The organism is Streptomyces sp. NPDC003038, from assembly GCF_040611115.1.
Lineage (GTDB): Bacteria > Actinomycetota > Actinomycetes > Streptomycetales > Streptomycetaceae > Streptomyces.
The window spans coordinates 1-55,633 of record NZ_JBEXNN010000029.1; the positions used below are offsets into that span (position 1 = coordinate 1).

A 55,633-nucleotide genomic window follows, 5' to 3' on the forward strand; every position below is an offset into this window, starting at 1 on the left:
GGCCGCTGAGGGGCAGCGGCCCGCGCCGGCACCGCCGTCCGCTACTCCGTGTGCAGCGCCGTGGCGATCGTCATCCGGGCCGCGGAGCGGGCCGGCACCAGGGCGCCGAGGACGGCGATCGCCACGCCCGCCAGGAGCATCGCGGCCAACTGCGCGTCGCCGTCTACGGCGGCGACCTCGACGCGCGCCGCCGCCTCGACGCGCGCCGCCGCCTCGGCGGCGGCTACCGCGTCCGCGCCCGCCTCCCGCTGGACCGGCCGTGACGGCGCCCGCGACGTCCGCGGCGCCCGCTCCCCGGGTGGTGATCGCCGACGACCAGGACCTCGTCCGTACCGGCTTCCGGCTGATCCTGACGGCCTGCGGGATCGACGTCGTCGGCGTGGCCGCCGACGGCGCGGAGGCGGTCGCCGCCGTGCGCCGACTGCGCCCCGACGTCGTACTGCTGGACATCCGGATGCCGAACGTGGACGGCCTGGAGGCCGCCCGGCGCATCCTCGCCGAAACCCCGGACTGCCGGGTGATCATGCTGACCACCTTCGACCTCGACCAGTACGTCTACGCCGCCCTCGCCGCCGGAGCCAGCGGCTTCCTGCTCAAGGACGTCACCCCCGAGCACCTCGCCGCCGCCGTCCGCCTCGGCGGCCCCGGCGACGCCCCGCTCGCCCCCTCGATCACCCGCCGCCTGGTGGAACGCTGCGCTCCGGCCGCCGCCGGGCTCGACCGCGTCCGTACGGCAGCCACCCACCGGGACCTGACGGCACTGACCCCGCGCGAACGCGAGGTGCTGACGCTGATGGGCCACGGCCGCTCCAACGCCGAACCGGCGCGGGAACTGACCCTCAGCGAGGCCACCGTCAAGACCCATGTGGCCGGATCTTCGCCAAGCTCTCGCTCCGCGACCGCGTCCAGGCGGTGGTCCTCGCCTACGAGACCGGCCTGGTCACCCCGGGTTCCCCGTAGTCACACAGCTGCGCCGGAAGAAGGGGAATGCGGGGAACCGGATGCCGCGGGCGGTCGTCTGAGACCCCGTGTGGACGAAACGAAGAATATTGGCGCTGCTGTTCGCCCTGCTCGCGACGCAGCTGGGATCGCTCATCAGCCCGGCGTACGCCTGCGGGTGCGGGGCGATGATCCCCGACGGCCAGTCCGCGATCGCGGTCGACCAGGAGACCTCCGTCGTGCGCTGGGACGGCCGTACGGAGCAGATCGTGATGCGGTTCACCGTCCGCGGTGACGCCCAGCGGGCAGCTTGGATCATGCCGGTGCCGGGACGGGCGACGGTGGAGCTGAGCGACCCGAAGATCTTCAGCGAGCTCGACCGGCTGACCCTGCCCGAGCGCAAGACCCGTAGCTACTTCTGGCCGCGGAACCATGACTGGCCCTTCTCCCTCGGGCACGTCGACGGCGCCGCCGCCGCGCCCCCCGGGAGTAGCGAGCCGTCGGTCGGCGTCGTCGGCCGGGAGCAGCTGGGCGACTTCGACGTCGCGCGGCTGACCGCCACCGACCCGGAGGCCCTGCGGAGCTGGCTGGAGACCAACGGCTTCCGGCTGCCCGAGCGGCTCAGCACCGAACTCCAGCCTTACGTCGACCAGAAGTGGGAGTACGTCGCCGTGCGGCTCGCCCCCCGGCAGCAGGGCAAGCCCCTGCGGGGGAACCTGGACCCGCTGAAGATCCGCTTCGAGAGCGACCGGCTCGTCTACCCGATGCGGCTGTCCCGGATGGCCAAGAACCAGCAGGCCCTGAGCCTGTACGTCTTGGCCGACCACCGCATGGAGCCCCGCTCCCGGATCGGCGGATCCGCACCCGAGGTGACCTTCGCGGGGAGCATCACCCCCCAGGGCGGCTCGCTCGCCGAACTCGCGGACGGCAAGCGGGTCTTCCTGACCGCGATCGACCAGAAGTTCCCGGAACCGAGCCGCATCGACGGCGACCACGAACTGCGCGCCACCGCCAAGGACACCCCGTACCGCCGTACCGTCTACCGCGACAGGCTGCTCACCGTGGGGAACGACGTCCCGGTCTGGCTCCTGACGGTTGCGGGCGTCCTCGTGGCCGCGACGGTCTTCGCCGTGATCCGCCTGCGCGGCCAAAACCGTCCGCGCCGCTCAGCCGACGGCCCCGATCCCGAGTCCCGCCTCGACCAGGACATCCACGCCGCACCGGACCGCGGCTGAGGCCCGTCACCACTGACCCGCGGGGCGGGAGGCGTGCAGGACCGCGTGGTAGTGCCCCTCGCTCTCCCGGCCCGCGGGGTCCAGACCCATGGCGCGGACATGCTCCACGGCCCGCTGCTGCTCGGCGGCGTCGGTGAAGCGGCGCTGCGGGAAGGTGTGACCGCTGGTGCGGGTGCACAGCCCATGGCGTTCCAGTACGGCGGCGAAGGGCCCGTAGTCGATCGAGCGCAGGGCGAACGCCGCGACCCACACCCCGGGCCCGGCGTGGGTGAGCAGGGTCTCGAAGGTGCGCGGGCCGATGTAGCCGATCCCGCCGGTGACGGTGATGAGGCGTACGGGCGCCAGCGCGGCCGCCAGTTCGCCGCTCGCGGGATTCCGTTCGAGGTTCTCCGCGTACGCGGCGTCCAGCAGGCCCACCGCACAGCCGTACCCCACCGCCCGCCGGGACACATCGAGGCCGACCACGGTGAGGGGACCGGCGTCTTCGCGGCGGCGGGAGGCGTAGAACTCCTTGTCCGCGTCGATCAGTTCCCGTGTGGACAGGCCGCCGGTCGCCGGGCCGGTGTAGCGGGCGTACAGCTCCTCCAGGGTGACGTCGTACTTCAGGAGGGCCGCGTTGATCCCGTACGAGGAACACACGTCGAGCACGGTCACCGGCTCCGCGCCGTCGCCGCCCAGGCGCGCCACCGCGCTGCGGAAGTGCGGCTGGGCGTGGTGCGGGATGCGGTAGTCCAAGGGGCGCAGGCCCGCGAAGTACGTACGGGGATCCGGCTGGTCGTAGAGCTCGTCGAAGCCGCTCTTGCTCCAGCCGTGCTGCGTGCGCACGGCATCCGCTGTCATCGGCCGTCCCTTCGCGGTCGGTGTCCGTCAGCCCGCAGGCATAACGCCGACGCGCGGCGGACGGTAGCCCGCCCCCGGCGCGACGGCCTGAAACCGACGCTCACGTGCACTCCGCGCGGGCCGCATGCGCACCGCTACCCGCGTACGGGCAGTACGGGGCGACCGCGCTGTCCCCGGCGGCAGTTGAGACCCTTGACCGGGGGAGCGGCGGTGTGTGGGTAGCCGCCGCGCCCCCGGCCTGGAGTGGGCTACGGGCGGAGCCCGGCGACCAGCGTGGAGGTCACGGCGTAGTCGGCCGGGCCCGTGTTCCAGTCGGCGTTCATCGGGCTGACGGCGATCCTGCCCGCGCTCACGGCCTCGACGTCGCCGCCCTTGGCGGCGGGTCGCAGGGTCACCTTCACGCTGACCTTCCAGGTGCCGTCGCCGGAGTCGGTGAAATCCGGCTCCAGAAGCGTCTGCGGGTCCTGGAAGGTCGAGGCCACACCGGCGGCGGTGCCCTTGCCGTCCGTGCCGATGACGGGATGGTTGACGTTCAGGCCGACGCCCTCGGGCAGCAGCGGCCCGGAGCGGGCCCGCGCGCGCAGCCGGTCGATCAGCTTGACGGCGAAGCCGAGCGTGGGATCCATCGCATTGACGGTGGTGACCGGATCGGGTGCGGTGAGGCCGCCGGTGCTCAGGGCGATGGCCGGCACACCCGACTCCAGCGCAGCGACGGCGCCGCCGACCGTACCGGAATGGGTGGCGAGCCCGGCGACGTTCGGGCCGAAGTTGGTGCCGGAGACCACGAGGTCGGGAGCCTCGTCGGCGAAGACCTCGGCCAGCCCGAAGGCGACCGAGTCACCCGGGGTGCCGTCCACGGCCCAGACCTTCGGCTCGGGATGCTTCACCGTGACGGTGGTCGCGCTCATGATCTTCGTACCGGTGCCGCTCTGGTTGGTGAGCGGGGCGACGATCGTGACGTCGTGCCCGGCGGAGGTCAGGTACGCGAAGGCCTTGCGGATGCCGGGCGCGCTGTAACCGTCGTCATTGGTGAGCAGGATCCGCAGGGGTCGGACGGGCGCGGTCTGCGGGGAGGCGACGGCGGGCGCCGTACCGGACAGGGCGGGCGTGCACAGCAGCAGGGCGGTCAGCGGCAGAACTCGCTTGTGTCGCACGGAGTGCTCCTTCACGGGCGGAGAGAGGGGAGGAAGGGGAGAGGCGGGAGAAGAAGTGAGGGGAAGAAGTGGGGGAGCGGAGGGGGCAGGAGGGGGCAGGAGGGGGCAGGAGGGGACAGGAGGGGACAGGAGGGGGAAGGAGGATCAGCGGACGCTGCGGATCGGCAGGATGGCCAGCGCGCCGATCAGCGAGAGGGCCCCGCCGACGAGGAAGAGCGGCGTGTATCCGCCCAGCCCGGTGACGACGGCGGCGGCCACGAAGGGGGCGATGACCTGCGGCCCGGCGTTGGCGATGTTCAGGACGCCCATGTCGCGGGCGGCGTCCTCGGCGCGGGGGAGTACCAGGGTCACCAGCGCGGTGTCCACGGCCATGAAGCAGCCGAAGGCGAGGCCGTTGAGCGCGCTGAAGACGAGCATCCCGGTCCAGGTCGGGCTGATCACGGGGACCGCCATCACGAGGCCTGCCAGGGCGGCCGAGACGCCGACGAACACCTTGCGGCGGTTCCACCGGTCGGACAGGAGGCCGCCCACCACGGTGGATACGGCCATCGCGACCATCGACACCGGGGTGAGGACGGCCATCGCGGCGGGAGGGGTCAGCCCGCCGGGCAGGGCGATGTGGTCGTCGAGGATGTACAGCTGGTAGCCGACGACGGAGAAGTAGCCGAGGACCATCAGGGCCCGTCCGATGAAGGCCCAGCGGAAGTCGTGGTGGGCCAGCGCCGAGAGGAAGACCGCCATCGGGGAGCCCTGGGGTGGGGCCGGCGCGATGGGGGCGGCGGCGTCCGCCGCGTGTGCCGCACCGGCCGGTTCGGGCTTGGGGCGCGGTATGTCGCGGCAGAACGTGGTAAGCAGCAGCGCGGCCGCGGCGACGATCGCGCCGAAGACGAGGTAGCCGGTGCGCAGATGCTCCGCGGTCTGGGAGGCGACGAGTACACCGACCGTGCCGCCGATGGGCAGGCCCAGACCCACCAGCGCGGACGCGGTGCCGCGGCGGGCGGCAGGGACCCGGTCGGGCACGATCGCGGTGACCGCGGCCTGGTAGACGTTCATGGTCGCCTGGATCAGGCACCAGCCGATGCCGACGAGCAGCGCGGTGGTGACGCTGCCGAGGAAGGCCAGACCGGCGAGTGAGGCGAGGGCGCCGCCCACGATCCAGGGGCTGCGGCGGCCGCTGCGGTCGGACAGGGCTCCGGCGATCGGATTGAAGGCGGTCGCGAAGATCGCGCTGATGCCGCCGATCAGACCGAGTACGGCGACCTTGTTGTCGGGGTCGATCGCGGCCACCTGGGTGGGCAGCAGCACGGAGCCGACACCCATGTAGACGGCGAGCATGGCGGAGTTGGCGACCAGCAGCAAGGGCAGGAGCCCTCGCTGGCGGGGAGGTTCCGCATGAGCGGGGACGGGCGGATCGGCGATGCCGTTCGTGGCCATGACGACTCCTCGGGGACGGAGCGGGGAGGTGGCTGGGTGTGGCGGGGACGTGGCAGGGGTGCGCTACGCGAGGCGTGGCACGACATGTTGTTACACGTGTCACCATCGGTGCTGGAGACTGTGTAGCACCCATTCGGAGGCGCCGCCAGGGTCTGGGAGCTGTCGTGGTGCAGATCGTGACCGGGTGGAGATCCGGCCTGCGATGACGTGTAACCACGCCTTCACGGTCTTCGGGGCTCGGCACACCGCTGAGGGGCCTCCGCGAACATTCCCCCGAAGGCCTCCCCGCGGCCCCCGGCGCCACTCAGCGGCCTCACCGCCGTCCTCGACCGGCCCGTCGGCCCCGGTCCGGCCATGGCCCCACGGAGCGAGCGGGCCCCGGCTCGGCGGAACGCGGTCCGGCCCTGCCCCTACGGAGTGACGGACGTCTGGGCGTGGTCAGGCGCCCGCGCTGCGGGTTGCCCCGCCCTCCGTACGGCGGTCCTCACCAACCCGCATGCCCGTGGTGCAGGCCCTGGAGCTGACTGGCCGGCCGCTCGCGCCCGCCGCAGTCGTGGGTGCTGGTATGAACGGCGGCTCTTATCCTCCGGCGGGTGTTCGGAGTCGTGGCGCTGGCGACCGCCCTCCAGAACCATTCGCATCGCCGGGGGACGGATTCGCAGACGACCGTGCCGGCTGGGTAGGTCGGTTGGGCGCCGGTCGGTACTGGCCCTGATGTCCGCCGCGCCCGCTCTGGGGGCGCCGAAGACGCCGGTTCCGGTTGCCGTGGCTGCACGGAACTCCCGTGGCCATCAGCCCGTTGGCAACGTGAAGCTGCGGCCCAAGCCGGGCGGGGCGGGCGTTGGCCTGCTCATGTCCCGTGACACGGTGATCGTCCGGGCGGACGGTTCCGCTGGTACCGGGCGTGGCGGCTGCGCGGGCAGGTGGCCGTACCCCTAGTGCTGTGACCGGAAAGGTGCACCGGCCCGCGACGCCCGGCACGGCACCTCGCTGCACTGCGTTCGCTGCGCTCACTGCGTCTCGGCTCCTCTTCGAGGACCTTGGAGGCCGAGCTGTCGGACCGCGCGAGTACGGCCGAGTACGAGCTGTGGCCCTCCGCCTTGCGATGCAGCTCGGCATCCGAAGGATGGGGCGAAGAGCCGAGACGGAGCGAGCGAAGCGAGTGCAGTGCACCGGACGCCGCGGGCTTAACGGCAAACCTTTCCGGTCACAGCACTGGCCCGCGACACTCCGAACCATCCTGCGTCAGTCAGGACTCGGAGCGAAGCCGGGCGGCCGCGGCTTCCGCTTCCCGTACGACGCGTTGGGGGTCGACGTCGACGAGGTGGCCGTCGAGCTTGAGAGGCCGGCCGTTCACGAAGACCGCGTGGACGTTCTCCGGACGGCCGTTGAAGACGATCTGGTTGACCCAGTCGAAGCGCGGCGCGAAGTTGAGCGCGGCTGGGTTGATCACGATGACGTCGGCCAGCTTGCCGGGGGTCAACGAGCCGACCTTGTCGGCCAGCCCGATCGTTTCGGCGCCGCCAAGGGTGGCGGCCCTCAGCACGTCGTCGACTTGGGGGAACCCTGAACTCTGCAGCGAGCGTGCCCGCTGGAGCCCGATGGCCGTCTTCATGAGCGCGAAGAAGTCCGAGGTGTCGTTGGTGCCGCCGTCCTGGCCGAGCCCGACTTTTACGCCACGCCGGCCGAGGTCCGACAGCCGCATGATTCCCGAAGCGAGCCGCATGTTGCTCATCGGACAGTGCGAGACTCGTACGTCGTGCGCGGCCACCGCCGCTATCTCCTCGTCGGTGAGATGGATCGCGTGGTTCATCAGCAGTCGCGGACCCAGCGCACCGATGTCGGTGAGGACGCCGATCGGGTCGTCCGCGCGCTGCTCGGCACGCTCGAGGACGTGGCTGTTCAGCATGACGCCGAGGTCTTGGGCCAGCTCCCAGTGAACTTGGTTGAGGCCCTGGATGGCCCGCGCGGCATGCGTGGCGACCTGCGCCGAGGCGAGCGGTACGGGGTCGATGAGTTCCTGCTTGGCCCGCCTGATCAGCTCGGCATCCCGCTCGGCCTGAAACATCGCGTAGGTGAATCGCACGCCTGTATCGGTCAGGGCCCGCACGTACTGGGCGGTCGTGTCGTAGGGCAGGGCGTCCACCCAGTCCACGAGCGTGGTCACGCCGGACTGCACAGAATCAAGGGCGCCGAGGCGGACGAAGCGGTACATGTCTGCCGCCGCTATTCGGGAGAACGTCGCCCGGTTGCAGTCCGCCAGCCACCCGAAGAGGTCGCGGTCTGCGCAGCCCCCGCGCATGGACGACTGCCACAGGTGGGTGTGCACGTCGACGAAGCCCGGCATCACCAGCTTTCCGCTGACGTCGATCACCTGTGTGCGGGACGGTGCCGGAAGCCGCTTGCCGACCGCCGCGATGGCCCCGTCCCGTATGAGGACGTCCGCGTGTTCGATCGCGCCCAGGTGGCCGTCGCCGAGGGCGGGGTCCATGGTGAGCACGAGCGCGGCGTTCCTGAGGACAGTGGCCGGCCCCGGCCACGGCCCCGGCGGCGTTCCGCCTCGCGGCTGCGTCCGCCCGGAACCGAGGACGAACGGCACCGCGGCGGCCATCCCCAGGCCGACCAGAACGCCGCGGCGGCTCGGTGCTCCCGGAATCGGTGTGATCGCCGGGGCTTCGGCCAAGAGGTCGGCCGAGGCGGACGGTTGCGGATCGGCGACCCCGACGTCGGCCTGGAGCGGATCCGATCGGTGTGCGGTTGAGTCCGGTGAGGTGGCTGAGGCGGCGCCGGGACATTCGCCAAACATGTCCATGTCGTGTTGCCTCCCAACGAACAGGGGGATTGCCGCTTCCCGGCACCGATGCGACGAACCGTCAGGTGCCGGCAGTGTGGATAGCCAAATGGTCCGTCAGGCGAGGGTCTTTCCGATAGAGCTGCGTCAACGTTTTGTGGAAATTGAAGGGGTGGGGCTGACGGGGCTTCTGATCCGCTCTGCCAGGCGGGGTAGCGGAGACCAGCACGAGGAGACGGCCTAGCCGTCGTGGCGTTCAACGACGGCGACCAGGGGGGCGTGGATGCGCGCCATGCGGCCGCGACGCTCTTCGACCGGACCACCGCGGCGACGAGGCGGACCGCCGCCCATGCGGCCTCTCGTTCACGGTGACCGGACGTCGGTCGTGTCACCCACACGAGGAGCGTCAAAGCGACTTCGGCAGTGGACGACATGGTGTGGGCGAGCCTCGGAACATTCCTCCAAGACCCGCATTCATGAGGCACGCCAGGGTGGGGTCATGCGCAGTCACGAGCCCACCGCCACCCCCAGCAATCCCTCACCGGGGAAGTCCACCCCCGAGGCGCCCCTGGAAGCACTCCCGCCAGAGGCGAACGGGACCACATCGCCCTCCGCGCGCCCCAGGAACCGGCGCCGCAGGACGGTCAGGATCGCTCTGGCGGTCCTGACCGTCCTGGTCGCGCTGCTCGCGGCGAACGCGGTGCTGGTCTCCAAACAGACCAGGCAGGCCGCCGGCGACCGCATCGTCCGGCTCGACGGCGGGGACGTCCACATCGTCGAGAGCGGGCCGCCGACCGCGCCCGCGCTGGTGCTCATCCACGGCACCGCCGGGTCCACCCACTGGTGGGATCCCGTCATGCCGATGCTGGGTGTCCATCACGTCGTCCGGATCGACCTCCTCGGACACGGCGGCTCGGCGAAACCGGCAAGCGGCTACAGCGTCCCGGAGCAGGCGCGCCGCATAGGCGCCGTCCTCGACCGGCTCGGCATCGGCCACGCGGCCGTGGTCGGCCATTCCCTGGGCGGTATGGTCGCCACCTCTCTCGCCGATCAGCGGCGCGACCTGGTGGGCTCCCTGACCGTCATCGATACGGGCCCCCGCAATGATGCCTTCCTCGCAGACAGCGCCGCCGGCCATCTCCTACGTGTGCCTGTCATCGCCCAGCTGCTCTGGCAGCTGCGCGACTCGGCCATACGGGACGGGCTGGCCACCGCCTTCACCCGCCCGGTCAAGATCCCGGACCAGATCGTCGACGACGTGCGCGGCATGACCTACCGCAGCTACACCTCGACGGACCGGGCGTCCTCGGCGTACCTGCGGGAACGCGCCATGCCGGACCGGCTGGCCGGTCTCGGGCTGCCGGTCATGGTGATCTACGGCACCAGGGACAAGCGGTGGCTGCCAGCCTCCTACGAGAGCTACGCGGGGGTTCCCAGGGCCAGAATCGAGCGGCTCGACGGCGTCGGCCACACCCCCATGTTCGAGGAGCCGGCGAGGACCGCAGCCCTCATCCGGGACTTCGCCACCACCGGCACGGCACACTGACCCTGCGGGGCCGCGGGGTTCAACCATGTGCCGCTGTGCATGTGGCCGCGGAGGGTGATCAGTAGGTCTTCGGTGGCAGCTTGGACGTACGTGAATTCAGCGAGTGTTCAGGCGGCGTACGGCGCGGGCTTCAGCGCGTTGGCGGTCAACTCCGTCAGCTGGACGGCGAAGTGGGCGCTCCACTGCCGGCGCTCGACGTCCAGGACGAGAGCGAGCAGTGAGAGGGGGTACTCGTGGGGTTCGAGAGACAGCTCCTCGCGCATTCCGCGGCGGGCGACCTCGTGCAGGTCCGGCGCGTGCCGTCCGGCTGAGTCGATGTGGCGCGAGAGACCTTCGTTGACGGACGCTCCCCACAGACCGGGCCCGGACCGCACGTGGCCGGGCCCGCCGGCTCACGACCAGCAGGTGGTCGGCTGTGACCACGGTGACGCTCACTCCGAAACTGCACTGGAGGAACGCCGGCGCGCGCACGGGCTCTCCTGCTCGGCCTCGGTCTCTGCCCGCCAGGGGGCCATGTCCTCCGGAAGAGCCGCCTCCCCGTTCACGACTTGGAGGCGTACGGCGTACGGCGTACGGCGTCCGGCCCGATGGCGTGGACGCCATCTCCTTCCACGATCAGCGCGGACGTGTTCAGGGGCCCCAGGGAGAACGTCGACCACATCGAGACCGTCCCGTCCTCACGGTAGGTCAGGCTCCGTACAGCGAAGCGCGGCGAGGGGTCTCGACGTGGTCGCCACCTCGACGGCCCCTGCATGGCCCGGTTTCTGCCGGAGCCGGCGAAAGCCTCTGCTGCACTGGTGGGGCCGACTCGAACCGCCCGGGCGGGGCCGCACGACATCGCAGCCAATGACGTGTACGCGGGCGAGGGCCGGTTGCGCCTGGGCTGAGAGCCTTGTCCCACCGCGAGTCGGCGGGGATCATGACCGCGTGCAACACCGAGAGGAACGCCACGAACTGATCCCATGCGCCGGACTCACGGTCGTCGAGGACATGCGCCCGGGCAGCCTGTTCCCGCCGGAGGCCGGCTGGCGGATCGCGCGGGGGATCGCGGCGCCGGACGGCGCGGTCCGGGAAGCGCTCGACGCCGCGTGGTGGCGCCGCCTTGCAGGTGCCGACGGCGAGTTCCTGGTGGCCGTCCTCGGACATCGGATCGGCGGCAACGACTCGTGGTGGACCCGGGTCCACTACGCCGGCGGCGGTGTGCCGGGGCTGACCGGCGACCCAGGGTTCGTGGCGCTCTCCCTCGACGGGCAAGTGCTGCTGGCGGAGGTGCCCGGCGCGGACGGGTCTCGGGTGACGGCCCTCGACCGACTGCCGGAGCGGCTGGAGGAGGCCGCCGCGGCCGCCGGGCGCGAGACGGAGGCCGATCGCGCCGAGGTGTGGGCGGCGGTGCCCGGCCGGCCGGCATGGCCTTTGCACTGGGCGGAGGGGATCGGGTCCAATCCGGCCGCGCCGGACGAGCTGCTGATCCGGCTGCTGGATGTGGAGGTGGGTTTCCTGCACGGCTGCGACCGGCCCGCCGTACTCGACGCCGCCGTGGCGCATCCCGATCCGCGGGTGCGCTCGAGGCCCGCGGACACCTTCCGGCCCAAGCTCACGTCCGATCAGTGGGTACGCCTGGTCCGCGCCGAACCGGCGCCGAGCCGGCGCGTGCTCTGGGCCGAGCATGCCTGCGCCTGGGGCGTCGAACTCGACGGGGACTTGTACGACGACCTCCTCGCCGGCCCGTCCCGCGCTCAGGCCGCCGAACTCCCGGGGCTCCCTGCACACCACCTGCCCAGCCTCGCGGCCGACGCCGATCCCCGGGTGCGGGCGACTGCCTGCGCCCGGTGGGAAGACCTCGCCGCGCCGCTGCGGGCGCGACTGCTGGCCGACACCGACGACGCGGTGCGTACGGCGGCGCTGCTCGCCCACCACACCGGCGTCCCCATGCCTCGCGAGGTCTTTGCCGCGCTGCCCCCGCCCCGGCGTGCGCTCGAACAGTGCCGTTTCTCACCGGAGCTGGAGGAGGAGCTGGTCCGGGACGGGGACGCGGAGGTACGCCGAGCGCTGGCCGCCAACCCGCGGCTCAGTGCACACAGCGTCGCCGTCCTGGCGGAGGACCCATACGACGACATCCGCTCGGCGGTGGCACTGCGGCCCGACCTCAACGAGGAGCAGCGTGCCGCGGTGCGCTACGACTTCGACCCGACGCCGATGTCGCGCACTCTGCCCTGGGTCGAGGGCCTGCACGGTGACGCCGACGCGATGCGCCGCCTCGCCGTATCGTCCCATCCGCTCATCCGCCGAAGCGTGGCCCGTGCCCGGCATCTTCCACCGGACGTCGTGGAGCGTCTGGCGCGGGACGAGGACCGGACGGTCCGCCTGTTCCTCGCCGAATTGTGCGATGACGCGCCGGCCGAGATGCTGCTGGAGGTCTGGCGCTGGTGGGACGGCAGCTTCACTCACCCCGACCGCCCCCGCAGCCACCCCAACTTCCCCCGTACGGGCCTGCTGCGCTACGCCGGCGACCCCGGTGGGCGGATGCGCCGCCTGGCCCTGGACGATCCGGAGTCCACGCCTGCCGACGTCGCACGTCTCGCCCGCGACCCAGAAGCCGAGGTGCGCCGCCGCGCGGCCGAGGACACCCGGCTGTCACCGGCCGACGCGGTGCGGCTGCTGAACGACCCAGCGGCGCACGTCCGCGGGACCGCGATGCGCAATCCGCGGCTGCCGGCCCGCGTCCTTGCCGGGCTGCTGCACGACCGCGACACGGCATGCGCGGCGGTCACCAATCCGGCGATCCCGGTCCCCGTCCTGCACCGCATGCTGGCCGCGGCTGCGGCAGCCGTGGCAGCCCGGCACTGAACACCGCCACCCCGCAGGGCGGCCGTGGCGGTCTGACCCTGGCGGCCGACCGTGTGCGGATGATCAACCGCCTGCGCGACGTGCTGACCGGTGTCTTCCCCGCCCTGGAGCGGGCCTTCGACTACTCGGCCCACAAGGGCGCTCTGGTCCTGCTGACGGGCTACCAGACTCCGGCCGCGATCCGCCGCCGTGGCCGGGCGAGGCTGACGGCCTGGCTGGCCAACCGCAGCGTGCGCGGCGCCGACGCTGTCGCGGCAACGGCGCTTGAGGCCGCGCAGGCCCAGCAGACCGCGCTGCCCGGCGAGGACGTCGCCGAGCAGATCGTGGCCGACCTGGCCGAGCAGTTCCTGGCCCTGGACGACAGGCTGAAGCGCATCGACAAGCAGATCCGCGAGACGTTCCGCACCCATCCGCAGGCCGAGATCATCGAGTCCCTGCCCGGCATGGGCCCGATACTCGGCGCCGAGTTCGTCGTCGCGGCCGGCGACCTGTCGGCCTACGCGGACGCCGGTCACCTGGCATCGGCGGCCGGACTGGTGCCCGTCCCGCGTGACTCCGGGCGGCGGACCGGCAACCTGCACCGGCCCAAGCGTTACAGCCGCCGTCTGCGCCGGGTGTTCTACATGTCCGCGCAGACCAGCATCATCCGCGAGGGCCCGAACCGGGACTTCTACCTCAAGAAGCGCGGCGAGGGCTGCAAACACATCCAGGCCGTCATCGCTCTGGCCCGCCGACGGGCCAGCGTGTTGTGGGCCCTGCTGCGTGACGGGCGAGTCTTCACCTCCGCCCCGCCGGTCACGCAAGCGGCTTGACTTCATCATTGAGACTCCTACGGCACGAATACGCGTGCTGCCGTGACGGACCTCAAGCAGGACGGCATGTCGGTCTACCGAGCCCGGCCAGGCTGTCCTGTCACCCGCCTTGCTCGCAGCGGGACGAGGCGAGGGCATCGCCACCCGTTTCGGCAGCCTCGCCGGCACGATCGAGCCGCGCGAGCTGGCAAGCCCCGGCGAATGGTTCGCCTATGTGCGTCCTCTCGCGACTGCGGACACTGCCAAGATGTGGCCGAGCACCGGATTCGGCACCCCGAAACCCCTCGGCGTCGGCGAAGTGATGTTCGCCAAGCCCTCCTACATCCTTCTCGCCCTCACCGCCTTCATGGGCGCCCTGCCGGTCTCGCCACTGATCGCCGCTGCCGCTCGAGCCGGATCGGACGCCAGAGACCAGCGCACGGCCCTCCTCGAAGCACTCGGCGGCGGGCGCCGCGTCAGAGCGCTGTCAACGCCGGTGAAGCAGTAGTCGCAGTTGGGATCGGCGCCGCCGCCCTCGGCGGGGTAGGTGACACTCGCCTTCCCCTTACCGGTTACACGATCGCCGAAACGGACGCACAGCGGTGGGCGTTGGCTCTGCTTACCGCACCCGCGGTGGCCACGCTCCTCGTCCTGGCCTGCGTGCTTCTCCTGCACCCGCAGCAGGACCGGCGCGACGGTGTCAGACCTCGCCTGTTCAGGACCCGCTTGCCGCGCTGGTGGCCTTACCTTTGTCCCTTCCTGCTGTTCGTGGCAGTGCAGGGGCCCAGGCTGGCGACCAGCTCGGGGATGAGGCTCCTGGTGTACGTGATTGGTGTCGGCGGCACCATCCTCACACTGCCCTCGCTGATCGGGCTCGCTGCCGTGGCGGCAGGTAACGCCCTCGCCTCCATCAGCCACCGGTGGGGCTGGCCTGGAGCCCTGCTGGCCGGACGTTGGGCGGCCGCGTGGCCCGGCGCCACCGTTCGTCTCACGGCAGGGGTGGTCATCGCGTTCGTCCTCGTGGGTCAGACCCAACTCTGGGCCACGGTGTGGACCACACCAAGTCCACCGCCGAGATCAACGGACCATGCACGGCATTGCAGCGCCTGAGCCTGCCCTGCACCCAGGGGGGCGTCAACAATCGATCCCAACCGCCCCGACCCGCGGGTCCATGCACTCGCCACCTGGGACACACCCGGGCAGGGCATCTACGCCAGAGACTCCACACAGCCCGAAGGCCCCACCCTCATACTGATCGGTGACAAGGGCCGGGACCTGTCGGTGCCCGTGATCAAAGCAGCGGCGAACCGGCACCTCGGCATGGCCGTGCCCGTGGAAACCATCGCCGGCTCATGGCTGACCGCAGCGAACATGGACGACCTCAACGGACGATGGGTCATGCTCTACGGGACCTTCGCCGTCATCGTCGTCATCATTCGGTCATGGTGACGAATCTCGCCGAGTTCCTCCGGTTCGCCCGGCAGGTCACCGCGGTCAGCGTTCTCGCCGGAAACAGGACCATTTACTTCAGCACCGCGTTCTTCACCTTGTTCGCACCCCTCGCCGCAGCAGCGCTGATCGGCCTCTTCATGCACCACTGGCTCGCCACTCCCATCCGCGCCGTCGCCTACACCAGCGAGCACACCGAAACCGGAGACATGCTGCTCTACGTTGCGTTGGCCGGAGCCGGGGTCATGGCCGTCATCGTCTGGCTTTGGGGCGCCTGGGGCGCCACACGAATGGCACACGGCTGGCGTCCCTCGGCAGACTGACCAACTCCTGGCCTGCGGGGGTCGGGCTCGGCCATCGCGGTACCGCACCACCACCTGGCCGGCAGCTTCACCCAGCGCGCCGAGGCAATGCAGGGAAACCTACGGGGATCGCGTCGATGTCGGTGCGCGGCTCCAGCCTGCCGGGCGCAGCCGGCTGAGCGAAGGCGACCAACGGCTGGGCGTGTTGGCTGCCGACACGAACCGTTCCTGTGCGCCGCTCGCCCACGCACCCAGAGCCCGGCCGGAGCCCGCAGTCACCCGGCCGGGCTCTGTCGAATCTTGCTTCCGCCGGCTGCCCTGCAGCTTTGCGTTTGACTGAAGACAGGCCGCGCGCCGGACATGGCGAGGCCCCGAGCGCCGACCGGCCCGGGGCCCACACCCAGCTGATCCTGCCTCGCGGATGCTGAGGGAACCGCCAGAATGCACCTAAATCTAGCTGCCCCTGGTCGCCGCGCCGTTCGGAGCCCCGGGGCACCCGCAAGAGCGCCCGACAAAGCTGCCGCCCGGTGCGGTCCATGGCTTTGGCCCCGGAACCGGCACAGGGACGGTCGTGGCGAAACTGCGCGCAACCGGCTCGTCAGGGAAGAGAGTCATGGGATTACGGTTCGCCGGGATGCCCCCGGACACCGGCGGCGAGCGATCGCCCGGACATCCACTGTGCGCTCGACATTATGAACGGGTCCTCTCCGGTGTAGGGGCGTCAAGATCGGCGACCAGCGCTCGCGCGGCCCGCGGCCCACGGCCTGCGGCGACCATGGCGTCACAGTCCTCACAGTGCTCTATGCGTGGGCGTTCTCGTGGAGAGCGGGGAGTTGTCGGTGTAGCGTCAGGGCCAGCTGTCATGGTTCCGAAGTACCGGTCGCGCGTGAGCACGCGTTCACGGGTGATTCTGCTGTTCACAGTCTCTGAGGACCAGGGCGATCACCTCCGGTTCCCGCACGGTGCGGGACCGATTTTCGAGTCCCCTTGGAGGGCAACATGGCTACCGGAACCGTTAAGTGGTTCAACGCGGAAAAGGGCTTCGGCTTCATCGAGCAGGACGGCGGCGGCCCGGACGTCTTCGCCCACTACTCGAACATCGCCAGCTCGGGCTTCCGTGAGCTCCAGGAAGGCCAGAAGGTCAACTTCGACGTCACCCAGGGCCAGAAGGGCCCGCAGGCAGAGAACATCACTCCCGCCTAGACGCACCCTGCGCCCGCCCAGGACACTTCCTGGGCGGGTGCCGTGTGCCGAGGCTCTCTTTCTCCTGGGGAGGGGCCCGCGGCAGGGAGCCTGACGGGCATGGGTACGGCCCCTTTGCACCTATTGCTGAAGTTCTTCGAGGTGGAGGCCCGGTTCCCGGAAGACGCCGGGGAGATCCCGGTGCCGGCGGTGTCGTACGTCGCTCAGCAGGTGAGGGTGCCCGCGGAGGAGTGGGTCGCGTACGACTGGTCTGGGCGGGCGATCAAGCGGCACCGGATGGAGATCCGGGGCGCGTTCGGCTTCCGTGAGTGCACCGAGGAGGACCGGGCCCAGCTCGCCGAGTGGCTGGCGGTCGAGCTGTGCGGTGTGGAACTCAACCGGGACCGGCTCGCGGAGGCGGTGGTGGCCCGCTGCCGCAAGGACCGGCTGGAGCCGCCGGCCCCGGGACAGATCGCCCGGCTAGTGGGCAAGGCGGTCAGCACCTTCGAGGAGCGGTTCTGTGCGGCCACCGGGGGCCGGCTGTCGGCGGCGACCCGGTCCCGGCTGGACGACTTGATCGTCGAGGACGCCGGCACGGACGCTGAAAGCGCGGGCGGCGGGGGCACGTTCTTCACCGAGCTGAAGGCGGACCCAGGGGCGCTGGGGCTGGACAGCCTGGTGGCGGAGGTGAACAAGCTCCAGCGGGTGCGCGGGCTTCAGCGGCCGCCGGAGCTGTTCGCGGACGTGTCGGAGAAGCTGGTGGCGGCCTGGCGGGCGCGGGCGGCGAAGGAGTACCCCTCGGACCTGCGGGCGGCGGCGGGGCCGGTGCGGTACACGCTGCTGTCGACGCTGTGCCATGTGCGGGAGACGGAGATCACCGACTCGCTGGTGGAGCTGTTCATCCCGCTCGTGCAGAAGATCAACACGCGGGCGGAGAAGAAGGCCGAGGGCGAGTTTCAACAAGGAGCTGAGGCGGGTCCGCGGCAAGGAGGGCATTCTGCTGCGGCTGGCGGAGGCGGCGGTCGCGGAGCCGGGCGGCACGGTCCGCAAGGTGATCTATCCGGTGGCCGGGGAGTCCACGCTCGCCTCCATCGTCGGCTTCGCCTTCGCCCACATGCTCGGCTTCAACCTGCTGCCCAGGCTGAAGAACGTCGGCTCGGCACGCCTGTACCGGCCGGCGGCCGGTCAGGACGAGAAGTGGCCGAACCTGGCGCCAGTGCTGGCGACCAAGACCATCGACTGGGATCTGATCCGCCAGCAGTACGACCAGATCGTGAAGTACACCACCGCCCTGCGCCTGGGCACCGCCGAGGCCGAGCAGGCCGACGGGCCCTGTCCCCGGTGTTCTGGACCCACGTGAACCCCTACGGCCGGTTCGAGCTGGACATGAACTCCCACCTCGAAGTGGCCGCAGCAGCGGCGGCCAGGGTTCCCGGCCCTAGTACCGCGCCCGGAACGCCCACTGCCCAGTCGGCGGGTGGCTGGCCGGGTTCGGCCTGAAGTCCCCAGGCCCGGCCGCCCGGCTCTCCCCCCGCTCCAGTACGACCACATGAACTTCCTCGGCCGCTACTCCTTCACTGCGCCTCCGACACCGGGCCCAGGTTCAGTCTTATCGACGTCATTTCACTTGGTGCGTCGGCGGTGGTTGACGAGGCTGGTGGCGATAGCCGTGAGCGGCTGTTTTCCGGCCGGGGCGCCTACGTATCGACTCGACCCTCTGTCGGTCGTGTTCGTGTGTCTGCGGAGTAACCGCTTCACGGCGCCGGGTCCGTGCGTCGAAGGCCAGGGAAGGCGGCGGGGGTTGCCCAGCCGCGTAGTACGGCATCAATCGTTGACCGGAACGCGGTCTCGGCTGCGGTGCCCTCAAGGCCGCCGGCGAGTTCGAGGGTGACGAGCCCGTGCAGGGCGACCCACAACGAGACGGCGATCAGTGTGGTGTCGCCCGCGAGGACATGGTCCGCCACGGCACGGTCGATCGCCGCGACAAGCGGCCGCACCGGGTCGCGGTCGCCGACCCGGGTCGACGGGACGAAGGACTGCGCGCCGCCGAACAACACCGTGTACAGGTGGCGGTGTTCGCGTCCCCAATGGCGATACGCCACGGCCAACGCGTACAGATCCTCCAAAGCGCCCTCCGAGCCAGGAACAGCGGTCAGGTCCTGGAACAGGCCGGCGACCGCCTGGTCGCGCACCTCGCGGATCAGTCCGTCCTTGCCCTGGAACAACGTGTACACCGCCGCCGTCGACGTTCCGGCGGCGGCGGCCAGCGCGCGGACTGTGACCGACTCCTGGGGACGGGTGGCGAACATCTCGGTCGCGCATGCCACGAGCCGTTCTCTGACGGCGACGTCGTTCGTTCTCGGCCTTCCCATGGGGAGCAGTTTAGCCGAGCTGATAACATCGTTTCAAAACAGTGTTTCAAAATGCCGAGGAGATCACCATGCCACCGTCCGTCATACGTCCCTTGCGCCTTGTCGGCCGCCTGCTGGCGGCCGCCGCGGCGGTGGTGGGACTCGTCGCCCTCTTCCTCGCGCTGATCGTCGCCACCGACGGCGTGGGATCGGGGTTCGCCGCATGGTCCGCGACTGTCGGGGTCGCGGCTATCGCGGCGCTGTGGCGGGGCCGCCGCCGCTCCTGGCGGGGACGGCTGGTGCCGTTCCTGCCGGTGCTCGTCGCAGCGGCCCTGACACTGTCGGTGTGCGTCCCGACCGTTCCCACGACGCGCCGCTACCCGCCCGCCCTGGCGTTCGTGACCACCGAGCACTGGAGCCTGTCCACCGGCAGCCGGGTCGCCGTCTACCACTACCCGCCCACCGGCAACAGCCCCCGGCATCGCGTTCCGCTCGTCTACCTCAACGGCGGGCCGGTGCGCGGCATCTCGGTGCTCGACCACCACTTCCTGCAGCGGCTCGCGGGGCAGGGCTACGACGTGTACGCCTACGAGCAGGCCGGCGGTGGACGCAGCGACCTGCTACCCATGGACCAGTACTCGATCACCCGGTCCGTCCATGACCTCGGCGCCTTCGTCGACGAGCTGGGCAAGGGCCGCGCCGACGTGCTGGGATTCTCCTCGGGCGCGGCCGTGCTCACCCGCGCCCTGGCCGATCCGGCCACCGCCGCCCACCTGCGTCGCGCGGTCATCGCCGAGCCAGGCCCGATGGACGGTCCCACCGCCGGGATCACGGGGCAGAAGGGCCGACCGTCGGCCCGCGGCATCGCACCGGCCATGACCGGACCGCGCTCCACACGCGTCCCGCGGTACGCGGTCGCGTTCGGCCTCATGCGGCTCGGACTGCTCAGCCCGGACACTGGCCTGGTAGGACAGGCGGAGGGCGACAATGCCTTCACCGCCGCCGATCTCGGCAGCGACACCGCGTCCGCCTACTGTGCGCAAGACGCGCACCGTATCCCGGTCGAGGACACGGCACGCAACTTCTCCTTCAGCGCTGCCGCCAGCCTCCGCATCCAGCAAACGATCAAAGACTCCCCCTCCATCGCCCCTCAGCTGAGGAACTCCCGGACACCCGCGATGCTGATGATCGCCGAGTGCTCCTCCCAGGTCCGGCAGTGGGCGGCAACCATCCTCGCGAACGACCCCGCCATCCAGCGCACCCAGTACATGCCCGGCGTCGGCCACCACATGTGGAACGGCCTGGGTGACAACGACCAACGAGCAGCAGCCGTCATCACCGCATTCCTCCAAGACGAGCCCGCACCGTTGCCCGACTATCCGACCCGAGCCGACATCCCGGCCTTCCTCCATGACCACAAGTAAGCGGACAGCCCCTGGGCGACGCACCCAAGCTGCAGGGACGAGTTGGCAAGATCCGCCGGGCATGCCTTATCGGTAGCGGCGGCGATGCTAGGCGTCTCTCACGAACGGTCCTTTGCGCGAGCAAGATCAACAACCGGCCGCCGGACCCCGCTCAACCCCCAACCGGCTCGCAGAACCCGTTCTCACTCAAAAGTGGGACGGACCCCATTCTGAGACTTGCATTGTGCGAAAATCCGGATCCATGACAGGCCCTCAGCGGCCCTCCCTGGCCGAACGGTCGGACGCGGACGACGTCGAACAGCACACCTGTCCGAAGTGTGACGCACAGCCCGGCTCGCCGTGCCGCTCGCGCGGCGGCGCGGTCGCCTCCGCCTACCACACCCGCCGCTTCACCATGGTGCCCCGGCTGAAAAAGGCGCTACGGGTGCCCACCCCGGCCGATCGCGGGCCGGGCCGTCCGTGGCGGCCGGGCACCCCGCCGCCAGCACCGATCCGCTCGATCACCCACCTGCGACGGCCCAAACGCTCGCTCGCCTCGATGTCTTTGCATGTGATACGGATGCCGATCCGCTTGCCGCATAGCCATTTCCGCAGTTCAGGTAGATCGTAGGCCTTGTCGGCGTGGAGGCGCTGGGGTTTGAAGTGGCGGCCGCGGTAGGGTCACGTCTCGTTTGCTGACCGAGGAGCATGGGCTTCAGGGCCTGGCTGTCGTGGGTGTCGGGGGCTGAGAGCCCGATGGGGAAGGGCAGTCCGGTCGCGCCCGACAGGACGTGCGTCTTGGAGCCCGGCTTGCTTCACCAGATGTACGACAGTACGCCGGGCGCCGAGTTGTTCGGCATCGAGGACGTTGTGCGCTGAGTGGTCATCTCTCATAGCAGGAGCGAGGCCCTGACGACGCAGAGGGCCTGCGGCGCTGCCCTCACCGGCGACTGGCGTCGGCTCCCAGTATGGCCACGCCCGCGAAGAGGAAGGCCACGCCCACGGCGAGCACGGGGATGCCGGGGCCGGGCAGTACGTAGAGGGCCGCCCCGGCCATCGTGGTAAGCGCCCCGGCTGATGCCAAGACGATCCCCATCCAGGTCTCGGACATGATCTCCCTTGCTTGGCCTGGCCCTGTCGCTGAGCCAGGACCGTATACCGATCTGGTCCTCCGCATACGCGATACGGACCCGAGAGGCGGAACGCACCAGTGATGGGCTGTGCCGGGCGCGGCCGAAGCCGCACGGGACAGCCCTGCTGTGCCATGGGGGGGGGCGGCTGCGTGCCGGACTCACTGACGTCGGCTGTTCAGTTCCGGGAGTGGCCGAAGACGATCCGGTAGGCGATCAGCAGCACCAGGGCGCCGCCGATGGCCGCCCCCCAGGTGATGAGGTCGAAGAAGTGGGTTTCCACGGTTTGGTCGAAGAGGATCTCGGAGAGCCAGCCACCGATGAAGGCTCCCGCGATCCCGATCGGCATGGTGCCTATGAGACCGCCAGGGTCGCGTCCCGGAAGGAGGAGTTTGGCGATCGCTCCGGCCAGGAGTCCGAGAGTGATCCAGCTGATGATGCCCATGGTCGAGGTGGTCCCTGCAGCGGCATGGAAGAGAGGGTGCCGAGGCCCGAAGGCGCCGGGGAAAGGCTGGTCAGTGCCGTGGCGTGCTGGTGCTGTTCGGACCGGTGGACGGGGGGCTGATCACGTCGCTGGGTGCCACTTCGATGACCCGCTTGGTGTTCCTGCCGACAGGCCTCTCACCGGCTGCCTGGGCGCCGCCGCTCTCGTCCTTCATCCCGCGGGCCTCGCTCTTGAGGATGCGGGCCGACTTGCCCATGGAACGGGCCAGTTCCGGCAGCTTCTTCGCCCCGACGACCAGGATGACGATGATGCAAATGATCGCTATCTCACTGATGCCGAACATGGGGTCCTTTCCCTCCGGAAGATGGGGCGCGAAGGCCGGCAGAGGCGGTCGGCTGCGGCCCTGTGCTGCCGGATGTGGTCAGAGGTGGGAGGCAACGGCGGGCAGGAGGTCCTTGAAGGTGCGCCCGTCGGCCGGCTCCCCGATCGCGGACATGTTCCAGCCCGCGGCGGAGCGGTGGACCTTGGCCATGACCTGTGCGGTGTACTTGCCGCCGCCGGAGAGGGTGTAGCGGGCGAGTTCCTGGCCGTTGCTCTCGTCGATGAGGCGGCAGAAGGCATTCTCCACCTCGGCGAAGGTCTGGCCGGTGAAGGAGTTGACGGTGAAGACGATCTGGTCGACGTGTACGGGTACCCGCGCCAGGTCCACGAGGATGGACTCGTCGTCGCCGCCCTGGCCGGCGCCGCCGACGAGGTTGTCTCCGGTGTGGCGTACCGATCCGTCCTTGCTGATCAGCTGCTGGAAGAAGACCACGTCCACCGGGTCCTTGCCCGCGAAGAGGACGGCCGAGGCGTCGAGGTCGATCTCCTTCGCGGTCATTCGGGCGAGGAACCCCTTGCGCGGGGCGGCCTGCCAGCCCAGCCCCATCCGCACCAAGCTCAGTGCGCGGCCTCCGGCCTTCTCGAGGCTGATCTGCTGGCCCTTGCTGAGATTGATTCCCACCGGTGTCCTCCTGGTGTTCAGGGGTCGAAAGGCTGTGGCTCCGCGCCGTGTTGGCGCGACCATCTGAATCTACAGCACTGTAGAACAGGCGGTAGGGGGCACTTTACGAAGGGGCGCAGTTCGGCCTACAGGACTGTCCGAGGCCGTGACGCGGTCGGGTCAGTCCTTCGAGCGGGCGGCGGGGCTGGTGAAGCCCGGCCTCGTGTAGCGGGGAGTGGCGTAGGCGGGGCGGGCCGGCGCCTGCGCAGGCAGGGGGGCGGTCGGGGGGAAGGGGAGCCGAGGTCGAGTTGGGCGCGCAGGAAGGGCAGCGGGGCGCGCAGGACCAGGGCCCGCCGCCATGTTTCACGGGCTGGTCCAGGCTGTGTTGCGGCGTGGGGGTGCGGCCCGGTGGTGTGCGGTGACGAGGAGCAGGCCGGCGCATGCGGCTGCCGTGGCGAGGGCCGCGATGAGGGCGGCGCTCCATCCGGCGCCGGTCAGGGCCTGGGGGAGGGGCTACTGGACTCCGGCCGTGTGGAGGATCCAGTCGAGCAGGAGGAATATCGCGGCCGCGACCGCGGAGAAGGGTGGGGTGAGCAGGGCCAGGGCCGCGAGCAGCCCCGTCCGGCCCAGCCCCGCCTGAATGCGCTCGTCCTCGACTGTGACTTCGGCGCCGAGGGCATCGGCCGCTGAAGCGCCCTGGTGCGCAGCCGGTCGAGGGCTGTGGACGCGTCGGCATGCTGGAGGATCGCAGGGATGTCCGGAGTGATGATCCAGCACAAGTTCGAAATCCGCTCGACCAGGCTCCGCGAGAGGGGCCGACGCGTTCATGGAGACCCCGAATGAGCGAAGGGCATGGACGGTTACACCTGTGGGCGGGCTGGGCCCGCCCATAGGCGCTCTGATGGGTCAGACACCCACGCCGAAGTCGGCTACGATGCCGGACAATCCGGAGGCGTAGCCCTGGCCCACGGCGCGGAACTTCCACTCGGGCCCGTTGCGGTAGAGCTCGCCGAAGACCATCGCGGTCTCGGTGGCGGCGTCCTCGGAGAGGTCGTAGCGGGCGATCTCGGCGCCGCCTGCTTGGTTGACGACGCGGATGAAGGCGGCCCGGACCTGACCGAAGCTGTGGCCGCGACTCTCGGCGTCGTGGATCGAGACGGGGAAGACGATCTTCGTGATGTCGGCGGGCACGGCGGCGAGGTCGATCTTGATGACCTCGTCGTCGCCCTCGCCCTCGCCGGTGAGGTTGTCGCCGGTGTGCTCGACTGAGCCGTCGGGGCTCTTGAGGTTGTTGTAGAAGACGAAGTGCTGGTCGGAGGCGGCTTTTCCGGAGTCGCCCACCAGGATGGCGCTGGCGTCGAGGTCGTAGTCGACGCCGGTGGTCGTGCGCACATCCCAGCCCAGGCCGACCAGGACGGCCGTCAGGCCCGGGGCCTCCTTGCTCAGCGAGACATTGCCGCCCTTGGACAGACTCACACCCATGTCGCATCCCTTTCCCGTAGTGCGCGTCCCGGCCGTTCATCCGGGACGCCGACTGATCTTTAAATCTACAGCACTGTAGAAGCGGTGGGCGGCGTGTCGGGCAGCGGAGATCCAGTTCCCGTGATTTCGACCCGATGTGACTCCCATTCCTGGCACCCAGGCGCGTGAGCGGCGGGAGGGGGGGTGGTGGCCGGGCCGAGAGCCGCCGACGGGAGCGAAAATCGACAATGCCGTAGAAGATGGGGGGCGGAGAGGAGACGGGGTGAACGACGATCCGGGTACCCGGGCCCTGCGTGTTCGCCGGGGTCGAGGTGAGCTGAACGCAAGCGTCCTGGCCGCTCTCGGACGGGCTCCGGGGCCGGTCACCGCCGGCTGGGTGCGCCAGCATGTCGATCCGGCTCTTGCCTACACCACTGTGCCGACGACCCTGACGAGGCTGAAGGCAGCGAGTACGGTGGTCCGCTGTCGTCTAGGCGGTGCCGTGGTGTGGAGTGCCGTGAACGATGGGGCCAGGCTGTCCCTGGACGAGGAACGCTGGCTGCGCACACGTCTCACCGCGTGCGAGGCCGCACGACCCGGGGCAGGCCTACCCGCACGGCGCTCTTTGGATGAGGCGACAGCGGGGTAACAGGGGCCAACGGCCAGATCACGCAGTCTGTACCCAGATCACGCAGTCTGTACGATGAACCGCCCCGTACGAGGGGTTGGGGCGATACGGCGGGAGGTTGACGGCATGACGGACCAGAACACGGGCGGCGCCGAGCATTCCCGCAGGCGCGGGCAGGGCGCACTGGAGGCCGAAGTGCTGACGGCGCTGCGCCAGGCGCCGGGGCCGGCCACCGCAGGCTGGGTGCAGGAGCGGCTCGGGGGCGGTCTCGCCTACACCACCGTGATCACCATCCTCACCCGGCTCCACGCCAAGGGGGCGGTCGCCAGGGAGCGGGCGGGCCGGTCCTTCGAGTGGACGCCGGTCGCCGACGAATCGGGGCTGGCCGCGCTGCGGATGCGCAAGGTCCTGGATGGCGAGAGCGACCGGCAGGCTGTGCTGGCCAGCTTCGTCACCGCGCTGTCCCCCCGGGACGAGCAGCTGCTGCGGGACCTGCTGGCCCAGGCGCCCGAAGAAGGGGAAGACTGACGCCTTATGGGGCTCTTCGTCTTCCTGCCGCTGGTGCTCCCTTTAACGGCATGGCCGATCGCGCGCCTTGCCGAACACCACCTCCATCCGCGTGCCGCCACGTGGCTGCTGACCGTCGTGGCCGCCGTGCTCGCGGTGTGCAGCACCCTGTCCTTGGCGCTGCTGATGGTGGTGGGCACCGCACAGCTGCCCGGCAACCCGCTGCCGGACGGCTGGTCCGACCCGGAGGTACGCGAAGCGGTTCCCTATGACGAGGTGGCGGGCAAGGCCGCCATCCCGGCTCTCCTCGCCGTGCTTGCCTCCTGCGCGTCGGCAACGTGGCGCCACCACCGGGTGCGCCGGCGCAGCGGCCGGGCGCTTGCCGGTCTGCCCGCCACGGCGGTGGCCGTCCTGCCCGACGAGGCGCCCTACGCGTACGCGCTGCCCGGCAGGCGGCGCGACCGCATCGTGGTGAGCTCCGGCATGCTCGCCGCCCTGAACTCACGTGAGCGACGAGCCCTGTTCGCGCACGAGCGGGCCCACCTGACCGGCCGCCACCACCGGTTCCTCCTCATGGTGCAGCTCGCCGCCCGAGCCAATCCCTTCCTGCGACCGCTTCGTTCGGCCGTCACCTACACCGCCGAACGGTGGGCCGACGAAGAGGCCGCCGCCATGGTCGGCAGTCGGCGCACGGTAGCCGTGGCCATCGGGAAGGCATCGCTGATCACCCGGGGCACGCCACTTACCACCCTCGCGGGAATCGCCGCCGCAGGGCCGGTGCCGCGCCGCGTCGCCGCCCTCCTGGGACCCGCACCCGCGGGCCGGGACTGGCCTCCCGCCTTCACCGCAGTCGGCCTCGCCGCCTGGGGCGCGGCGGCCGGCACCACCGCCTCTGCTCTGTCCTCGGCCAACTCCGCCATCACCCTGTTCTTCATCCTCCACGCCGCCACCCCCCTGTAGAGGCCATGCATAGTGCGTCCCAAGGGGCGCCGACGGGTCAAATACACGGGCAGGGCAGGAATCCAGCGACTTGGCAGCGCGCCAGGACGGCCGTCCCATGGCGGATGCCGTACCCGCGGGAGAAGCTGGAAGTACAGGGGCTTCGGTACGCGCCCTCATGTGGCTGCCGGTGACACGAGAGGCGAAGCGATGTCTGGGCCGGTCGTGGTGGGCGTGGACGGCTCTCCGTCCGCGCTGGCCGCCGTGGACGCCGCAGCGCGCGAGGCGCAGATGAGGGAGGTGGAGCTGCGGGTGGTTCATGCCTTCACCTGGCCGGCCCTGCATGCTCCGCCCGTAGCCTCGCCGCTCGGTCCGCCCGCAGGGGGCGTGCGGGAGGCGGTTGAACACACGGTGACGCAGGCGGTCCGGCGGGCCAGGAGCGCGGCACCTGGGGTTCAGGTGAGCCAAGCGGTGATCGCCGGTGAGCCGCTGACGGTCCTGGAAGCGCAGTCGCGTACCGCGCAGCTCATCGTGGTGGGCCACCGCGGCGCGGGGGGCTTCCTGGAACTGCTGCTGGGATCGACCGCGGTGCATCTGAGCGCGCACGGCCGGTGCCCGGTGATGGTGGTGCGGGGCCGGCCGGACCAGGCCGGGCCGGTGGTGGTGGCCGTGGACGGCTCCCCGCAGGGGCAGGCCGCCGTTGCGTTCGCCTTCGCCGAGGCTTCGCTGCGGGGGGCCGAGCTGCTGGCGCTGCATGCGTGGACCACCTGGGCCGATCACGGCGAGCACAGCCTGGGCCAGGCGGTAGATCTGGTGGACCTGATCGGTGATGTGGACCAGATCCGTGCGGCGGAGGAGCGCCTCCTCGCCCAGGCCGTGGCCGGGCACCAGGAGCGGTACCCGGATGTCACGGTCCACACCTCCCTGGTGCGCGGACGTGCCCGTCCGGCGTTGATCGAGGCAAGCGGCAACGCCCAGCTGATCGTTGTCGGCGCACGCGGACGCGGCGGATTCACCGGCCTGCTGCTGGGCTCGGTCAGCCAGGCCGTCCTCCATCACGCCCACTGCCCCGTCACCGTGGCCCGCTCCGGCCTGTGACCAGCCCCTCGGCCACGCCTGCGGACCCGACGCCTCCGGACGACAGAAACGGGCCCGAGAACCGGACACGCCGACGCCAGCGGGGCCTTGCTGTCGGGCGGCTTCCACGTCACGATCTACGTCTTCGGCGCCATCCTGCTGCTCACCGCTTGGAAGGTGCTGGCACGGTGGTGCGCAGGTGCGCCCGGAACTGGTACCGGGCAACCACCACGGCTGAGGATGACCGCACGACGGCCGCAGTGCGGGCTGGCCGCACGTGCTGCTGGGAGGTGCGGTCCCCGGCCTCGTGAGCGTACCTCCCAGCAGGACCGCTGATCAGGCGTGCTGCGGCCCCAGGAGGCGGGCGTGTGATCAAGTCATCCAGGCTGACCAGCCCTGTGAGCCGTCCGCGGGCAGTCGATGCCCTCGGTGTCGGCGACTCCGAGGGCTCGAACGGGGGATGGGCCTCAGCCGGTCCCGGCGGGCGGGAGATCCGGTCAGAGGTCGAACTCGTGCGGGAGCAGGTCCAGGGTGTAGCAGGCTTCGCGGACGGCGGCCTGTTCGGTCTTGTCGAAGTCGCCGTCGGCGCCGCCGATGACGATGCCGATCTGGATGACGGCACGGGCCTCGGCGGGCTTCTTCTTCGCCTTGGCGATCTCCTGCAGGATGCTGACCTTGCCGAAGTCGAAGTCAGCGGTCAGCTTGTTGAGGTTCTCGTCGAAGCGCCGCTGCAGGTCCGCGGCGTCGAAGTTTCGCAACACGTCATTCGTGGCGATCAGCTGGGCGACTCGCTGGCGTTCGGACGGGTCGATGGTGCCGTCGGCGGCGGCGACGAGCGCGCACATCGCCATGGACGCATCGCGGAAGGCGCCGGATTTGAGGTCGTTCTTCTTCGCTTCCAGCTGCGTCTGCATCTGCTGGGCGGATTCCTTGAAGCGGTCCCACAGGGCCATGCCAACTCCACTGGTCGTAGGGGGCGTGCGGGCCGGGGACGGACGGGCCGGCCCGGACAAGTTATTTCTACACCAACGTAGAAGTCAGTGCGCAGGTGGAGGTGCGGCTAGGCCTCCTCGTCCCCGCCGTCTTCCTCGTCGTCTCCCTCGAAGAAGTCGCCGATCTCGTCGACGGCTTCGGCGGCGACCATGCCGCCGACCACGCCGACGGCCAGTCCCGCGGCGCCAGCGGCGGCCACGGTGCCCATGCCGGGGCCGGACCGGTGAGAGCCGTGGTGGCTGTCATGCCCGTGGTGGCCGTGGTCATCCTTGTGGGTGTGGCCGCCGTGGACGTCGCCGTGCCCGTAGGGGTGGTGGGCGGTGCGGGCGCTGTGGGCGTCGAGGAGCTGGCTGATCCAAGACCCGATGACCGCGTTCCAGTCCCGGTGGGCCGCACCCTCGTGGCTGACGTGGTGCCGGCCCAGGATGTCGTGGCCGCCGGAGAACAGGCCGCCGCGCTTGTCGGCCTCCAGGATGACCTCCATGCCGCCGGGATTGGCCAGGAAGGTCACCTCGATCTCGTTGACCTGGTGGGCGTACTGCGGGGCCGGGGCGAGTTCGATTTCCTGGTAGAAGGGCAGCTGCTGGCCGGAGCCGTTGATGCGCCCGTATTCGAGGTCGGCCGACTTGAAGCCGAAGCCGAGCTGTCCGAAGGCTTCCAGGATCGCTTCCTGGATGGGCAGCGGGCCCACCGTGAAGGGGTCGAGGTCGCCCTTGTCCTTGGCTCCGGCCACCGCGAGCTCGGTACGGACCCCGAGGACGATGCCCAGTGCCTGCCCGTGCAGCTCGGTGACGGGGGTCTCCCAGGGCAGCGTGAGGGCGAACGGCAGGGTGCGGTGCTCACCCTCGGTGAGGCGGAAACCGCCGCCGACACTGAAGCGTTCGAAGACAGCCGTGCCCTCCTGCTCGCCGCCGTCGTGTTCGGCTTCGACGCGGGCGAGGAGTTCGAGCGTGATGTGCTCGATGTCGAAGTCGGCCCGGCCTCCGGTCAGGTGGACTTCGCCGGTCAGACTGCCGCCAGGCAGGACGGCTCCGGGCGCAAGGACCGTATCAACGGCGGGTCCGCCGACACCCATCGAGCCGAGCAGGCGCTTGAACACCATCGTGGCGTTCTCCTTCGTCTTACGTGCGTGTGGATTGCGTAGGGGCGCGGCGCCGCGGGTGCAGGTCCCCTCCGCGGCACCAAGCGCCCGTTGGGGGCGTTACTTCGCCGCGTCCAGGGCGGCCAGGGCCTGCGCCCAGCCGACGTACTTCAGGTCGGCAAGATCGGCGACGGTCTTGACGCCGAATGCTTCGTTGAAGGGGTCGCCCTGTCGGTCCGAGACACCCTTGAGCGCGGACACGGGCGCGGCCAGCACCTCGGGCAGGCTCTTGTCCGCCCACGCCTTGTCCGGCACCTTGTCCAGATCGATCGAAGCCATGTGGCGTTCCCCTCCTGACTCCGCGCCCACAGAGCGCGCGTACGGGCGCCAGGGCAGCACGGAGTACCCCGCACCACACTGGCATTATCTACAAGCATGTAGAAGCATAGGAGAACGAGGCAACTGTGGAACGCAGGGGCGAGAGATCGGCTGGGAAAGTCCGAAAAGACCCCTCCCCCTGTCCTGTGCGTCGCCTCTGGCCAGGGGCTTTACTGCTCCTTTACAGTTGTCGTGCGGATAATTGTCCGCCCAGATCCATCGGGCCGGAATGCGGTCCGATCGAGTGAAGAAGGAGCAGCAGACCCGCAATGGGTGAACCTCCCAGTACGAGCCGTGCCACGCCTTGCCCGATGAATCAGCCGGGAGTGGGGGTGGCACGGTGACCGAAGTCCTGTTGCTGCTTCTCGCGCTGGCTCTGACGCTGGCGTGCGCGGTGTTCGTAGCCGCCGAGTTCTCGTTGACGACGGTCGAGCGCAGCGAGCTCGAACGCGCCGCCAAGGCCGGTGAGCGGGGCGCCGAGAGCGCCCTGGCGGCCGCCAAGCGGCTCACCTTCCAGCTCTCAGGGGCCCAGCTGGGCATCACCGTGACCTCGCTGGTGATCGGCATGCTCGCCGAGCCGTCCGTCTCCGCCCTGCTGCGCGGCCCCCTGGAGGTCGCCGGCCTGCCCGCGGGTGCCGTGTCGGGTACGGCGACCCTGCTGGGTGTGGCCATCTCGACGGTCGTCCTGATGGTGGTCGGCGAGCTGGTGCCGAAGAACTGGGCGATCTCTCGTCCGCTGGCCGTCGCGAAGGTCGTCGCCGGGCCGCAGCGCGCCTTCACTGCCGCCTTCGGACCGCTGATCCGGCACCTGAACAGCACCGCGAACCGTCTGGTGCGCCGCTTCGGCCTGGAGCCCGCCGAGGAGCTTGCCTCCGCCCGCACGCCCGAGGAGCTGGTCGCGCTCGTTCAGCACTCGGCCCGGGCGGGTGCGATCGAGGCGGACTCGGCCGAGCTGTTCGTCAAAACCCTGCACCTGGCCGAGCTGACTGCCGAGAACGTGATGACCCCGCGGATCGATGTCCAGGCCCTGGAGGCACACGCCAGCGTCGCGGACGCCGCGAACCTCACGCTGGCCACCGGCCTGTCCCGCTTCCCCATCTACCGCGACACCCTGGACCAGGTCATCGGCAGTGTCCACATCCGCGACGTCCTCGCCCTGGAGGAGGGCAAGCGGCCGCTCACCCCGGTCACCGACCTGATGACCGTGCCCCTGCTTGTGCCGCACTCCCTGCCCGTGGACACTCTCCTCGGGCGGCTGCGCAAGGCCCGCACCATGGCCGTGATCATCGACGAGTACGGCGGCACCGCTGGCGTCGCCACCGTCGAGGACATCATCGAGGAAGTCGTCGGCGAGGTCCGCGACGAGCACGACCCCCTGGAAGTCCCCGACCTCATCCAGGCACCCGACCAAGACGGCCGCCCCGTGTGGGAGGCCGACGGCAGCGTCCGTGTTGACGAGCTCGAAGAGATCGGCCTCACTGCACCGGAAGGCCCGTACGAGACCCTCGCCGGCCTGATCGCCACCCGCCTGGCACGTATCCCCGCCGAGGGCGACACCCTCACCGTGGACGGCTGGGAGCTGTCCGTACTCGACATCGAGCACCACCGCGCCGACCGCGTCGCGATCACCGCACCGGCCGCCGTGCCCACCCGGGCCAAGGAGAAGAGCCGATGACCGCCATCCAGCTGCTGATCGGCGCCTTCACCCTGATCACCAACGCCTTCTTCGTCGGCGCCGAGTTCGCCATGATCTCCGTACGGCGCAGCCAGATCGAACCGGCAGCCCGCAAAGGCAACCTCCGGGCCAAGACGGTCCTGTGGGGACTTGAACACCTCTCCGCGATGATGGCCACCGCCCAACTCGGCATCACCGTCTCCTCCCTGGTCCTGGGCGCGGTCGCCGAACCCGCCATCGCACACCTGCTGGAACCCCCGTTCCACTCGGTCGGCGTACCCGAGGCGCTGATCCACCCGATCGCCTTCGTCATCGCGCTCACCCTCGCCACCTACCTGCACATGCTCGTCGGCGAGATGGTGCCGAAGAACATCGCGCTCGCCGCCCCGGCCCCCACGGCCCTGCTGCTGGGGCCGCCGTTGGTCGCCCTCACCCGGGCTCTGCGTCCGTTCGTCTTCGGCATCAACGCCTTCGCCAACGCCCTGCTACGGCTGATGAAGGTCGAGCCCAAGGACGAAGTCGGATCCGTCTTCACCGACGACGAACTCACCCGCCTCATCAAGGACTCCAGCGCCGCCGGCCTCCTCGCACCCGAGGACGGCGAACGCCTCCAGGACGCCCTGGAGCTCGGCACCCGCCCCGCCGGCGAAGTCATGGTCCCCCTCGACCGCATGGTCACCCTCGGCCACGACATCACCCCCCAGGGCCTGGAACGAGCGGCAGCGGCACATGGCTTCTCCCGCCTGCCCGTCACCGGACCAGGTGAGGAGATCCTCGGCTACCTGCACATCAAGGACGCCCTCGGCCTCACCGACCGCACCGCGCCCTTCCCCCGCAGCGCGCTCCACCCCATCACAAAGGTCGCCCTGGACACCCCGCTCGACGACACCATGACCGCCATGCGCGCGGCCGGAACCCACCTCGCCGCCGTCACCGGCAGCAAGGGCACCGTGCTCGGTTTCGTCACCATGGAAGACGTCCTGGAAGAACTCGTCGGCGCCTGACCCGCAGGAAGCGTGGCCGGCACCCGCCCGCTCGGGTGCCGGCGGCAGCCGCGCGACGGGTCTCCCCGGCGGCGGCCCGCTCCCGTTCCACCACCACCCCCGCCGCCGCGCCCGGCCAGCCGGCCCCGGCCGAAGCCGCGGTCCCCGCTCACCGACAGGACGCTGCGCTCACCAAGGGGGGCGGGGCGCCGGCGGTGAAGGCGCGTACGGTCTCGGGGAGAAGCGACCTGGTCAGTGGGTGGCCGCCCCAGCCGCAGGGGGGTGTGGGCGGGGTGGTGATGACCGGCAGGCAGCAGAGTGCCGGGACCGGCACGCTCGCGGGAACGCTCCTGGCGGCGTGCGGCTGGTGGGCGGACTGGTCCGGGCACGCGGGCGTGGGGCTGGCCCTGTCGCTTATGGCCGGGGCCGTGGTGCTGACCTGCGCAACCGGCCGCGAAACTGTCCCCAGACGGGGCAACGGAGGAACACCATGGGCATCATCGGGGACAGCTTGGAGCGGGCCGAGCGGGAGGCCGACACACGGCCCATCCCGCGCAGCGCGGGCGCGCGGGTGCGGTATCTGGTGAGGCAGCACAAGGGCTCCACCCGGGCCGTGGCGGGACTGTTGGGGGTCTCGCAGCGCATCGTGGAGCGGTACGTGAAAGACCAGATCAGGAAGCCGAAGCCCGCGCTTGCGGGCCTGTCGGTTTGCCAGGGGAGTGTGACGGGCGACGGTTTCCTGCCACCTGATCGTGACCGGCGGTGGGCGGAGGTGCTCGGAGGTGGTGGGTTGCTGGTTGTTGCAGCAGTGGTGTGGGGCGATGGGACTTGATCACGCGCCGGTATCCGGGCCGGGCTGCAGCGGTGTCGATCTTGGGCCGCTTCGCCGTTCGGCCCGTGTCACGGAGGCGATCAGCACGGAGAGGCTCATGGTTACCACGAGGCTTGCCGTCATGACCATGCCCACGCCAACCATGAAGAGGCCGCTGGCGTCGTCCGACCAGTCGTAGTAGGCGGCGGCGGTCAGACCAGTCGTGGTGGCGAGCACGGCATCCGCGATACGACCCCGCGACGCGGCCCAGTACACCGATGCCAGTAGGGTCAGCACCAACCCGATCACCTGCCACGTCTCGTACGGGCCGGTTTCCGAGCCGTCGGCGTGTACGTCACGATGCTGGTCCCAGCCCAGCCAGGCGGCCCATGCCGCCACCGGTATGAGGAAGAGCAGGTAGGGAGCGAGTCCCAGTGATTTCTGGCGCATGGCCCCAGCATCCGGGCCCGCCCGGGTCCCGGGGCAGAGTGCGCATACTCACCTCCCCTGAGTAGCCGGACAGCCAAAAGAGTGGCGCGGTCCTGTGCCACTGAAGCTTGAGTGTGTGCCATCGAGGGTTGAGCGGTGCGGGCCGCTCGCTGGGACTCCGTGCCTCAGGTCTCACACAGGCGTACGGCGAGGGCGGCGATGTCGTCGTCAAGGCGTCCTCTGCTGTAGTGGAGGAGGTCGCGGTGAAGAGCCGTGAGCAGTTCACGGGGCGGTGTCGGGGGCTGTCGACGCATCCAAGCTGCCAGCGGGAAGAACTCGCCGTCGCGGGCGCGGGCCTCGGCGATCCCGTCGGTATAGAGGAGCAGCAGGTCGCCGGGGGCGAAGTCGAAGGTGTCGACGTTGTAGTGATCACCGATCAGCTCCGCGAGGCTGAGCAGTGGTGAGGGGGTGGCGGACTCCAGGACACGGAGTTTCCTGCGGTTCAGGAGCAGCGGTGGGGGGTGTCCGCAGTTGAGGATGTCGATACGTCTGCCCTCGTGCGGGATCTCGACGAGAAGGGCGGTGGCGAAGCGCTCCATCGGCCCCTCGGGGGGAAAGGCGGCGTTGTAACGGGTGCTGCTGGCGTCCAGCCTGCGTGCGACGTTGACCATGTCGGTCTCGCCGTAGGCCGCCTCCCGGAAGGCGTTGACGATCGCCGCGGCCGCCCCCACTGCCGGCAGGCCCTTGCCCCGCACGTCACCGATGAGCAGCCTGACCCCGTATGGCGTGTCGACCACCTCGTAGAAGTCCCCGCCGATGCGGGCCTCCGCCGCGGCCGCGAGGTACAGCGACTCGATCTCCACGTTCCCCAAGCGGCGTGGCATAGGGCTCAGCACCACCTGTTGCGCCGCGTCGGCGACGAGCCGTACCTGGAAGAGGGTGCGCTCCCGCTGGAGCCGGACATGGCTTCCGTACGCGGCGGCCACGGTGACCGCGATGATCCCCGCGGCCGTCCACCACGTTCCCAGATCGGGGAAGACGAGGCTGAGGCCGATCATCAGAAAGAGGCAGACCGTCCCGAGCAGGACGGTGGGGAGGACCGGCCACATGGCGGCGGCTAGGGCTGGCGCCGCGGGCAGGAGGCGGCTGAAGGCCATCTCAGGCGGAGTGGAGTAGGCCAGGCTGGCGATCACGACGGTCAGAATGACCGGAGACAGCCGCACAAGCCTCTCCCGGCCGTAGCGCCGACGGAGTCGCGGCCGTCCAGACTCGATCACACTTCCCAGACTATCCGCGCAATGAGGGCATGGCGCTCTGACGAACAGAGTCGGCTGCCTGCCCCGGACCGGCTCGCCGGCCTGCGATGCCCGGCGGCGCAACCGCCGCCCCAAGGGGCTTCCACGATCAAGGTTCGGTGGCACAGGACAGCGGCGCAGTCATGAGGGGCCGCGCGGATCGTAGGACCCCGCGATGGCAATCGAACTGAACGACGAACTCATCCAGCTTCGGCGCACGGCCGACGCGGCCCGGGGTGCGTGCGACGGCCGCCCCCTGCGGGGCGGAGGCGTGGCGGCCGTGGCTGGAGGCTGCGGCGGCGGTGCACGAGGCGGTCACCGAGCACGCGAAGACGACGGGGCAGAACCGCTACGAGGTTGAGAAGGTGCTCGTGACGGCGGCCAAGAGCGAGGAGCGCCGCCTGAGGTCTGACCCGGCCTGGCGCGTACCTGGGACTGGCGGGGCGGCCTGCTGGGCCGTCCGGCGGCCTCCACTAGGCCGCGGTGCCTTTCCTCGATGGATGTCGCATTTGCCGAACACAGGATCCAGCTCACACTTGCGGCCCTCGTTCGGCCACCCCGCTGCTGTCATGCACCCAGCGTGGCCTGCGCGGGCTTCCTGAGCAGCTCATACAGCACCGAGAGGCTCTCCTCGCGGTGGCCTTCGGCGACAGCACGCCGCAGCAGATCGTGCATCGGCTCGATCCAGGCGACATCGAGGTTCGCCTCCTCGCCCAGTTCCTTGTCGTAGGCGATCCCCTCGTAGAAGTTGCCGACGGAGGACAACGGCCTGCTGTAGTCGCCGCTGTCGATCTCCTCCGCGATGCCCGGCAGGAGAGCGATCACCATCTCCAGCCATTTGACGGAGTACGGAACCATGCTGCTGGCCTTCAGCCCACGCGCGGACACAAGCGCGGCGCCGTGGAAGAACCCGATGAGGGAGGGCAGCGTGCTCGTCGAAGGTGGCCCGGTCGTCGCTGTAGTAGAGCAGCGTGTCCGGCAGCCCGACGGCCACGGGGACGTTCTTCACGGCCCCGTCGAGGAATCGTGGCCCGTACCCGGCGGCCCGGTCGGCCATCTGGCGCGCCCCGCCGGGGGTACCGGAGCATCCCTACCAGTGGCCGCAGTGACGGGAAAGGTTGCCGTCACGTCGTGAAATATTCGAACGACTATCGGATCAGTCGATGGGGGCGTAGATCACGCCCAGTTTGTCGATCTCGCCACCGGCGCGCCCGGTGAAGCCGGTGATCTGCCAGCCGGTGGGCGCGGTGTAGGTGGCGGTGTCGGACGTGGCCGTGCCCGCCGACAGGGTGCGTCCGCTGTCGGTGGTGAAGACGGCGGAGAAGATCCGCGTCCGGCCGTCCTTGACGCCCTTGGTGAGCCGCACCGTGGTGAGGTGCTCGCCCGGCACCAGGGTGAGGGAGACCGGCGTACCCCCGGTGCTGCCATGCGTGAGCGCAGTACCGCCGTCCAGGACGAGCGACACCGAGTCGAGGCGCGCGCCGCCCCGCAGGGTGAGGGTGCGCGGGGAGGGGCGGGCGGGCAGGTCGTCGGCGTCGTTGAAGGCAGTGCCGTGGGGCCCGCCGAACTGGTCGGAAGCGCGCAGCCCTTCGGCCGGACGCCAGGAGAAGTCAACGGTGTGCGGGTAGTGGTCGGACAGTGGCTTGCCCGCGCTGTCGAGGAAGGCGGCGTGGTCGTTGGCGTAACGGGTGGCGGTGAGGTGCACGAGCGGGCCGCCACGATAGAGGATCTTGTCGACGACCTCGCAGGCGTCGGTGACATTCGCCGGGTCGCACACCAGCGGGTCGGCTCCCTGCGGGGGAGCGGCGCCGCCGCGTATTAACTGCACCCACGCGTCGGTGAGCCCGTTGCGGGTGGCCAGCTCCCTGATGTTGTCGCCCGCACGTGTGTAGCGGGTGTTGGTGTCGCCCATCACGATGACAGCGTTGCCGCCGGAGTTGGCGGCGATGAAGTCCGAGAGCTGGGTGATGTTGGCACGGCGGGCGGCCAGATCGGCGTCCGCCGAACCGGCGTTGGTGTGGACGTTGTAGACGTCGACGAGTACGCCTTGGGCGAGCCGGGTCCGGGCGAGGGTGAAGCCCTTGGGTGTGAGGCAGTCGGTCCCGTTGCACTTCTCCCAGTCGACGCGCTGGTAATCACCGAAGGGCTGGTGGGAGAGGGTGTTGAGCCCGTCGCCGAACAGCGCGCCGCCGCTGGTCGCGCTGCGGTGCGGGTGGCGGTCGTTGGCATACAGCGCCGCGTGGTAGTTGAAGTCCTCCTGGACGTTGACAATGTCGTATGGGCTCAGGCGCTGCCCGATCAGCGGGGTGTTGACGGCCGGGTCGCTGTCGCCGAGTCCCAGCGGGAGCCCCGCGACGTTGTAGGTGAGCACGCTGAAGGCCCCGGAGCCGACCGCGGTCGCGGGGGCGGCGGCGCTCGTGGCCAGGCCGGTGGCCGCGATGATGCCCGCGGTGAGGGAGCCGATCAGTTTTCGCATCGTGGGAGTTCGCTTTCCGCTGGACGGGGAATCGGGGACGCCGTTGAGAATCGCGACGCGGAGTCATCGGGTCAATGGGGTGTCGGTCTCTGGCCGGAAAGCGACCGCCAGTGCGTGAACCGACCCCGCCGAATGCCGGGTTCTGCACGGCTGCGCGGTCTGGCACCACCTGCGCAGACTCCGGCGACGCCTCGGCGTCCCCAGACGGGGCAACGGAGGAACACCATGGGCATCGTCGGAGACAGCTTGGAGCGGGCCGCGCGTGAGGCGGACACACGGCCCATCCCGCGCAGTGCGGGCGCGCGGATGCGGTATCTGGTGAGGCAGCACAAGGGTGCCACCAGGGCGGTGGCGGGTCTGTTTGGGGTCTCGCAGCGCATCGTGGAGCGGTACGTGAAAGACCAGATCAGGAAGCCGAAGCCCGCGCTTGCGGGCCGGCTGGAGGCCGAGGTACGGCGCCGGTGGCAGCCCCTGGTCCGCAAGCGGGCCCGGGGGAGGGCCGCGAAGCAGACCGGGCTGGTCATCGAGACCCGGGCTCGGTTCGGGTTCACCGCCGCTGCGGGCACCACGGACGACGGGCGGATGCGGCGGATCACCCAGCACCTGCCGCCCGAGTACGGGCGCCGGCTGCTCGCCGCCCAGGACGCCGGCGCCTCCGAGTCCGAGTTGCGGCAGATCGCCGCCGAGGGCCTGCAGGAGGCCTACTTCAAGGACGGAGGCAGCCGCGCGCAGGGGCTGCTGGTGGAGTTCACGGACATCGACTACATCGACGTGAGTATCTGACAGGGTCAGACCACATGGACTGCATTTTCTGCCGCCTGATCCGCGACGACTCCGCCCGGTGGGTGATCCGCGGACCCGTGGCCACGGCGTTCGCTCCTTTGAACTCCCTCGCGCCAGGCCACACCCTGGTGATTCCCACATCGCACTACACGGACATCTTCGATACTCCGCCGGAGGTCCTGTCATGCAGCTCGCCACCGCCATGACGGCCAGTCACGCAACACGACCGCACCACAGAAGTTGAGCCAGAGCCGAAACTCGCGAACAAGGCCAGTCCACTGTCCCTGCGGTGCGCTTGACTGTCCGCCATGGACCTCGCGCAATCGACGCTCAACGGCCTGCCGGCGGTGCGCCGCCCCGGGCGGGTCTCTACATCTGCCTCTGGACATCGACCCGCACAGGCTGGTCGAGTTGCTGGCTGATCGTCACGGGCCCCGCGCACCCTAGTCCTGGACGGCTTCACGAACCCGACCGTGGAGGAGTCCTGCGGTGCGGCTCTCCTCGCCCTCCTCAACGGCCAGGGCGTGACGATACGAGCATGGGCGTACGGGAATCAGTGGATCGCCACCGGGACCGCGCGGGACGCGAAAGGCATCGTCCGGCCTGTGCTGCAGGGGCTCGCATGTCCGCCCATGGTGCCGTGGTGGATGCCGGCCGCCCATGACAGCACGGCCCCGGCTACCGACAGGGATCGCATCACTGCTCGACGACTGCCCCGGCAGCGATACCCGGCCCATGCCGCTGCTGAAGCGTTCTCACGCGAACAGTTACGTCGGATCCGTAGCAGTCACCGAGCGTTTGGTGAATCGGTGCCACCAGTGGCGGCGCCGGGGATGCACTGCACGGCCCAACCGGAGGCCGATCAGCAGGTAACCCAGAAGAGCACCTGTGGTGTTGAGCAGAACGTCATCGATGTCGAAGGTACGCCCGATGATAAGGGCGCCTTGGACGAGTTCCACGAGGAGCATCACGAGAGCGGTGACCACCGCTACCCGGACCAGCCCTCGGGTTCGGGGCACCAGCACCGGCAGCAGCACACCGAACGGCACACCCATCACGATATTGCCGCCGAGCTGCTTGACCGTGTCAAGCGACGCGGGCTGGGCGAGATAGGCACGGATGGAGTCACCAGGGCGCAGGTTACTGTGCGTCAACGGCACGGATGCCGCCGACGGTTCCAGCGTCAGCCGGGCCAGCACCACCGCGAATCCCACCATCGCCGCGAAGGCCAGCAGCATGGCCAGTACCCGGCCGAGCACAGACAGGGGAGGTTTTCCGGGAACACGGTCCCCGGGTTCCGTCGCGGTCTTGTCACGCAGGACTATCCGCGCCATTACGAACTCCTAGCCGAACTGGTTTGCTTGGACGTTCCCATACCCGCGTCGTGAAGCGGCAAGCGCTACGCCGGGGGGTCCGTTCCGGTCCGAAGATGCCGGCGTGCCCGGAGGCAGTTGGATGAGCGTGCGGCGCAGCAGCGCGTCGTCAGGCTCCTCAGCGACCGGGGCGGGCACTGGTCGCCGACGGACCGGTTGAGTGTGTCATGCTCTCAGTCTTTTCCAACCTCACGAGTGCCGACGCGGGTCTCCTGTGACATGCGGCGTGACGCGACGGGCAGCGGTCGTCAGTCGGTGGCAGAGCCACGACCACCGGAACCCGCGTACGTTAGCGGAGGGGGCTGCGGTGCCTGGCGTACTGGTCGTCGCTTTGTCTGTGGGGGTGCCTGTGTGCGAGGGAATCGAGTGGCTGGCCGATCGGGACGAGGGCTGGGCAGCTTATGCCCGGTGGGTCACGGACGGCGGAGTTTGGCCAGTTCGGCGTTGAACTGGGCGCCGGTGAGGAGGGCCAGGTTGGACAGCCACAGCCACACCAGGAAGACGATGATCCCGGCGAGCGACCCGTACAACCGGTTGTAAGTGCCCACGTGCGAGACGTAGAGGGCGAAGCTGGCGGAGGCGACGAGCCACAGTGCCACGGCCAGAGCGTCTCCCAGAAGCCTCTGCCGCACCCCGCGTGTCCCGGCCGGGCCCGAGCGGAACAGCACCAGCACCAAGATGGCGACCAGGCACAGCAGGAGCGGCCATTTCAGCGTGTTCCATGCGGTGCCGGCCATACTGCGCGTGCCTACGAGCCGGCCGACGGTGTGGGCCGCTTCGCCGGTCAGGATGAGCACCAGGGGGCACTGGAAACCAGAAGCATCAGGAGCACCAGGGCGGTCATCACCAGCCGTGGCGCCGTCCTCCACGCCGGGCGCAGGTCCTCGATGCCGTGCATGACGTGCAGCGCTCGACGGAAGACCCCCAGATAGCTGGAGGCGGACCCCAGGGCGCCGATCGTGCCGAAGACGGCCAGCATCCAAGCAGCTGTGTGCTGCTCCGCCATGCCCTGCAACGTGCTCTGCATGACGGGGCGGGACTCGGTCGGCAGGACAGAGATCACGTTACTGATCAGGTTGTCGGTGGTCGAGGCGCCGACGATTCCCAACACCGAGACCGTGACAAGGAGCGTCGGGAAGAGCGCGAGCTTGATCTGCGTGGAGGTACCGGCGTACACCGTCACCCGGATCACGGAGCCGTTCCTGTTCGGGATCGACCCGGCCGGGCTGGCGCAGGCCCGCAGGACGAGCTGAGTCCCGCCGCGGCCAAGTCCTTTCCGTACGGCCGCCAGGAACAGCCTGACCGGCAGAGCTGGGCGCCGGCTCACGGTGATGGCCTTGGCTTGGTCGGAGCTATGAGCGGATTGCCGGATCCAGTGAAAGTGTGGGAGAACGGGCTCCGCCCCGCGTAGAGTCCCAGGTCAGCAAGCCCGCTCCCCGCGTATGCGGGGATGGCTCGCAGGGTTATCGGTCGGGGGAGGACGGGGCAGACGTTCGCGCCGTTTAATCGCTGGTGTGAGGGCAGTTGGCCTGCTTTAGTGTCATCGCGACCGCGCCCCCGATGCGCCCGGCTGCGGCTACTTCCTTCTGACAACCAAGTGACGCCGCCGCCCCTTTTTGATCTCGGGCGGCGCGGCCGCACCTCGCCCCTTGGACTTTTGGCCGGGGCCGTCCGTTCCTTTCGATCCGGGGGTTTCACTGCCTCGCTACACTCAGCGCGTCTCCAAGATCTGGTCCGAGATGCTCGTGGCCCCGCACGTCTCGGCGGCCGCCGCCCACACCACGCACGCACCCGCGGTCCACCACTGGCGCACCGGGCAGGCCACGCGCACCTACGAAGGCGGACCGGCCTTCGTTCGGGAGCCCCGGGAGGAGCTCTTCCTCTTGGCCGTCGGCAACTTCGTCTCCCAGCAGACCTTCTACGAGAGCGGCCAGGACCGCGACGACCGATACGCCCGCCTCGTGGGTCAACTCGCCGTCGCGGACCCCGTATGGACGGCCGGTGCCTGCTGCGCTGGCTCCGCAGCGAGGGAAACATGCGCACGGCGTCCTTGGTCGGTGCCGCCGCGTACGTTCGGGCGCGGCTCGAGGCCGGGTCGGCCGGCGGCCCGTCCAACCGGTCCGTGATCGACTCGGTGCTCCAGCGCGCCGACGAGCCCGGAGAGCTGCTCGCCCACTGGACCTCGCGGTACGGGCGGAACGTGCCGCAACCCGTGAAGCGGGGCATCGCCGACGCCGTACGCCGGCTGTACTCCTCGCGGTCCCTGCTGAAGTACGACACCGCGTCCAAGGCCTTCCGCTTCGGGGACGTGCTCAACCTGGTGCACGCCTCCCCCGACCCGGACAAGCCCTGGCAGGGCGCCCTCTTCCGGCACGCCCTGGACCGCCGCCACCACCCGGAGCAGGCGGCCGTGCCGGCCACCGACCGGCTGCTGACCTCGCACCGGGCGCTGATGGAGCTGCCGCCGGACGGGCGGCGGGCCGCGGTGACCGGGCCGGGCGGCGCCGAACGGCTGGCCGCGGCGGGCATGACCTGGGAGGCCCTGGCGGGCTGGCTCCACGGACCGATGGACGCCGCCGTCTGGGAGGCCGTGATTCCCTCGATGGGCCCGATGGCGCTCCTGCGGAACCTGCGGAACTTCGACGAGGCAGGGGTCTCGGACGAGGCGGCGGCCCGGGTCGCGACACGCATCTCGGACGCCGCCGAGGTCGCCCGCTCCCGGCAATTCCCCTTCCGCTACCTGGCCGCCCACCAGCACGCGCCGTCGCCGCGCTGGGCAGCCCCTCTGGAGCGGGCACTGGGCCACTCCCTGGCCAACGTACCGACCCTGCCCGGCCGGACGCTGATCCTGGTGGACCGGTCCGACTCCATGTTCTGGGACACCCTCTCCGAGCGGTCCACCCTGACCCGCGCGGACGCCGCGGCCGTATTCGGGACCGCGCTGGCGATGCGCGCCCAGCAGGCGGACCTGGTGGAGTTCGGTTCGTCCAGCGCACCGGTGCCGTTCGCGGCGGGGGAACCAGTGCTCGATGTGCTGAAACGTTTCCACAGCCTCGGGGGCACCCAGACCACGCTGGCACTGGGCACCCACTACCGGGAACACGACCGAGTCCTGATCGTCACCGACGAGCAGGCCGCGCACCAAGGCCCCGGCAGGCCGGCCGAACCGGTACCGTCCGGGATCCCCGTATACACCTGGAACCTGGCGGGGTACCAGCCCGCCCACAGCCCCGCAGGCCCCCACAGGCACGCCTTCGGCGGGCTCACGGACGCCGCGTTCCGGATGGTCGGTCTCATCGAGGCCGGCCGCCACGCCACCTGGCCGTGGACTGCTGGCCCGACATAGCCAGAGCTCCCCTCCCTGCGAGGTCGGCCCCGGTTCCCGCCTCACGGCTCACGGAGCGTCTGCCGAGGCCCTGCGGCGCGCCGCCTGGACCTGGTGCCAGGGGTTCTGGGCCCGGGATTGCGCGCGGTCGAGGTACTCGCGCTTCACCGTGGCCGAACCCGGCTTCCAGCGGCCCTGCTGGGTCGGATCGCCCCCGGCGTCCGCGATCTCCTGGGCGCCGGCCGCGGCGCAGGCCGTGCGAGGTGACCAGGTGCCAGCCGGGCAGGCCGGCCAGGTAGGCGCGGTGACGGACCCAGTCGTTGAGGGCGTCGCCGGTAACGTAGTCGCCGCGCGCGGTGGCCGCGACCCGGTTCTCGAGCCGTGCGCGTCTGCCCGATGACCGTCGTGTCGCCGGCGTTCTCCGGCCGGAGGCAGATCCGTGGCTCTGCATGCGCGTCGCAGATCAGCTCGGAGGTGTCGCGTGCGACGACGGGGTCGTAGCCCAGAGACTTGGCGAGAGGGATGACAACGGCAGCCGAGCCGGCGACCAGCACGAGCGCGAGTGCGGTCCGTGGCCAGGGACATGCGGTGGATTACCGCCAGGGCGGCAGCGCATAGTGCCGCGGCGAAAATGACGGCGACCCAGACGGCCCTCGGCAGGAAGCCGGAACCGACGCCGGTACCCGCTGCCCTACGACCCCACGGCGTACGGAAACGGCGTACACCGGGAGTGCGCCGAGTGCGGCAGGCCCTTCCGCATGGCGGGTGAACTGTGCCCGCCGTGTGCCGGGTACTGCCGTCATCGCCGCCGTGCACGCCGTCGGCCCCTGCCCGGCCGATCAGGAGGCGGCCTGGACCGACCGGGTCCGCGAGCGCGCCGTGAGCCTCTACGTCCTCGGGGACACCGTGGGGCAGGACATCGCCCGCCTGGACGCCGCGAAGCAGTTCACGGCCACCCTGCTCGACGTCCGGGTCGAGGCGTCCAGTACCCGCGGCGTGTTGGTCCTACGCGACACCTCTGCGAGCTGGAACAGACGATCCGCACGGACCGGGGCGACTGCGAAGCCGGCCGGGCGATGATCGAACGCGCCCGAGCCCCCGTCGGCCACCGGGTCCGCGTCTACCGCCTCAACGAACGGATGGCCTCCAACGCCAAGCTCGAGGTCCGCATCGTCGTGCACCTCGCCGACTTCGGAGTCGACACCGACCCGGTCCACGAGAACAGCGCGAAGCAGAACGTCCTCGCGGCAGCCGGAGGCGACACGGCCGTCGCCCAGCGGGCGTGGTCGCAGGCCGGGCCGCCCGAGTCGGGGTCCGTGTCCGTGCGGCAGCTCGCCGACGCCCTGGCCCGGCTTCCTCACGGCGACGGATGACGTTCCTGGCGAGCATCAAGCAACCAGGCGCGCCCTCCGGCAGGAGCGGGCGGCCACTCGGCTCGGCATTGCTTCGCTGAGAACGAACTAAGAGCAAGATGCTCCGCTTCCGACGACGGGACTCGGACGGGGGAAGCGGCTCGTCGAGGCCTTCAGTCGATCAACCGCACGAGATGAAGGAAAGGTTCGCGCCAACAAACCTCGCACTTTCGGGCTCTCTCCAGTTGGACACGTTGAGTTCACCGCGCAAACAACTTCGTCGGGTTAACGTGTTTCTTGACCAATCATTGACTGGTGCTTGGTGCGTACAAGAGATGCCGATTTTGCTGGAGGGATGGATAGTGCGAGGTGTGACTGCCGGGACCGTGCTCGCAATCCCCGCCGCCGCCCTGCTCACCGCCTGCCGCCGGCGCACGCGGCGGCGTTCGCACACGCGCACGGGGCCCGTCGTGCCGCGGCCGAAGCCCAGTCCGGAATTGAGTCATCCAGGTAGACGCCGTGCGCCATCACGGGTCACGGCGACCGCTGCCTCGGCGGGTCAGCAGGCCTCCGCGCGCATCCGCCACGTCCCGGCGGCGCTCCAGGTCTTCCGCTGCTGACAGCGAAGCACGCCTCCCCCCTCTGTCCTGCCCGTCCGACGCGCCGTCATGGCGCGCCAGGAGGAATGACCACGCATGCAGCCCCTCATCGACAACGCCCGTACGTTCGGACAGCGCCCTGAGGAGTTCGCCAAACTCGCCGAAGGCCAGTCCCCACAGGTCCTGTTCATCACCTGCTCCGATTCCCGGGTCGTACCGGCCCTGATCACCGGCGCCGCCCCCGGGCAGCTTTTCGAGCTGCGCACCGCGGGCAACATCGTCCCGCCGTACGCCTCCGAGCGGCCCACCTCCGAGGCCGCCACCATCGAGTACGCCGTGGAAGTGCTCGGCGTCCAGGACATCGTCGTCTGCGGCCACTCGCACTGCGGTGCCGTCGGCGCGCTGGTCCGCGGAGACGACCTCGACCCCGTCCCCGCCGTACGGGACTGGCTCGCGTACGCCGCGGACCGGCCGGTGTCGGCCGACCCGGACGACCCGGCGGTCGCCGCGTCCGTGCAGCACCACCTGCTCGCCCAACTGCTGCGCCTGCGTTCGTACCCGTGTGTGGAGAAGGGACTGGCCGAGGGGCGCCTGCGGGTGCGCGGCTGGTACTACGAGGTGCACACCGGGGCCGTACTCGAACACCGCGCGGACACCGATACCTTCCAGGCTCTGTGAGCGGCGCCATGAATGCTGTGATCAAGTCTCCCCATCTCAGGCAGGACTTCGCCGCCTCCCTCGTCGTCTTCCTCGTCGCGCTGCCGCTGTGCGTCGGCGTGGCCGTCGCCTCCGGCGTCCCGGCGGAACTGGGCCTGGTCACCGGCATCGTGGGCGGCATCGTCGCGGGACTGATGCCCGGCAGCAGCCTGCAGGTGTCCGGGCCGGCCGCGGGTCTGACCGTGCTCGTCTTCGAGGCCGTCCGCCAGTTCGGGCTGGCCGCGCTCGGCGTGATCGTGCTGGCCGCGGGTCTGCTCCAGCTCCTCATGGGCGCGCTCAAGCTGGGCCGCTGGTTCCGGGCCATCTCGGTCTCGGTGGTCGAGGGGATGCTGGCCGGCATCGGGCTCGTGATCATCGCGGGCCAGTTGTACGCGGCGGCGGGCCTGAAGGCACCGGCGTCCGGCATCGACAAGATCGCGGGGCTGCCGGAGGCGCTCGTCCGCGCGGCCGGCAGCACCGAGGCACTGGCCTCGCTCGGGGTGGGCGCGGCCACCATCGCGGTGGTGGTGCTGTGGAAGCGGATGCCGAAACGGGTCCGGGCGGTGCCGGGCGCGCTCGCGGCGGTGCTGCTGGCCACGTTGGCCTCGCTGGCGTTCGAGCTGCCGGTCGCCACGGTGGAGGTGCAGGGACTGCTCGGCGCCATCCAGCCGCCGGGGGCCGACGCCTTCGGTCAGCTGGCCCAGCCGGCCATCTTCGGCACCATCATCGCGTTCGCGTTGATCGCCTCCGCCGAAAGCCTGTTCAGCGCGGCGGCCGTGGACCGGCTGCACGACGGGCCGCGCACCGAGTACGACAAGGAACTCATGGCGCAGGGCGCCGGCAACACCGTGTGCGGGCTGCTCGGCGCGCTGCCGATGACCGCCGTGATCGTGCGCAGCTCGGCCAACGTCCAGGCGGGCGCGAAGACCAAGGCCTCCCGCGTGCTGCACGGCGTGTGGCTGCTGCTGTTCGCGGTTCTTCTGCCGTCCGTCCTGGAGCTGATCCCGCTGCCCGCCCTCGCCGGCATCCTCGTGCACGCCGGTTGGAAGCTGATCCCGTTCCGGCAGGTCGTGCTGCTGTGGACGGCGTACCGCGGTGAGGCGCTGATCCTCGTGGTCACGGCCGTGGCGATCGTCGCGGTCAACATGTTCGAAGGCGTGCTGATCGGTCTGGCGCTGTCGGTCGCCAAGACCGCCTGGCAGGCCTCGCACGTCAGGCTGGAGGTCATCGACAAGGGCGCCGGCCCCGTCCAGGCGTACCTGTCGGGCAACGCGACCTTCCTGCGGCTGCCGAAGATCCTCGACAGTCTGGAGGCGCTGCCTCAAGACCGCCCCGTGGAGCTGGACCTCTCCGGGCTGCACCACGTCGACCACGCCTGCCGCACGGCGCTGGAGACCTGGGCCGAGCGGCACAGCGAGGCCGACACGGAACCGGTGAGGGTCACGGCCCGGTAGGTGCACGCCGTGGCCCCGATCAGTCAGTCCCCATCGGTGGCCGACTGGAGCGGCGCGTCGTTCAGTTGATCCGGACCGGTACGACGATTGCGGGCCGCGGTGTTGAACCGCCCGCCGCGGCCCGCCGCGGCCCGCCGTATTGCTGCTGGGATCGGGGAGGCGCAAGGCTCCCCGGTCCGCTTCCGGTACGAAGAAGGACGTACGGCCATGGGCTTCGGCGGTTCACCACCGAGATCGAGCTCGCCGGCAAACGGCCTCCCGTCCGGGCGCCGGTGCTCGTCGCATCCAGGGGATCAACACCGATCCCACCCGTTCACCTGGACCAGTAGGGGCCGGCGGGGCCGCGGCCGCTGGTTGAGCGGCGGCCGGCCCGGGGATGGCCGGCGGGCATCGCGGGGCCGGATCGCTTTCCCTACGGGGTGCGGTAAGGGCGGGCGCCTGTCGCTACCCGGCCTTCGGTTCCCTGCAAAGCAGCTGTTACAAAACGTATGGATGACCGCATAACGCTCCTCCTATCGTGGCTGTCAGTGCCCGCACACGGCGGGCCGGGCCGGACTCGGCCGGATACCTGATCGGCCGCGAGGGCGGCACACCGCTGCTGAACCACCTCACCTGCCGCTTTCCCCGGCACTTCAGCGCAGGCAACATCGCGGCAGCCACCGGTTCCTTTCACGGCCGTGAGGCGGCGGTGACGCCCTGAAGACAGCTGCGCCACGCTGTCCAGCCCCGGCCGGGCATCTGGTGCCCACCGGCTCCCGGGAGAGTGCGGTCGCTGTCAGCGATGCCGTGAGCCTCGAACGACCGAGAGCAGAAGGAGAGGGACAACGTGAGCAGCAAGGCAGCGACGGAACTCGACAGGGCGATCGCCGAGCGTATGGCGTTGGGCTGGAGCATTGAGTCCCGTTCCACCGACCGGGCGACGCTCGTCAAGAAACACAGGCCCAACCGGGTCCTGCACGCGTTGCTCGCCGTGCTGAGTGTGCTGGCGCAGGGCAGCGGATCCCTGACGCCGCTGGGCACCTCCACCCGGGAGCGTCTGCTGCTGGCCGTGGATTGCCAGGGCCGCCTGACCGTGTGCCCGACGTGATCCAACGTAGTACAGCGCCGCCGACCTCAAAGGCCCGGTCAGCGGCCGTCTGACCCCAACTCGTGGCCGGGATGCCTGCTGCCCGGTCGTGGCAGACGGTTCCGCGGGCGGGCATGGCACCGCCCAGGAGGTAGTCGTCGACGGCTTTCCGGGTGCAGGGGCCCTGGGTGTAGAAGCCGTGGCCGCCGGAGGTGTTGGTGATCAGGCGGGCTCTGTCGAGCTGCCCTTCGACGCTTCTGGCCCACTGGGCGGGGGTGGCGGCGTCGAAGGAGTTCTGCACCAGCAGGATCTCAGGCGCGCCTTCGGCCTTCAGGGCGCGTCCGGCGTTCGGCAGGGGCTTTGCCGGCCAGTCGGTGCAGGCGTACCGGCCGAACATCATCATCGGGCCGAAGAAGGGTGCGGTCTTGTCGACCTCGGCGGCCATCTCCTCGGCGGCTTCGGGTGTGCGCTGCTCGGTGCGCAAGTGAAGGCACCGCACAGCAAGATCCCCACCAAGGCCGGAGGCTCCTTGAGAACCGTCCCCCACGACGAGGTGGAGGTAGGCGGCCAAAGGGGCGGTGTCGCCCTGGAAGGCGGCCCCGAGGGCTTGCTGCGCGGGCACCCACCGCTCTTCGGCGAACAGGGTCTGGTTCAGCCCGCTGGCCAGGTCCCAACCGGTGACCGGTGCGCCGTCGGCGGTCTTGAGCGGTTGCTGGTTCAGCCGCGTGATCAGATCGTCGATCTTCTTGGTCACCTCGGCCCGCCCACGGCCCATGGCACAGTTCCCGCGGTCCAGGCAGGCTTGTACGAACACGCCCAGCGCCGTGTCGAACGCCGCGCTTTCGGCCGCGGTGTCGCCCGGCCACACGGTCGGGTCGACGATCGAGTCCAAGACCATCCGCCCAGTGCGGGACGGAAACTGCTCTGCATAGAACTGGCCCAGCAGCGTCCCGTACGACACCCCGTAGTACGTCAGCTTCTCGTCGCCGAGCACGGCACGCACCACATCCAGGTCACGGGCCGCGTTGTCCGTGCCGACGAACGGCAGCAGGTCTCCCGCCCGGGCCGCGCACCCTTTGGCATGCCCCTGCCCCAGCGCCCGCACATCGCTGCCCGCCGTCTTCCCCAGGCGGGCTCCCTCCTCCTCGGTCAGGCACCGCACCGGCGAGCTCTTTCCGACACCGCGCGGGTCCATGCCCACGATGTCGTACCGGGCCCGCACCGCAGGGGAGAAATCAGTGGCGCTGTCGTAGACGTATGCCAGGCCCGATCCGCCGGGACCACCGGGATTGGTCAACAGCGAACCGACGCGCCTGGCCTTGTCCGCAGCGGGCAGCCGGTTGACCGCCACGCTGATGCTGCGCCCGCCCGGCCGGCTGTAGTCCAAAGGCACGCGCACCGTCGCACACTGGAATCCCTTCGGGGCGTCAGCGGGAACCTCCTGGGCGGGGCAGGCACGCCAGGTGACCTCCTGCTCGTAGAACGCGCTCAGGTCGGTGCGCGCAACCTCGGGTCCACCCCCGCTGAGCGAGCGCCCGCCGCTGCCGCAGCCGGCCGCCATCGCGCCCACAAGGACGGTACTGATCACGAAGAGCTTTGCGCGCATAAGCGGTGCCATTCCTTGAGCCGGACGAACAGCCGGGCACACCACGCATCCGGGCGCCCGGCCCGGGCATCGGTGTCCACCGCGAACGCTACGGCCGCCAGCGGCCACACGCCGTGCCGGAGCACCCGCATGGGCGAACCCGTTCGGTCGGTGAACACCCTCAAGAGCGCGAGCCCGCGCGCCCGCAGCTCCTCGCCCTCGGCCGCCTTGAGTGCCGGTGGCCGACTGCTCTTTCCCCCACCCCCGCCGACCAGCGCACTATGGGGGTGAGGAAAGAAGCCTGCGGAGGCGGGTGACCTGATCTGCCGCTGTACTAGGAGCGTGCGGCCCCCGCGCCGGTGAGGCCGAACTGTGCCAGGCCGCTTTCCCGGAGCGAACTCCACTCCAGCCGCAGGCCTTCATCATCGAGACTGTCCGGGCCGTGGAAGCGCGGCACATGGCAGTCGTCCAGGAAGCGCTCGAGGGGTTCGGTCTGCGCCTGCCGGATGTCGAACCGGGCCGAATATGACCCATGGATCCGGTACTGGTAGGTGGGCTCCGGCAGTTTGCTGATGAAGACCCCTCCGGCGGCCATACGCAGCCACAAGTCCCAGTCCTCGCCGTACCGGCAGGCCCCGTACCCGCCGGCTGCCTGGTAGTCGCGTCGGCTGTAGAGCGCACCGATCACCACGTAGCACTGCAGGAGCAACTGCGCCAGCTGATCGCCTGGCCGTGGGTAGGAGTTCTTGGCGTAGACCGGTACGTGCAGGCGCTGCGCGCCGTCCCAGATCAGCGGCCGGGGGCTGATGAGACCTGGACGAAGCTTGTGCGCTGCACGCATCATCGAGATGTGGCACGGCAACACCGCATCATCGGCATCCAGTTGCATGACCAGGTCGGTCTCCAGGGCGGTGATCCCTCGATGCCGGGCCGGACCGGGCCCCACCGGGTCGGCATCGGAGAGCACCGTCAGGGGCAGACCGCTGCGCCAGCGCCGTGCTCGCTCGGCCGTCCGGTCGGTGGAGCCGTCGTCGACCACCACGACCTGATCCGCGAGCACCTGCTGCGCGGCCAGCGAGGCGAGCGCCTGGTCGATGAAGGATTCAGCGTTATGGGCGGAGATGACGACCCCAATGGTCCGCCTCCATCCCGGACGTGTTCCTCTCCGGCGCAGAGGCCCGGATACCGGCGGGGGTGAAGATCGCGTTCTGGGACCGGGAATGCCCGTTCATGTGGCACAAGGAACGCCTGGTGAACCTGGCAGTACAGCGCCTTCCTACGCACTACACCCACGTCGTATGGCTCGACAACGATGTGATCGTCGGCCCCGGCTGGCGGGATGCCGTGCGGGAGGCCTTCAAGAAGGCCCCGCTGATCCAGGCGTTCAGGGCCGCGCACCATCAGCGCGCCGACGGGTACGCCTTCTCCCAGCCCAGCGCGCTTCTGCCGGGCGAGAACGGGGTGATGGGACTCGCGTGGGGCGCATGCCGCTCACTGTTCACCGACGGCCCGGGATTGTTCGAACTGGCCCTGGTAGGAGGAGGCGACACCGCGCTCGGCATCCCGGCCATGGCTCGAACGGCCGGCTACAACTCGGTGCCGTGGCTGTATGAGCGACCTGCCTGGCCGGCCAGGGTGTGGCCGCGCCAGCTCCTGAAACCGTACGAGACTTGGCGCAGCGACATCACGCGCTGGATCGGTGATGCAGATCCTTAACCCGGCCGCGCACCTGGTGATCGAGGACGGTCGCGTTTTCCGCTGGTCCGCTTCCGGCCTCGCGTCGATCGAGAGCGGTGTGCGGGCCTACTTCCTGGACCGGCGCGAGGACGACCCCGTGTGACCTGCGCGGCGTCGCCGTGGAACGGCCTGCGGAATCGGACCCCAGGGGCTCTGGGTATGGCTGTGAGCTTGTCGCCGTCTGATGGACAACCAAGCTCACGACCACGGCCTTCGCGCTGATCCACTCTGTGACGGAGCAAAGGATCAGACGAAGGCCGCCCTCATGCCGGCCGAGTCGCGAAAACGCCGACTGAGTTCGAGCCGCGTTCGACTCTGACCATCATGACAACCCGATCGTGTGGTTCAAGCTCAGAGGATGCCACTGGCGGGGTTGGGGAGGCTGATGAGGTTCCCCTTCTCCAGAACGCCCACATCGATGGCTCCGTTCACCCCGACGTCGATCAGGCCGCCGAGCGGGTCGGCGTGGATGTCCGCGTGGGCCGGCGCCGCAAGGGCAACCGCTCCTGCGGCGAGCAGAATGCCGGCGGCGGTGGTGGTCATGGCACGCCGAAGAGTGTTCATGGTGTTTCCATTCAGTGGACGAGTGCGCTGGTAATTCCGTGCGCTGCCTGTCTCAACGTGAAGGGATCTTCGGGGTCACGCAGTCCGCCGCAGTGTCCCCCGTCTCGACCTGGCTAGATGACCAGCAGTCACGGGACAGCCCCCACCGGAGGCCGCCGACCGCTTGACCTGGCTGGTCATCGCGGCGCACACCCTCGCTCCGCCTCGCCCGCCTGCCCGCTCGCCGTCGACCTGCGAAACGCCCAGGGGTCAGGCGACCGGCGCGTTGGGCATCGAGTCCCTGCCGCGGAGCTCGGCCAAGGCGGCACGCAGGACGGCGATCTCGTGGTCGATGTCGTAGTCCGTGTCGTTCAGGTGCAGGAGCAGCTTGCGCCGGCCGCCCGTCAGGTAGGCGTACGCGATCACACGGGGGATGAGGCTGCTATCGGCCCCTCTGAGCGGCTTGGACCTGATCTCCTGGATCTCCTCCCAGGCCACCCGCCGCGTGTGGGTGATCCCTCGGATCCGTATGCCGGTGCTGTCCACCTGAGTGCCCGATCGAGGCACGCGGACGACGATGACCACCAGGAACAGCGGCAGTACCACGCTCAGTCCGAGCTTCAACCAGGAGGGGATGATCTCCTCGGTCCATGCAAGGAACAACAACAGGGCCGTCTTGCAGACGAGGAGGGCTATGAGCCCGTTCTTCCTGCCCCGGCTCACCCGGTACTCACGCGGCAGATCCTCTGCCCCCGCGACCACCCCCCTCTCCCCGGCCGGCGGCGGAGCCGAGGGGGCCGCCGGCTGGGTGGACAGGTCGTCGCCCTCCACATCGCTGTGGAGCGCGGCGACGGCGGACACCACCATCGTGGCCAGCAGGATCAGCGCGAAAGGCCCCCAGATCGCCGGGATCGCCCATATAGGCCGGTCGTTGTCCGACTGCGCCCACAGCGTCAGGAGGGCTGTCAGGCCCAGGGCGACGCCGTGCCACCGCACCATGGCGGCTGCGCGCGCGTGCCGTCGGTCGTGGCGGACGATGAGGGCCCACAGCGATCCGACGAGGGCGGTCAGGCCGAATGAGATGCAGGCGAGTGCGCCGCCGAGCCGGTCTGCGGGCCACCCCACCGGGCTGGACGTCGTCTGCTGGCGCCGCCCATCGGCGTCCCGTACCTCGATGACCTGTCCGTGCCAGATCGCGCCGACGACCGAGTCGCCCGGTTCCATCTCCGATACCACCGGGTCAGCGTTGGGGAAGGCCACTTGCCAGGCCTTGCCGGTCGGCAGCAGCAACGTGGCCTCCGGCTCCTTCCCCCGCTCGCCCTGGTGCGTGTCGGCCCGGCGGACGGTGAATGCCTGATCCCACACACATGCCGACACGGTTACTGGCACGGAAGTACAGACCGCGGCGCCTAGGAACTCCCGTTCACGCTCCATCGCTTCGCGGACCTCCAAGGCCGACACCACCCCCACCACCAGCGCCACGAGAGCCACGACCAACCAGCCCGCGACCCCTACCGTCTTCTCCACCGGTCCCCCGCCCTTCCCCTCATTCCCCCGCGGGCCACTATCCCGCCCGGCCATTGGAGCACGTGCGCCGATCACTGCACACAGAAGGCCTGGCGCCTCGCAGGGGGCGGGGTGCGAGAACCTGTCGATGACGGCGATGGAGACCGGGCACGGGCGTTGTCGCAACACTTCGAGGACTTCGAGGACTTCGAGAACTTCCGCGAACGCTGGGAGTAGGGCGTGCGCCCTGATCCAGGACGCCTCCACTCTCTCGGGGACCGGACATCGTGGTCGCGGCCTCGGTTCCGAGGGGCCTGGGCACTCTCCCGCAGTGGCACGATGGTCACCGGCTCTCACCCGTCCCGCAGCCGTTCGGCGAACGCCCGCGCGGCGGCCAGGTCCCCGGCGTTCGGCCGCTTCTTGTTGATGCCGCCGACGAGCTTGAAGGGCGTCCAGGTGTCGAAGGCCCGGCACGAGAAGCTCCCGTCCACCTCGAAGCCCTTGCCTTCGAGGAGCTGGACCAGGGGGCGGGTGAAAGGCGCCAACGGCATCTCGGGGAGCCCGCTGGTGGCGAACACGAACGCCCGGCCCCGCCTGGTGGGAAGTGCCTTGACGAAGTCGGTCAGGCGGGGGTGGAGCCTGCTGTAGAAGACGCCCGAGCCGAATCCCACGAGGTCGGCGCGGGCCAGCTCCGCCAGGTCGGCCTCTTCGGGCGAGACGACCTTCGCACCCAGTACCTGGGCCAAGGTGTCTGCGACCCGACGCGTATTGCCATGTGACGTGGAGACGCACACGAGGACGGCATTCATCCTGACGATCCCTTCTCTCGCTTCTGTAGCGAGGACAGCGCAGCGGGGAGAGATGTGACACCACGCGGCTGTGACGGCAGCCACACCTCTACGGGACCAGCGGCAAGTCCTCAGACCGGTCGGGCTGACGGGCTGGTAAACGACGTCCGGGCCGACGGTTGCTCCGGTGGAGCCGCCCTTCTGAACCGAGTGCCACACGGGATGCCTTCGCCAAGCTGGCACGCCCGAATCCGGTGACGATCCTTCAAGCCGCCGAGGTAGGTATACGACATGAAACGAAAACCCGAAACGAAACGAATGACGCTCCCCGCCGGCTGGGCGTCGTCATGTCCCCGATGACTCGATCCAGGTATGTCCCCACCTTGGCCAGCAGCTGCCCCACGGGCGTGTCCGGCCCGAGCGTCACGGCTGCCGCCATCGCGGTCCGCGCCGCCTCCAGCGTCTGCCGCGAGCTGATCGCGATCGGCCTGTGAAATCGACGTTGAGCTCCATGGTGTACGTAGATCGCTTCTGTATGAACGCTTCCCCGAACACCGGCGCGGCTTTGGTTAGTTCGAGCCCGCAGCACTCCCAACAGATGGTTCCCCCAAGGCGAGTCCCACCGTCTGGCGGGGCAGGAGGGGTCTACCCGATCCCCTGCCGGTCTGCCCGCAGCGCGAAGGCCCGGTCGGCGGGATGGGTGATGATGTGGTTCACGGCGAGTTCCAGCAGTGTCCTGTGTCGCAGCAGAGGCTCCGTCCGGTTGTCGGGCACAACTTCCAGCAGGTCGGCAATGCCGGCGAGCATGCGACGTGTCACTTGTGGGTTGGCCACCCCTGCGGCCCGGATCTCGGCGAAGCCCAGGTCGACCACGTCCGCCCAGTCGGGTCCAGCCTGCACGAGCCGCACGTGAGAGTGCCGGTCGCGGTGGAGCACGGGGCCGAGGGGGCGCTGCCCCAGCGCCGCCAGCAGATGCACGATCCGGTCCAGACACTGCACTGCCGTGGTCGGATCATTCACCGCGGGCGACAGCGCCCTCAGCGCGATGTCGGCCAGCTGCCGCAGCCCGAATCCCAGGTCTTGGCGGGAGGTCCTGTCCGATCCCAGTGACACCGCCGACGCCACAGAGGCAGCCGACAGCGGCCCCCGCCCGCCGTGCACCGCCAGCAGCGGAGTGCCAGCCATCACGTAGTCCCCGATGCGCGGGACCAGGCGCAGCACGGCACCGTGCCGGCGTGCACTCTGCACGAGCCGTTCCACGTCCACGTCACG

At 70.0% G+C, this 55,633-nt stretch carries 52 protein-coding genes and 8 pseudogenes (1 of these 60 cut by a window edge); 31 read left to right on the plus strand and 29 right to left on the minus strand.

All coding sequences use genetic code 11. The annotated features are described in order from the left end of the window. The 3 genes and pseudogenes from ABZX75_RS27270 to ABZX75_RS27280 all read left to right on the plus strand — a co-directional run. Positions 1 to 263: pseudogene (locus ABZX75_RS27270) on the plus strand (hypothetical protein); the annotation flags it as partial. Further along, positions 260 to 960, plus strand: a pseudogene (locus ABZX75_RS27275) (response regulator transcription factor). The pseudogenes ABZX75_RS27270 and ABZX75_RS27275, both read left to right, overlap by 4 nt. Positions 961 to 1,127: 167 nt before the next feature. Beyond that, positions 1,128 to 2,174 (plus strand): DUF2330 domain-containing protein, encoded by a 1,047-nt coding sequence (locus ABZX75_RS27280; RefSeq protein WP_355415149.1) that lies wholly within the window; start codon positions 1,128 to 1,130, stop codon positions 2,172 to 2,174. Between the two features lie 6 nt (positions 2,175 to 2,180). Here ABZX75_RS27280 and ABZX75_RS27285 read toward each other — a convergent pair whose 3' ends face one another. From ABZX75_RS27285 to ABZX75_RS27300, 4 genes are all read right to left on the minus strand, one after another. Next, positions 2,181 to 3,014: a hypothetical protein gene (locus tag ABZX75_RS27285; protein WP_355415021.1), complete on the minus strand. Its 834-nt coding sequence runs from the start codon at positions 3,012 to 3,014 to the stop codon at positions 2,181 to 2,183. A 248-nt stretch (positions 3,015 to 3,262) separates the two neighbouring features. Then, complete coding sequence (gene surE / locus ABZX75_RS27290; protein ID WP_355415023.1) at positions 3,263 to 4,168, minus strand: 5'/3'-nucleotidase SurE; 906 nt, start codon at positions 4,166 to 4,168, stop codon at positions 3,263 to 3,265. Between the two features lie 144 nt (positions 4,169 to 4,312). Continuing rightward, positions 4,313 to 5,602 (minus strand): MFS transporter, encoded by a 1,290-nt coding sequence (locus ABZX75_RS27295; protein WP_355415025.1) that lies wholly within the window; start codon positions 5,600 to 5,602, stop codon positions 4,313 to 4,315. Positions 5,603 to 6,851: 1,249 nt separating this feature from the next. After that, positions 6,852 to 8,093, minus strand: a complete 1,242-nt coding sequence (locus ABZX75_RS27300) for an amidohydrolase family protein (RefSeq protein WP_355415151.1) — start codon at positions 8,091 to 8,093, stop codon at positions 6,852 to 6,854. A 799-nt stretch (positions 8,094 to 8,892) separates the two neighbouring features. Between ABZX75_RS27300 and ABZX75_RS27305 the strand changes: the two genes are divergently transcribed. After that, complete coding sequence (locus tag ABZX75_RS27305; protein ID WP_355415027.1) at positions 8,893 to 9,939, plus strand: alpha/beta fold hydrolase; 1,047 nt, start codon at positions 8,893 to 8,895, stop codon at positions 9,937 to 9,939. 107 nt (positions 9,940 to 10,046) lie between these two features. Here the strand turns inward: ABZX75_RS27305 and ABZX75_RS27310 are convergent, their stop codons facing one another. Continuing rightward, complete coding sequence (locus ABZX75_RS27310; protein WP_355415029.1) at positions 10,047 to 10,313, minus strand: hypothetical protein; 267 nt, start codon at positions 10,311 to 10,313, stop codon at positions 10,047 to 10,049. Between the two features lie 553 nt (positions 10,314 to 10,866). Here ABZX75_RS27310 and ABZX75_RS27315 point away from each other — a divergent pair. From ABZX75_RS27315 to ABZX75_RS27345, 7 genes and pseudogenes are all read left to right on the plus strand, one after another. Then, a complete protein-coding gene (locus ABZX75_RS27315; protein WP_355415031.1) occupies positions 10,867 to 12,786 on the plus strand; it encodes a hypothetical protein in 1,920 nt (639 codons plus the stop codon). Positions 12,787 to 12,830: 44 nt separating this feature from the next. Continuing rightward, a pseudogene (locus ABZX75_RS27320) lies at positions 12,831 to 13,598 on the plus strand (IS110 family transposase); the annotation flags it as partial. Positions 13,599 to 13,707: 109 nt separating this feature from the next. Continuing rightward, positions 13,708 to 14,085 carry a hypothetical protein gene (locus ABZX75_RS27325; protein ID WP_355415034.1) on the plus strand — a complete coding sequence of 126 codons (378 nt, stop codon included), beginning with the start codon at positions 13,708 to 13,710 and terminating at the stop codon, positions 14,083 to 14,085. Positions 14,086 to 14,858: 773 nt separating this feature from the next. After that, positions 14,859 to 15,026 carry a hypothetical protein gene (locus tag ABZX75_RS27330; RefSeq protein ID WP_355415036.1) on the plus strand — a complete coding sequence of 56 codons (168 nt, stop codon included), beginning with the start codon at positions 14,859 to 14,861 and terminating at the stop codon, positions 15,024 to 15,026. Next, complete coding sequence (locus ABZX75_RS27335) at positions 15,020 to 15,349, plus strand: hypothetical protein (protein ID WP_355415038.1); 330 nt, start codon at positions 15,020 to 15,022, stop codon at positions 15,347 to 15,349. The genes ABZX75_RS27330 and ABZX75_RS27335 overlap by 7 nt, the downstream gene beginning before the upstream one ends. Before the next feature lie 978 nt (positions 15,350 to 16,327). After that, entirely contained in the window at positions 16,328 to 16,531 is a 204-nt protein-coding gene (locus ABZX75_RS27340) for a cold-shock protein (protein ID WP_215030177.1), read from the plus strand. A gap of 99 nt (positions 16,532 to 16,630) precedes the next feature. Continuing rightward, positions 16,631 to 16,945: pseudogene (locus tag ABZX75_RS27345) on the plus strand (DUF4158 domain-containing protein); the annotation flags it as partial. Positions 16,946 to 17,226: 281 nt separating this feature from the next. On the opposite strand, the gene ABZX75_RS27350 reads toward ABZX75_RS27345, so the two are convergent. Continuing rightward, complete coding sequence (locus ABZX75_RS27350; RefSeq protein ID WP_355415040.1) at positions 17,227 to 17,412, minus strand: hypothetical protein; 186 nt, start codon at positions 17,410 to 17,412, stop codon at positions 17,227 to 17,229. A 149-nt stretch (positions 17,413 to 17,561) separates the two neighbouring features. Here ABZX75_RS27350 and ABZX75_RS27355 point away from each other — a divergent pair, with 149 nt between their 5' ends. Then, positions 17,562 to 17,870, plus strand: a complete 309-nt coding sequence (locus ABZX75_RS27355) for a Tn3 family transposase (RefSeq protein WP_355415042.1) — start codon at positions 17,562 to 17,564, stop codon at positions 17,868 to 17,870. 394 nt (positions 17,871 to 18,264) lie between these two features. Here the strand turns inward: ABZX75_RS27355 and ABZX75_RS27360 are convergent, their stop codons facing one another. Continuing rightward, positions 18,265 to 18,882: a TetR-like C-terminal domain-containing protein gene (locus ABZX75_RS27360; RefSeq protein ID WP_355415044.1), complete on the minus strand. Its 618-nt coding sequence runs from the start codon at positions 18,880 to 18,882 to the stop codon at positions 18,265 to 18,267. Between the two features lie 68 nt (positions 18,883 to 18,950). On the opposite strand from ABZX75_RS27360, the gene ABZX75_RS27365 reads away from it, so the two are divergent. Beyond that, positions 18,951 to 20,285: an alpha/beta fold hydrolase gene (locus ABZX75_RS27365; protein ID WP_355415046.1), complete on the plus strand. Its 1,335-nt coding sequence runs from the start codon at positions 18,951 to 18,953 to the stop codon at positions 20,283 to 20,285. 372 nt (positions 20,286 to 20,657) lie between these two features. On the opposite strand, the pseudogene ABZX75_RS27370 reads toward ABZX75_RS27365, so the two are convergent. The 5 genes and pseudogenes from ABZX75_RS27370 to ABZX75_RS27390 form a co-directional block, all read right to left on the minus strand. Beyond that, positions 20,658 to 21,076 (minus strand): annotated as a pseudogene (locus tag ABZX75_RS27370) (transposase); the annotation flags it as partial. A gap of 128 nt (positions 21,077 to 21,204) precedes the next feature. After that, complete coding sequence (locus ABZX75_RS27375) at positions 21,205 to 21,375, minus strand: hypothetical protein (protein WP_355415048.1); 171 nt, start codon at positions 21,373 to 21,375, stop codon at positions 21,205 to 21,207. A 197-nt stretch (positions 21,376 to 21,572) separates the two neighbouring features. Further along, positions 21,573 to 21,839, minus strand: a complete 267-nt coding sequence (locus ABZX75_RS27380; RefSeq protein WP_355415050.1) for a GlsB/YeaQ/YmgE family stress response membrane protein — start codon at positions 21,837 to 21,839, stop codon at positions 21,573 to 21,575. Between the two features lie 70 nt (positions 21,840 to 21,909). Continuing rightward, a complete protein-coding gene (locus ABZX75_RS27385; RefSeq protein ID WP_355415053.1) occupies positions 21,910 to 22,182 on the minus strand; it encodes a twin-arginine translocase TatA/TatE family subunit in 273 nt (90 codons plus the stop codon). A gap of 78 nt (positions 22,183 to 22,260) precedes the next feature. Continuing rightward, positions 22,261 to 22,842 carry a TerD family protein gene (locus ABZX75_RS27390; protein WP_355415055.1) on the minus strand — a complete coding sequence of 194 codons (582 nt, stop codon included), beginning with the start codon at positions 22,840 to 22,842 and terminating at the stop codon, positions 22,261 to 22,263. Between the two features lie 510 nt (positions 22,843 to 23,352). Between ABZX75_RS27390 and ABZX75_RS27395 the strand changes: the two genes are divergently transcribed. Continuing rightward, positions 23,353 to 23,511 (plus strand): hypothetical protein, encoded by a 159-nt coding sequence (locus tag ABZX75_RS27395; protein ID WP_355415057.1) that lies wholly within the window; start codon positions 23,353 to 23,355, stop codon positions 23,509 to 23,511. Between the two features lie 216 nt (positions 23,512 to 23,727). On the opposite strand, the gene ABZX75_RS27400 is transcribed toward ABZX75_RS27395, so the two are convergent. Then, a complete protein-coding gene (locus tag ABZX75_RS27400) occupies positions 23,728 to 24,303 on the minus strand; it encodes a TerD family protein (RefSeq protein ID WP_355415059.1) in 576 nt (191 codons plus the stop codon). 262 nt (positions 24,304 to 24,565) lie between these two features. Between ABZX75_RS27400 and ABZX75_RS27405 the strand changes: the two genes are divergently transcribed. From ABZX75_RS27405 to ABZX75_RS27420, 4 genes are all read left to right on the plus strand, one after another. Continuing rightward, a complete protein-coding gene (locus ABZX75_RS27405) occupies positions 24,566 to 24,931 on the plus strand; it encodes a BlaI/MecI/CopY family transcriptional regulator (protein WP_355415061.1) in 366 nt (121 codons plus the stop codon). Positions 24,932 to 25,036: 105 nt separating this feature from the next. Further along, positions 25,037 to 25,438, plus strand: coding sequence for a BlaI/MecI/CopY family transcriptional regulator (locus ABZX75_RS27410; RefSeq protein WP_355415063.1), 402 nt, complete (start codon positions 25,037 to 25,039; stop codon positions 25,436 to 25,438). Between the two features lie 6 nt (positions 25,439 to 25,444). Further along, positions 25,445 to 26,377: a M56 family metallopeptidase gene (locus ABZX75_RS27415; protein WP_355415065.1), complete on the plus strand. Its 933-nt coding sequence runs from the start codon at positions 25,445 to 25,447 to the stop codon at positions 26,375 to 26,377. A gap of 189 nt (positions 26,378 to 26,566) precedes the next feature. Next, on the plus strand, positions 26,567 to 27,454 hold the full coding sequence (locus ABZX75_RS27420) for a universal stress protein (protein WP_355415067.1): 888 nt from the start codon (positions 26,567 to 26,569) through the stop codon (positions 27,452 to 27,454). 476 nt (positions 27,455 to 27,930) lie between these two features. On the opposite strand, the gene ABZX75_RS27425 is transcribed toward ABZX75_RS27420, so the two are convergent. The 3 genes from ABZX75_RS27425 to ABZX75_RS27435 all read right to left on the minus strand — a co-directional run bounded on the left by ABZX75_RS27425 (position 27,931) and on the right by ABZX75_RS27435 (position 29,846). Then, positions 27,931 to 28,386 (minus strand): tellurite resistance TerB family protein, encoded by a 456-nt coding sequence (locus ABZX75_RS27425; RefSeq protein ID WP_355415069.1) that lies wholly within the window; start codon positions 28,384 to 28,386, stop codon positions 27,931 to 27,933. Between the two features lie 107 nt (positions 28,387 to 28,493). Further along, positions 28,494 to 29,528, minus strand: coding sequence for a sporulation protein (locus tag ABZX75_RS27430; protein WP_355415071.1), 1,035 nt, complete (start codon positions 29,526 to 29,528; stop codon positions 28,494 to 28,496). 99 nt (positions 29,529 to 29,627) lie between these two features. Beyond that, entirely contained in the window at positions 29,628 to 29,846 is a 219-nt protein-coding gene (locus ABZX75_RS27435) for a hypothetical protein (RefSeq protein ID WP_355415073.1), read from the minus strand. A gap of 379 nt (positions 29,847 to 30,225) precedes the next feature. Here ABZX75_RS27435 and ABZX75_RS27440 point away from each other — a divergent pair, with 379 nt between their 5' ends. From ABZX75_RS27440 to ABZX75_RS27450, 3 genes and pseudogenes are all read left to right on the plus strand, one after another. After that, on the plus strand, positions 30,226 to 31,560 hold the full coding sequence (locus ABZX75_RS27440) for a hemolysin family protein (protein ID WP_355415075.1): 1,335 nt from the start codon (positions 30,226 to 30,228) through the stop codon (positions 31,558 to 31,560). Then, entirely contained in the window at positions 31,557 to 32,564 is a 1,008-nt protein-coding gene (locus ABZX75_RS27445) for a hemolysin family protein (protein ID WP_355415077.1), read from the plus strand. Before ABZX75_RS27440 ends, ABZX75_RS27445 begins: the two co-directional genes overlap by 4 nt. 469 nt (positions 32,565 to 33,033) lie before the next feature. After that, a pseudogene (locus ABZX75_RS27450) lies at positions 33,034 to 33,240 on the plus strand (XRE family transcriptional regulator); the annotation flags it as partial. Between the two features lie 135 nt (positions 33,241 to 33,375). Here ABZX75_RS27450 and ABZX75_RS27455 read toward each other — a convergent pair. From ABZX75_RS27455 to ABZX75_RS27470, 4 genes are all read right to left on the minus strand, one after another. After that, positions 33,376 to 33,804, minus strand: a complete 429-nt coding sequence (locus ABZX75_RS27455) for a hypothetical protein (RefSeq protein WP_355415079.1) — start codon at positions 33,802 to 33,804, stop codon at positions 33,376 to 33,378. A 164-nt stretch (positions 33,805 to 33,968) separates the two neighbouring features. Next, a complete protein-coding gene (locus ABZX75_RS27460) occupies positions 33,969 to 35,060 on the minus strand; it encodes a PP2C family protein-serine/threonine phosphatase (RefSeq protein ID WP_355415081.1) in 1,092 nt (363 codons plus the stop codon). Between the two features lie 585 nt (positions 35,061 to 35,645). After that, entirely contained in the window at positions 35,646 to 35,966 is a 321-nt protein-coding gene (locus ABZX75_RS27465) for a hypothetical protein (RefSeq protein ID WP_355415083.1), read from the minus strand. A 268-nt stretch (positions 35,967 to 36,234) separates the two neighbouring features. Continuing rightward, positions 36,235 to 37,554 carry a jacalin-like lectin gene (locus tag ABZX75_RS27470; protein ID WP_355415085.1) on the minus strand — a complete coding sequence of 440 codons (1,320 nt, stop codon included), beginning with the start codon at positions 37,552 to 37,554 and terminating at the stop codon, positions 36,235 to 36,237. A 225-nt stretch (positions 37,555 to 37,779) separates the two neighbouring features. Here ABZX75_RS27470 and ABZX75_RS27475 point away from each other — a divergent pair, with 225 nt between their 5' ends. After that, positions 37,780 to 38,337: an XRE family transcriptional regulator gene (locus tag ABZX75_RS27475; RefSeq protein ID WP_355415087.1), complete on the plus strand. Its 558-nt coding sequence runs from the start codon at positions 37,780 to 37,782 to the stop codon at positions 38,335 to 38,337. 767 nt (positions 38,338 to 39,104) lie between these two features. Here ABZX75_RS27475 and ABZX75_RS27480 read toward each other — a convergent pair. The 3 genes from ABZX75_RS27480 to ABZX75_RS27490 all read right to left on the minus strand — a co-directional run bounded on the left by ABZX75_RS27480 (position 39,105) and on the right by ABZX75_RS27490 (position 41,037). Beyond that, on the minus strand, positions 39,105 to 39,671 hold the full coding sequence (locus tag ABZX75_RS27480; RefSeq protein WP_355415089.1) for a VanZ family protein: 567 nt from the start codon (positions 39,669 to 39,671) through the stop codon (positions 39,105 to 39,107). Between the two features lie 452 nt (positions 39,672 to 40,123). Further along, positions 40,124 to 40,507, minus strand: coding sequence for a YihY/virulence factor BrkB family protein (locus ABZX75_RS27485; RefSeq protein WP_355415091.1), 384 nt, complete (start codon positions 40,505 to 40,507; stop codon positions 40,124 to 40,126). Further along, positions 40,495 to 41,037, minus strand: a complete 543-nt coding sequence (locus ABZX75_RS27490; protein ID WP_355415093.1) for a YhjD/YihY/BrkB family envelope integrity protein — start codon at positions 41,035 to 41,037, stop codon at positions 40,495 to 40,497. Before ABZX75_RS27490 ends, ABZX75_RS27485 begins: the two co-directional genes overlap by 13 nt. Positions 41,038 to 41,449: 412 nt before the next feature. Here ABZX75_RS27490 and ABZX75_RS27495 point away from each other — a divergent pair. The 6 genes and pseudogenes from ABZX75_RS27495 to ABZX75_RS27520 all read left to right on the plus strand — a co-directional run. Further along, positions 41,450 to 43,056, plus strand: a pseudogene (locus ABZX75_RS27495) (TROVE domain-containing protein). Between the two features lie 762 nt (positions 43,057 to 43,818). Further along, complete coding sequence (locus ABZX75_RS27500) at positions 43,819 to 44,115, plus strand: hypothetical protein (protein WP_355415095.1); 297 nt, start codon at positions 43,819 to 43,821, stop codon at positions 44,113 to 44,115. Next, a complete protein-coding gene (locus tag ABZX75_RS27505; RefSeq protein WP_355415097.1) occupies positions 44,112 to 44,408 on the plus strand; it encodes a hypothetical protein in 297 nt (98 codons plus the stop codon). Before ABZX75_RS27500 ends, ABZX75_RS27505 begins: the two co-directional genes overlap by 4 nt. Before the next feature lie 674 nt (positions 44,409 to 45,082). Then, entirely contained in the window at positions 45,083 to 45,664 is a 582-nt protein-coding gene (locus ABZX75_RS27510; protein ID WP_355415099.1) for a carbonic anhydrase, read from the plus strand. An 8-nt stretch (positions 45,665 to 45,672) separates the two neighbouring features. Further along, positions 45,673 to 47,136 carry a SulP family inorganic anion transporter gene (locus tag ABZX75_RS27515; protein WP_355415101.1) on the plus strand — a complete coding sequence of 488 codons (1,464 nt, stop codon included), beginning with the start codon at positions 45,673 to 45,675 and terminating at the stop codon, positions 47,134 to 47,136. A 553-nt stretch (positions 47,137 to 47,689) separates the two neighbouring features. After that, positions 47,690 to 47,806 (plus strand): annotated as a pseudogene (locus ABZX75_RS27520) (DedA family protein); the annotation flags it as partial. Between the two features lie 256 nt (positions 47,807 to 48,062). Here the strand turns inward: ABZX75_RS27520 and ABZX75_RS27525 are convergent. Together ABZX75_RS27525 and ABZX75_RS27530 are read right to left on the minus strand one after the other, a co-directional pair. Beyond that, entirely contained in the window at positions 48,063 to 49,853 is a 1,791-nt protein-coding gene (locus ABZX75_RS27525; RefSeq protein WP_355415103.1) for an alpha/beta hydrolase, read from the minus strand. Positions 49,854 to 50,121: 268 nt separating this feature from the next. After that, positions 50,122 to 51,009 carry a glycosyltransferase family A protein gene (locus ABZX75_RS27530; protein ID WP_355415153.1) on the minus strand — a complete coding sequence of 296 codons (888 nt, stop codon included), beginning with the start codon at positions 51,007 to 51,009 and terminating at the stop codon, positions 50,122 to 50,124. Between ABZX75_RS27530 and ABZX75_RS27535 the strand changes: the two genes are divergently transcribed. Together ABZX75_RS27535 and ABZX75_RS27540 are read left to right on the plus strand one after the other, a co-directional pair. Next, positions 50,982 to 51,503, plus strand: coding sequence for a hypothetical protein (locus ABZX75_RS27535; RefSeq protein WP_355415105.1), 522 nt, complete (start codon positions 50,982 to 50,984; stop codon positions 51,501 to 51,503). The genes ABZX75_RS27530 and ABZX75_RS27535 overlap by 28 nt on opposite strands. Beyond that, positions 51,490 to 51,627, plus strand: a complete 138-nt coding sequence (locus ABZX75_RS27540; protein WP_355415107.1) for a hypothetical protein — start codon at positions 51,490 to 51,492, stop codon at positions 51,625 to 51,627. Before ABZX75_RS27535 ends, ABZX75_RS27540 begins: the two co-directional genes overlap by 14 nt. Positions 51,628 to 51,875: 248 nt before the next feature. Here the strand turns inward: ABZX75_RS27540 and ABZX75_RS27545 are convergent, their stop codons facing one another. The 3 genes from ABZX75_RS27545 to ABZX75_RS27555 form a co-directional block, all read right to left on the minus strand. Further along, positions 51,876 to 52,067 (minus strand): hypothetical protein, encoded by a 192-nt coding sequence (locus tag ABZX75_RS27545; RefSeq protein WP_355415109.1) that lies wholly within the window; start codon positions 52,065 to 52,067, stop codon positions 51,876 to 51,878. A gap of 270 nt (positions 52,068 to 52,337) precedes the next feature. Further along, positions 52,338 to 53,594: a PH domain-containing protein gene (locus ABZX75_RS27550; protein ID WP_355415111.1), complete on the minus strand. Its 1,257-nt coding sequence runs from the start codon at positions 53,592 to 53,594 to the stop codon at positions 52,338 to 52,340. Between the two features lie 332 nt (positions 53,595 to 53,926). Further along, the gene (locus ABZX75_RS27555) at positions 53,927 to 54,382 is read right to left on the minus strand and encodes a flavodoxin family protein (RefSeq protein ID WP_355415113.1); all 456 of its coding nucleotides are present in this window, start codon (positions 54,380 to 54,382) and stop codon (positions 53,927 to 53,929) included. A 335-nt stretch (positions 54,383 to 54,717) separates the two neighbouring features. On the opposite strand from ABZX75_RS27555, the gene ABZX75_RS27560 reads away from it, so the two are divergent. After that, the gene (locus ABZX75_RS27560; protein WP_355415115.1) at positions 54,718 to 54,855 is read left to right on the plus strand and encodes a hypothetical protein; all 138 of its coding nucleotides are present in this window, start codon (positions 54,718 to 54,720) and stop codon (positions 54,853 to 54,855) included. Positions 54,856 to 55,006: 151 nt separating this feature from the next. Here the strand turns inward: ABZX75_RS27560 and ABZX75_RS27565 are convergent, their stop codons facing one another. Beyond that, on the minus strand, positions 55,007 to 55,633 hold the 3' portion of the coding sequence (locus ABZX75_RS27565; protein ID WP_355415155.1) for a DUF2254 domain-containing protein. It continues 603 nt past the right edge of the window; the window shows 627 of its 1,230 coding nt (coding positions 604-1,230); its start codon lies beyond the right edge, outside the window — the gene reads right to left on this strand; it ends in the stop codon at positions 55,007 to 55,009.

Excerpts from the sequence above, each read along its gene's own strand:
- ABZX75_RS27305 (WP_355415027.1), top strand. The coding sequence starts at position 8,893 with ATGCGCAGTCACGAGCCCACCGCCACCCCCAGCAATCCCTCACCGGGG.
- ABZX75_RS27515 (WP_355415101.1), top strand. The coding sequence starts at position 45,673 with ATGAATGCTGTGATCAAGTCTCCCCATCTCAGGCAGGACTTCGCCGCC.
- ABZX75_RS27295 (WP_355415025.1), bottom strand. The coding sequence starts at position 5,602 with ATGGCCACGAACGGCATCGCCGATCCGCCCGTCCCCGCTCATGCGGAA.
- ABZX75_RS27350 (WP_355415040.1), bottom strand. The coding sequence starts at position 17,412 with ATGAACAGCTCCACCAGCGAGTCGGTGATCTCCGTCTCCCGCACATGG.
- ABZX75_RS27445 (WP_355415077.1), top strand. The coding sequence starts at position 31,557 with ATGACCGCCATCCAGCTGCTGATCGGCGCCTTCACCCTGATCACCAAC.
- ABZX75_RS27560 (WP_355415115.1), top strand. The coding sequence starts at position 54,718 with ATGACTCGATCCAGGTATGTCCCCACCTTGGCCAGCAGCTGCCCCACG.
- ABZX75_RS27430 (WP_355415071.1), bottom strand. The coding sequence starts at position 29,528 with ATGGTGTTCAAGCGCCTGCTCGGCTCGATGGGTGTCGGCGGACCCGCC.
- ABZX75_RS27455 (WP_355415079.1), bottom strand. The coding sequence starts at position 33,804 with ATGCGCCAGAAATCACTGGGACTCGCTCCCTACCTGCTCTTCCTCATA.
- ABZX75_RS27475 (WP_355415087.1), top strand. The coding sequence starts at position 37,780 with ATGGGCATCGTCGGAGACAGCTTGGAGCGGGCCGCGCGTGAGGCGGAC.
- ABZX75_RS27340 (WP_215030177.1), top strand. The coding sequence starts at position 16,328 with ATGGCTACCGGAACCGTTAAGTGGTTCAACGCGGAAAAGGGCTTCGGC.
- ABZX75_RS27375 (WP_355415048.1), bottom strand. The coding sequence starts at position 21,375 with ATGTCCGAGACCTGGATGGGGATCGTCTTGGCATCAGCCGGGGCGCTT.
- ABZX75_RS27380 (WP_355415050.1), bottom strand. The coding sequence starts at position 21,839 with ATGGGCATCATCAGCTGGATCACTCTCGGACTCCTGGCCGGAGCGATC.
- ABZX75_RS27280 (WP_355415149.1), top strand. The coding sequence starts at position 1,128 with ATGATCCCCGACGGCCAGTCCGCGATCGCGGTCGACCAGGAGACCTCC.
- ABZX75_RS27365 (WP_355415046.1), top strand. The coding sequence starts at position 18,951 with ATGCCACCGTCCGTCATACGTCCCTTGCGCCTTGTCGGCCGCCTGCTG.
- ABZX75_RS27300 (WP_355415151.1), bottom strand. The coding sequence starts at position 8,093 with ATGGACCCCGCCCTCGGCGACGGCCACCTGGGCGCGATCGAACACGCG.
- ABZX75_RS27360 (WP_355415044.1), bottom strand. The coding sequence starts at position 18,882 with ATGGGAAGGCCGAGAACGAACGACGTCGCCGTCAGAGAACGGCTCGTG.
- ABZX75_RS27420 (WP_355415067.1), top strand. The coding sequence starts at position 26,567 with ATGTCTGGGCCGGTCGTGGTGGGCGTGGACGGCTCTCCGTCCGCGCTG.
- ABZX75_RS27415 (WP_355415065.1), top strand. The coding sequence starts at position 25,445 with ATGGGGCTCTTCGTCTTCCTGCCGCTGGTGCTCCCTTTAACGGCATGG.
- ABZX75_RS27540 (WP_355415107.1), top strand. The coding sequence starts at position 51,490 with ATGCAGATCCTTAACCCGGCCGCGCACCTGGTGATCGAGGACGGTCGC.
- ABZX75_RS27435 (WP_355415073.1), bottom strand. The coding sequence starts at position 29,846 with ATGGCTTCGATCGATCTGGACAAGGTGCCGGACAAGGCGTGGGCGGAC.
- ABZX75_RS27335 (WP_355415038.1), top strand. The coding sequence starts at position 15,020 with ATGGTGACGAATCTCGCCGAGTTCCTCCGGTTCGCCCGGCAGGTCACC.
- ABZX75_RS27425 (WP_355415069.1), bottom strand. The coding sequence starts at position 28,386 with ATGGCCCTGTGGGACCGCTTCAAGGAATCCGCCCAGCAGATGCAGACG.
- ABZX75_RS27510 (WP_355415099.1), top strand. The coding sequence starts at position 45,083 with ATGCAGCCCCTCATCGACAACGCCCGTACGTTCGGACAGCGCCCTGAG.
- ABZX75_RS27285 (WP_355415021.1), bottom strand. The coding sequence starts at position 3,014 with ATGACAGCGGATGCCGTGCGCACGCAGCACGGCTGGAGCAAGAGCGGC.
- ABZX75_RS27545 (WP_355415109.1), bottom strand. The coding sequence starts at position 52,067 with ATGACCACCACCGCCGCCGGCATTCTGCTCGCCGCAGGAGCGGTTGCC.
- ABZX75_RS27555 (WP_355415113.1), bottom strand. The coding sequence starts at position 54,382 with ATGAATGCCGTCCTCGTGTGCGTCTCCACGTCACATGGCAATACGCGT.
- ABZX75_RS27410 (WP_355415063.1), top strand. The coding sequence starts at position 25,037 with ATGACGGACCAGAACACGGGCGGCGCCGAGCATTCCCGCAGGCGCGGG.
- ABZX75_RS27505 (WP_355415097.1), top strand. The coding sequence starts at position 44,112 with ATGATCGAACGCGCCCGAGCCCCCGTCGGCCACCGGGTCCGCGTCTAC.
- ABZX75_RS27400 (WP_355415059.1), bottom strand. The coding sequence starts at position 24,303 with ATGGGTGTGAGTCTGTCCAAGGGCGGCAATGTCTCGCTGAGCAAGGAG.
- ABZX75_RS27385 (WP_355415053.1), bottom strand. The coding sequence starts at position 22,182 with ATGTTCGGCATCAGTGAGATAGCGATCATTTGCATCATCGTCATCCTG.
- ABZX75_RS27470 (WP_355415085.1), bottom strand. The coding sequence starts at position 37,554 with ATGCGAAAACTGATCGGCTCCCTCACCGCGGGCATCATCGCGGCCACC.
- ABZX75_RS27480 (WP_355415089.1), bottom strand. The coding sequence starts at position 39,671 with ATGGCGCGGATAGTCCTGCGTGACAAGACCGCGACGGAACCCGGGGAC.